We start from the raw sequence: 57671 nt of genomic DNA, 5'->3' as shown, positions 1-57671 counted from the left end.
CCCTCTGTCATCCCGCGGCGGCGTTGCCCGCGTGGATCGAGAGTCGTCATTGCGAGGAGCGAAGCGACGTGGCAATCTCAGGAAATAATGATGAGATTGCTTCGTCAAAACTTACAGTTTTTCCTCGCAATGACGAGAAAATGATCTACACAACAATGCCTCCCCACGAAAGCGGGAATGACATACAGGGCATTTTCCAAGCTATACAACAACCTAGCAACTAGATAACAGTTTAGATTTAAGCCTCTAACAAATCAGAAGGGTTACCATCACCACGTTTTCCACCGCTTCTAAAGCTATTAAGCTTTTTGGATCTGATAGGATGTTGTAACTTTCTTAAGGCTTTTGACTCAATTTGTCTTATACGTTCTCTAGTTACTTTAAATTGCTGCCCTACTTCTTCAAGCGTATGATCAGTATTCATACCTATTCCAAAACGCATTCTAAGCACCCTTTCTTCACGAGGCGTAAGGGTTGCAAGCACTCTAGTTGTAACTTCACGTAAATTTGATTGAATTGCCGCATCAATCGGTGCTACTGCGTTTTTATCTTCAATAAAATCACCTAAATAACTATTATCATCACCATCCCCTACCGGATTTTCAAGGCTAATCGGCTCTTTAGCTATTTTCATAACTTTTCTTACCTTATCAATCGGCATAGAAAGTCTTGCTGCTATTTCTGCTGGAGTTGGTTCATAACCAAGCTCATTAAGCATTTGTCTTGAAGTTCTGATTATCTTATTAATTGTTTCGATCATATGCACAGGAATACGTATAGTTCTTGCTTGATCGGCAATCGCTCTTGTTATTGCTTGTCTAATCCACCAAGTTGCATAAGTAGAAAATTTATAACCACGGCGATATTCAAATTTATCAACCGCTTTCATAAGTCCTATGTTACCTTCTTGAATTAAGTCTAAGAATTGTAAGCCTCTATTAGCATATTTTTTAGCAATAGATATTACTAAGCGTAAATTCGCCTCTATCATATCTTTTTTCGCTTGCAACGTTTGTCGCTCACTTTTTTGGATAGTATTTACTAACTTTTTAAAATCATTAACTAGAAGACCGGTATTAATCTCTATCGCTGATAATTCAGCAATCATCTGATCTATATACTCCGATTCTTTAGTGAGCAATTCTTTCCAACCAGCTTTCTTATTTTTCAGCATTTTTTCTTTCCATGCTGCATTAATTACGGCTCCTATATATTCATCTAAGAAGTTCTGACGAGTTATTCCGTATTTTTCAGCAAGCTTTAAGAAGGCTGTTTCTTTATTTATTAAATCACGATTTATCCCATACATTTCAGATAAAATTTCTTCTGTTCTTTTAGAATTAAAATGTATTTCTGAAACTTCGCTAATTAATAGTTCTAAATTATCATTATATTTTTTACTATTTTGTAATATTTTTGGATCAGCAGACTTTTCAAAAGATTTTTTAGTTTCAATTAATAATTCCTCACAAATAAAAGCGATTTTTTTCATCCGCTCTATAATATTAGGCAATATCTGTGTTTCTACTTTAGACATTGATAAGATATTTTCTTCATGATCGTGATCCTGCTCTTCTTCTTCATGATCACTATTATGATCGTCTTCACTTTCCGAATTCTCATCATCATGCATCATATTAGATTCTAGATCTATGAGATCACGCAGTAACATATTATTCTCATTAACTAAATCCGCATACCACTTTCTAAACTTATCCATAGCAATAGGACTTCTACATAATGCAGCGATCAATGTTTTGCGACCTTCTTCAATTCTTTTTGCTATTTCAACTTCGTTTTCACGAGTAAGTAGATCAACCCCTCCCATATCTTTCAGGTAAAGCCTTACCGGATCATCGGTAGTACCTATATTTTCTTCCTCTGTTTCATCTTCAGGTTCATGATCAATATTGGTGGATATTTTAAAACCTTCTTCCATTTCCATGTCATCAATCTTAATTGCGTCATCCTCGTTAGTATCTAAAATATCTACTTCCGCCTCGGAAAATCTAAACATAACTTTATCTATCTCTTCTACAGATGTCCCATCAGGAAGAGCTCTATTTATATCATTATAAGTAACCGAACCTTTTTTAGATTTAGCTTTTTTTAGTAAACTATCTATTTTATTTAGATTATTATTATCTGTATTTGTCATTAAATACCTATGGAATTAAGCTGATTAAGTTATAATAATATTTTATTGTGAAACCGCCATAAATCACGATTTCTACAGTTTGTTATTTGCTATTATCAATAATATGATTAATAAAAGATTCATTTAAGTCTTGTAATTCACTTGCAATCTTTAAGATTTCTTTTTTATAAAACAAAACTTTCTCATAATCATCAATGTTAGTTATAACATATTCTTTTGTAATATGTGCATATTCTTGCTGTAAATTTAATAGATAATATCTTTTGTATAACCATTGCCATAATAAATCTAAGCGAACATTATCTTTATTAAATGCTATATCTAAGAATAAGTTGTCTGCTTCTGATAATAATAAAAAAATATCAAAAAAGCTAGTTTTTTCCACAATTGCGGCAATTTCACCTGCCTCTACAGCATTATCAATAATCTCACTTAAGTACCAATTACGGAATTCTTCAAGTAGTTTATTACTAAAATTTAAATTTAATATAAATTCTTTAATTTCGAATTCTTGTAATATTTGCGGGAATTTTATTAATAAAGCACAAAAAGCATGCTCTAATATTTCAAGCTCTGAATAACCGCTACTAAGAGGCAGCAAGTTTACATTTTTAGCTACAGTCTTTTGCTGTTTTGTAACTAAATTTTGCCATATTTGATCTTTAAAAAACCTATAATAGCTAGCTCTTAAATTACTATCAGATATTTTACTGCAATAATCTTTTAAATTCTTTTCTAAATTAGCTTTATCTTCTGCTGTTTTAAAATTTTTACCAGCATATTCTATTTGCCAAATCATTTCCGATAAGCTTATCCTTGTATCTATAAGCTTTGTAAAAAAATCCGCACCATTTTTATTTACTGCATCATCAGGGTCTAGCCCGCTAAGTAGCCTAATAAAAGAAATTTTCTTTTCACTATTAATAAGCGGCAAAGCTAAATTAATTGTCCTAACGCTTGCCTTTATTCCAGCATTATCTCCATCAAGACATAATATAATTTCATCTCCTGCTCGCCATAATTTGTGCAAATGATTTTCAGTAACACTAGTGCCAAGGCTTGCTACTGCTTCACTAAATCCTGCTTGATGCAGAGAAATAACATCGAAATAACCTTCTACTAAAATCGAGTAATTTTTTTTATAGCTACTGCTTATGGCTTTATGCTCACCATAAAGAGTTTCGCTTTTTTGGAATACTACAGTTTCCGGCGAATTCAAATATTTAGGTAGACCTTGCCCAATTACTCTACCCCCAAAGCCTACTATTTTATTGTAAATATTTCTGATAGGAATAGTTATGCGATTTGAAAATAAGCTATATATTTCGCCATCTTCTCTTTTTCCTATAAGACCTGCTTTTCCAAGTTGCACATTTGTTATATTTTTATCATGAAAAAATTTCTCAAATTTGTTACCTCTAGGTGCAAAACCGATTGAAAATTCCTTTATTGTCTCATTAGTAATATTTCTTTCATTTAGATAGTTTAATATTTCAGGTGTTAATTGTGATTTAAAAAACTTATTGGCAAGTTCAAGAATATTTAAAATCTCGTCTGATTCTTCATAAAACTCTTTTTGCTTCTGGGTTAATTTTGGTATTTCTATACCATAATCGGTAGCTAATTTTATAGCAGAATCGCTATAAGATAAACCGCTAACATTGGAGGTAAATTTTATAACGTCACCTGATGCCTTACAACCAAAACAATAAAAAAATCTTTTACTATCACTAACTGTAAAAGATGGGGTTTTCTCTTGATGGAAAGGGCATAAACCTACATAATTACCGGATTTTCTAGTTAAAACTACCTTTTGACGCACTACATCGGATATGTTAATACGATTTCTTAAAACTTCATAAAATTCCGGTGCAAGCTTCATGTTTTAAATAATATAAGAAAGGATAGCTGTAGAAAAACAATAAGTAAGCGGAATTGATAAATTATCATTAACTTTCAAATCCTTTGAATAAAATTCAATTGCTGTAGTTGCTATAGAACTTATAATAATAATAATAAAACTAGTATTAAATCCTAAGTAAAAATACACTAATATACTTATAAAAATTGCGGATAGCAAGAATGCTGTAGAGCCTGCAAAAGACTTACCATTATTTAAACTATTGCCTATTTTTGTACCAACAAGAGCTGCTAGACAGTCAGAAACAATTAAAATCAGCCAGGAACAAATTGCCAAATTTTTAGGAAAAAGAAGAGCTGTTAAGAAAAAACCAAGCATCATAAAGCTAGAGCCACTTAAGGCAAAAGAGCCATTACTTTCATCTGCTCTCATAATTTTTGTAAAAAACTTAGTTACAAACTCACTAATTTTAATGCTACTATGACGTGATATATCTAAATACAAAGTCGCAGCAGTTACTATAAATAATAGTATAGTAATAGAGGTTCTTGAGATAAGTATATATATTAAAGGTAGTATTATAGCAGATAAATGAAAAGCTTTACGCTTTTTTTCAAAATCAAAATCTTCAATGTTCATGAGGTTAATAATTTATTTTTAGGTATACGAAAGATAATAAAGATGATATAATATCATACTAAAATTACCAATTTTACACAATAACAATATGATATGATGGCAAAATGATGGCAAAATTTCCTATCACTGACCAAGGCTTTGAAAAATTAGAACATGAGCTTAAGCATTTAAAACATGTAGAGCGTAAAAAAGTTAGCGAAGATATAGCAGAAGCACGAGCACATGGCGATTTATCCGAAAATGCTGAATATGAAGCTGCACGTGAAAAACAAGCATTCGTAGAAGCTCGTATTAAACATCTGGAAGATATAACAGCAAGAGCAGAAATTATAAATGTTGCTAAATTGTCAGGTGATAGCATAAAATTTGGTGCTACTGTCGTGTTAATAGATGACGAAACTGAAGAAGAAGTTATGTATCATATCGTTGGTGAATATGAAGCTGATATAACTAAGAAAAGAGTTTCTATTGCATCTCCTATAGCGAAAGCTTTAATTGGCAAATCAGTAGGTGATATTGTGGAAGTTATGACCCCTGGCGGCGTTAAATCCTACGAAGTTGTAACAATAAAATATGAAGAATTAGTATTTTAATTGTTTTAGATATGTCTTATTCTGGATCAGAAATTTGTCTAAGGTTATGCTTACGAAAAAAAGATTACTCTGATCCACCCAACAAATCTCATATCATATCAAAATTAAAATCTTTTTTTAAAGTAGCTATACATCCAAAATTACATTATTTTTCTTGCTATTGCTTTTTGGTTTGAATAGTATAACCTGTGGTTGTTATAACCACAACTAATATACTATAAAAATAAAAAGGAAAATATATATGAAATATAAATTAAATGTGGTACTACATGTCCTCCTGTTAATGGTATTCCCTGTATTGTAATATGCCCTCCTTCTTCATATAGCTATGATTTCTCTCTTCCTAAGGATTTTAATATAAAAGCTCCAGCACCAAGCATTAGAAGTTCTAGTAATTGGGCAAGTGCAGGGCATACAACTAATAATTCTAACTATACTCCTTCAATACCAGCCCCGTTTATATCAAGTTTACCTAAATACGCCGTGAGTACTAACGCTTCAGAAAATAACTCTCCAAAAAATACTAGGCTAACTTCAAAACCTCAGTTCCAATCTCTATTGGAAAAAATTAACAATCCTCAACATGGAAGATTAGTACCTGAAAAAGTAATAAATCTCAGTAATAACAATTTGCAAAATGGTGATATACTTTTATTAGTTTAAAAGTTACAATATCAAGCGTTGAATTTAGATTTATTAGATTTTAGTAAAAATCAAATTAGTTTTACAGGGGTAGAAAATATATTATATTCTTTCCATTTTGATGCTCCTAATGGTAGATATATTGTAACTATGAATTTATCTAACAATATTATCGGTGATGATGGTGCAGAGTACATAGCTACCTCCCTTAAATGGGGAAGATATCCTCATTTAAAAGCTCTCGATGTTTCTGGTAATCAGATTACTCCTGCCGGTCATGGATACATTGCTCAGGCTTTAAAGGCTGTGAATCAGACAATAGCAGTTACGCTTGTTAAGTCAAAAGAAGTCTCTAAGGCAATTTTAAAAGAAACTATGAAGGGTATGTTGTATATAGCTAAAAATAATGGAATTACTACGAATGAAATGCTCACCAATGATCAAACTGTAGAGTATTGTAAGAAAGGAGGCATTAATGTCTTGAAAAATATTATATGGGGTGGAATTTACATGCAATACTAAATTAGGCAGAGCAGTAGATTTAGCTGAATTAGATATGGGTACCATAATGAAAGATGTTGTAGTACAAATAGCTAATCCTTTGAAAAAGCCTTATGCTTTTGTTTGTACGACAGAAGAAATAATTTTTAGTGTGAGAGATGAGGATTTTGCCAATTGTTTAATTGGCGTTAATAATCTATTAGAGGAATAATGATAAAAATTTTTATTAACAGTATAACTAAAAAAATATTTAATTTTAAAGGTAGATCTAATATAAAAGAATACTTTATTTTTATATTTTTTGAGATAATTATTGTTGGAGCTTTACTATTAGCTGAAAGAAAATATGGGAGAACAGATTTTCTAACTTTAATAGCTGGAATAGTCCTAATTGTATACTTATTTGCAAATACATCTTTGACAGTACGAAGATTACATGATTGTAATTTATCAGGGTTTTGGTTTTTGCTGGGTATTATTTTTTCCCCTCTTATAGGGCTGTTGCTTTTATTTATTAAGGGTACATCTGGCTCAAATCGTTATGGTAAGCCTCCTATGGATTGAAAAATTTGAGACAAAAAAACAGGTAAGTTATGCTTTATGAGTAGAATAATGTCAGTTGTTTAGTTGGTGGAGTTATTTTTTCTTTTATTGTGTCAGTATGATTATAATAATTTATCTTATGATACAAGATGGATCTATCCGAAGAGGAGTGGAAATGTCAACAACAACATCTATTTTCTCTTGGTTAATATCGATATTTCAATGGTTAGTGTTATTATGTATTAAGGGGGTACTTCTGGTTCTAATCATTATGGTAAGCCTCCTATTAATTAAATAGTTCTGTACTTTAAATAGTTATTTGATTAATATTACCTGTTATTAAAGCTTTCTTAAAAATGGAATTCATTACTATACCAACTCCTATAGATTATCAAGATAGCTTAATGTTAATGGAAGATTATGTTAACAAAGTTATTGATGGTGAAGCACCGGAAGCAGTCTATCTAGTTGAGCATTTAGATGTATATACTGCCGGCACTAATTATAAGCAGGAAGAATTATTAAACCATAATAATATTCCTGTTATTTATATTGGTCGTGGCGGTAAGTTTACCTTTCACGGAGCTGGACAGCGTGTTATTTACCCTATCCTTAATTTAGCCTTACCGAATCGTACAAAAGACTTAAAGCTATATGTAAGAATGCTTGAAGAATGGATTATAAATAGTCTAGATATTTTTGGAATAAAAGCATATATTATAAAAAATAAAGTAGGTATTTGGGTAAAAACAAATGATGATATTCCATCAAAAATTGCTGCGATAGGAGTGAGAGTACGGAAATGGGTTACATATCATGGCATAGCCATAAATATTTCAACAGACTTAAGCAAGTTCAACGGAATTATTCCTTGTGGTCTTGAAAATTCTTTAGTAACATCTCTAAATCAACTAGGAGTTTATATTGAAATGACTGAATTTGATAAAATTCTTCAAGCTGAATTTATTAAAATATTCAAATGATACGAAAAATTGCCCTTACAATTTTAACAATATTTGCTATTTGGGCTAGCGGTTTTGTTTATTGTCCCAAATTTGGGAGAAAAACCCCGCACTTGCAGTGCGTCGTTTTAACATATAGAATGTAGAGATGCAGTATTACAAGAAGATAAGCCACACAGTTTACGATTGCACTTATCATATAGTATGGGTGACTAAATATCGATATAATATATTGGTTGGTGATATTGGTAGGAGAGTCAAGGACCTAACCCAAGAGATATGTAAGGATAATGGAGTAGAGATATTAAGAGGGAAGATAGCTTCAAATCACGTACATATCTATGTATCTGTGCCACCTTATCAAAGTATTAGTAAGGTGGTACAGTATCTAAAAGGAAAGAGTTCAAGGAAGATTCAGCAGGAATTTCCAGAATTACGGAAACAGTATTGGGGTAAACACTTATGGGCTGTTGGATATTTTGTCAGAACCACAGGCAATGTGACTGACCAAATGATCAAGGATTATATTGATAAACATGAATCGAGAGATGATAAGTTTGGAAACTTTCAAGTTGAAAACTAGCTATAGCTAAGGCATTGATGCCATAATCTTAAGCCCTGCATTTGCAATGCAGGGTGGTTAACTATTTATATCTGGTAAACTCTTATAAACCAAGTAGTAATACTGCTAATGCAATAATAGTATTCGCTGGCGGAGGACACAAAATTGAAACCGGAATTGCTTTACTAAAAGCTGGATATGCACCTATATTATTTATTACCGGCATTGAAACTTCCGATCAGCTAAAAAATCTACTAAAAGAAAATAACGTTCTAGAACAGCAAGTGATACTTGCTCCAAATAAAATAATGTCGGAAGACGATTATATTAAGAAAGCCTCAGATTTTATTTTAAAGTATAATATTACTTCTGTGCGTTTAGTAGCTTATAATTACGATATACCCTCTATAGTGAACAACCTTACAACAGCTATCTCATCTTCTAATAATAATATTTATATAGCTCCATATCCTGTTATTGCTAAACAACAAAACTATATGACGTTAATTAAACACTACAATAATTATTTATTAAGTTTATAAATCGCTTATCTACTCTTTATTAGATATATACTTATAATAGAAAATCTTATATAATGCTTTCCTATTAGTTACAAGATGGCATTATGTCTGATAAAATAAAGCATGATAAGTTTTTCCAAAAGGCTTTATTCTTGCCTACTACTTTGGCATTGTTGCGTAGTTCAAAAAACGTGTTCGGTGTCATACCGTGGCGGCATTGTTTCATAGATCGGAAAACGCCCTCGGTATCATGCCGTGGCTCGACCACGGCGTCCAGTAGTTTAAATTAAAAAGGCATTTTAAAACCTGGTGGCAAACTCATACCGCTTAAAGCACCTGACATAGAATTTTGTGAATCTGCATCACATTTCTGTTTTGCATCATTAAAGGCGACTTTAATTAAATCTTCTAACATCTCTTTTTCTTCTGCTTTTAGCAGGGATGCATCTATTGAAACCTTTTCGACTTCACCTTTGCCGGTTGCTATGATCTCTACAAGCCCACCTCCTGCTTTACCAGTATATCTAGTATTTGCCATTTGCTCTTGTGCTTCTTGCATTTTTTTCTGCATTGTTTGAGCTTGTTTTAAAAATTGATTAAAGTTTACCATAATTTTATCCTTTAATTTTTAAGTAGAATATCCATAATTTTTGCATCAGGAAAGTGTTTTTTTATTAAACTAAAACCATCACCTGACTCAATTTTATCTGTTAATTGACTTTTTAGAGTCGTTTGTTGCTGCTCTTTCAATATTATAATTTCGATTTTTTCATTACTAAAAGCAAACAATAAATTTTCTATTTGTTTCTTTATTTTGCTTGTTATCTCAGAACTCACAATTTCTAATTTATTATCATAAAAATTTTTAAGCTCTATGCTATTTAATAAGAAATAATATATTTCTATTTCATTATTTTCATAAAGATACTTAAGAAAATCTACAATTTCAAATTTTTTTTTTATTTCTTCAGTAGATGGCTGTTTTAAATCTCTATTATCACTCGGTGAATCATCCAATGGTAACGAGGCTGAATATATTGATTTTATAATCAACATTTCAGTTTCAATAAGTTGATTATAGGAAATTTTGATTTCCGCTACCCCTTTACTATATATTTGCCATAAAATTGATAAATGCGGGAAACTAATTTTACTCAAAATATTTTTAATTCTATCATTAAATGACTCATATAACGGCATACTATAGCTAGGCAACATTTTTACTTTACTAAGATAAGCTATAAATTCTGATACTGATTCTATAAATGTTTCAAGATTAACTGAAGAAGAATAAAGCTTATTTATTAGAGAAATACTATTTGCGATATCTCTATTAACTATATACTCACTAAATTCTAGTATAACATTATTGTCGACAAGCCCAAGCATCTGATTAATCGCTTGTCTTGTAATCATACTATCAGATTTAGCGGATAAACTAGCTGCCTGATCTAGAATAGATACCGCATCACGAGCAGAACCATCTGATTTATAAGCTATTACTCTTAAAGCTTCTATATCTGTTTTTAGACTTTCTTCTTTAACTATATACTCAAGTAGCTTAAAAATTTCTTCAAAGCTAAGACGTTTTAAATCATATCTTTGGCATCTTGAAATAATCGTTGCTGGGATTTTCTGCACTTCGGTTGTTGCAAAAATAAATATCACATGTGGAGGCGGCTCCTCTAAAGTCTTAAGAAGTGCATTAAAAGCACCTTTAGAAAGCATATGCACTTCATCAATAATAAATATTTTATACTTTCCTTGCAGCGGCTTATACTCAGCTGACTCTATAATTCTGCGTATATCATCAACGCTAGTTTTACTTGCCGCATCGATTTCAATTATGTCAGAGTGGTTATGGTTGTTGAAACTAACGCAATTTACACATTGCTCACACGTCTTAATATCATTACCTTGAGTAATTAAAGCAGAGCAGTTTACCGCTTTAGCAATAATACGAGCGGATGTAGTTTTACCGACTCCCCTAATACCTGTTAAAAGATACCCACCAGCTAGGCGATTATTCAGGATAGTATAACTTAAGACTTTTACAAGTACCTCTTGCCCATGCAGCTCAGCAAAGCTACTTGGACGATATTTCCTAGCAAAAGGGATATATTGATTATTTGAATTTATATCGGTCACGATTTAAATTTTAGAAATTATCGTCATTGCGAGCGACTGCAAGGAGCGTGGCAATCTCAGGAATTTTATACTCTTGCTTTACGAGATTGCTTCGTCAATTACTTCGTAATTTTCTCGCAATGACGGAAAACTGTTACTAGTAGTGACCCAGCGAATCCTACTCTGGCTGCTTCCTCTCGGACCTGACCAACTAAATAAGCACGATGCCCACTACTAGCATAATTAACATAACCTTTTTAGCTAGAAGAAACAACATATTTTTTTTCTATTTCTGATTTTGTTAACCTATTAGGTGGACCAAATATTTCAGGATTTTTTAACTTAAATAAATCTTCATCAAATTTTTGTACTTTGACTATATTATCAAATTTAATGGTTACTACATTAGTATCCTCAAATATTTTAAGCAACTCAATTTGTTTATTAGCTTTATTTAAAGTAATTTCACTATGTCGTTCTGTTACTTTGTGATAAATATTAATCCTTGAGAACTCTTTTTCATTAACAAATGATTCAACTACAAAATCTTTGTCGAAATTTTCATTATCCTCAAGTAAAAAATTAAATATATTTTCATCCCTAGCAATACGGCTTACTTGCTCCATATCATAATCATACATTGATACAAAATTTTTAGTACCTACTATAATTATAGGGAAAGGAGGGTAATAATTACATCTGAAGTTATAAGGCTTACTGATCAATAATTTTCCTTGAGTTATATTACCTTTAGAATCTTCTTGTGTAAAATCTACTGCAATCGATTTCATCGTACTCAAATATGTTTTTAGCTCTAAAATAGCCGCTTTATCATCTGATCCAAATGCCGCAATCGAATTTGTAAAAATATAAACGATAATTAAAAAAAATATCTTTTTTATTTTCATTGTTTTATATTGTAAATTATGTTTAAAATACCTTAGTTATATACTTAAAACAAATAGTATTTATGAAAATTGTTGCCTTAAGAGAAAAAGTAAAGCACGAAACACGAGTTGCTATAATGCCTGAAGTAGCTAGCCTTTTGGTTAAAAAAGGCTTTGCCGTTACTGTCGAGAAAGATATAGGGGTTTATGCTGGCTTTCTTGATGAAGAATATATAGCAGTAGGTGCTAAAATATCGGCTGTACCACTCGAAATTATTTCTGATGCTGATATTATATTAAAGGTTCAACCATCGCCTGTTAGCGATAAATATAGCGAGCTTGAATTTGCCAAAAAAGGGGCTGTTATTATCGGGCTTCTATCGCCTTATTTGAATCACGAATATATCAAAGCAGCAGCTAAAAAAAATCTTACTAGCTTTGCAATGGAATTAGTACCAAGAATTACCAAAGCTCAAAATATGGATGCTCTATCTTCACAAAGTAACCTAGTAGGATATAGAGCGGTAATTGAAGCGAGCTATCATTATACCAAAGCTTTTCCAATGATGATGACAGCAGCAGGCACTGTTTCACCTTGTAAAACTCTAATACTTGGTATCGGTGTTGCAGGGCTACAAGCAATTGCAACAGCAAAAAGACTTGGTAGCGTCGTTGCAGGATACGATGTAAGATCTGCAACAAAGGAACAAGTAGAGAGTTTAGGGGCTAAATTTGTTTCGCCAAAACTGCAAGAGGATCTACAAGATAAATCAGGTTATGCTGGGGAAAGCTCTGAAAGCTATAAAGTCAAGCAAGAAGAGTTTTTAGCAAAAATCATTAAAAACTATGATATAGTTATTACTACTGCACAAATTCCTGGAAAAAAAGCACCTTTGCTTGTTACAGACAAAATGCTAAAATCAATGAAGCATGGATCGATTATTGTTGATATAGCAACCGCAACGGGTGGAAATGTTGAAGGCTCGGAACTCGATAAAATCATTACTAAACATGGCGTTACTATAATAGGCTTATCAAACCTTGCTGCTAAAATTGCAACTGATAGCTCAAAATTATATTCTAAGAATTTATATAATTTTTTAAATTATGCACTCCAAGACGGCAAACTTAATATGGATGATGAGTTAGTGCAGTCTATGTTGGTTACTAAGGATGGCAAAATTGTGAACGAGAAGTTTGGGTAAATAGGCTTTATCTGTGTCATCCCGTGGCTTGACCACGGGATCCAGCATAAAGCGAGATAAATCGAGCTTTTTTTATTTGTATTTTTTATTATTTTACTGGACCACGTGGGCAATGCCTCCACGGGATGACACAGTAGGCTTAACTCACGACGTTAAACAACATTTTAAGAGAAAAAATATGAATCAATTACCAATAATAGCTAAGCAAGCTAGTGAAATTGCCCAAAATACCCAAGAACTATCAGATAAATTAAAAGATTTAGTGATAGATGGCAGCTCGCAAGTTGCAGCTTCTACTATTGATCCTTTAGTGTTTGCTGTAACAGTTTTTGTACTAGCTTCTTTTGTAGGCTATTATGTAGTATGGAAAGTAACTCCAGCATTACACACTCCACTTATGTCAATCACTAACGCTATTTCAGGTATTATAGTGTTAAGTTCTATGATAGCAGCAAGTAGTAGTGCTTTTGGTTTTTCTGGCTTGCTAGGGATTTTTGCAACGCTGCTTGCATCTATCAATATCTTTGGCGGATTCATAGTCACAAAAAGAATGCTAGAGATGTTTAAAAAGAAATCTTAATTGATTTTTCATTTTGTTTTACGATCAAATAACCCAGTCATAGAGTAAGCTAGTACGCTGAAAATGCAAATATATAAAATAGGGAATAGGGTAAAATTATATTTTTTTATTACCAATAGACATACATAATTAGCAGTACCAGACATTAGCATCGAGCCTATAGTATGCCCAAAACTTATGACACGATAACGCTCTCTAACTGCAAAAGATTTAATAACCACGCTATGAGCAAGAGCATTAAACGGAGCAACTGAAGCAGCTAGCATTAAGCTAGCAAAAAGCCCCAAATTAGTCATTTGATACTCTACCGCTATCGTAAAAATTATACTTGCTATAATGGTAGATATGAGGGCAGTTTTTAATACTATATTAACACGAATACGATCGGCAATAAATCCGGCGATTGGCATAAAAACAGCAAAGCATAATACTACTAATACCGAAAAGGAACTCATTATAACGCCGGTTGCAGGCAGCACAAGCGGTAAATATTGCTTCATGAAAATGATCGCAATTTGATATGTTGCCCCAAAACCTCCTGCTAAAAATATGAGAGGCAAAATATTCTTCCATTGTTTTCTGATCAAAACATTAAATTTTTGAATAGAATTATTATTACCAGCCTTTTTAAATTCAGGGGTTTCATCGAATTTCTGACGATAATAAAGAGTTACAAGCCCTAATGGTACGCTTAATAAAAATGGAATACGCCAACTCCAATCAGGAAAGATATGTGCATTAAAGAAGTTAGTTACCCCAATTCCCGATAATAATCCAATAACTCCTGTACATCTAGTGATAGCTGAAGCGGTAAATTGGTATTTTGGACCTAAATGTTCAATAACGTAAATTGCAGCACCATCATACTCACCTGCAATAAATATGCCTTGCATAAAACGGCATAAAACAAGGATTATCGTACTCCAAACTCCAAGGGTAGAGTAGTCAGGTAATAACCCTATTATTAAGGTAGGGATTATAATGCCAATAATCGTGAAACTAAGAGCTTTTTTTCTGCCATATTTATCACCTATACGCCCAAATATATAAGCTCCAAGAGGCTTTGACAGATATGCAACAGCATATACAGCAAAAACATTTACAAGTTTTGTTAATTGATCCGTAGCAGGGGAGAAGAATTTTTCAGCAATAATTGCAGCAGAAAATCCGTATAGGCTATAGTCGTAATATTCAATGATGGTACCTAAAAAAGCACCAAGCACTTTATTAGCAGATTTTTTTTGTTTCATTTTAGAGGTGTAATGTTATTTTCGGTGTCATCCCATGGCAACTTCACTTCTGTCATCCCGTGATTTATTCACGGGATCTAGTAAAAGAATACGAATATTAAAAGCTCGATTTCTCGCTTTATGCTGGATCCCGTGGTCAAGCCACGGGATGACAAATGACCGCTTTAGTCGTTACTTAAAATCCTTCAAAGACCTTTATGTAAAGGTGGACTTCATATATCTAAACTTAAATGAGTATTAGACAGGGACGATGTCCTAAAGTTAGTGGTAGTCCTAGGCTAATATTAAGCTCACGAACCAAGCAGCCAAACGTTAATATATCACTTTTCCATCTTGCGTGCAAGGTTTTCTAGATAACCTGCTATAGTGGATACGGTTTCTGCAAATTTTTCTTCGTCTTGGGAATTTTTTTGAAGACTATTGGTCTCAATCTTATTAGCAAGATGTGTTATTTCGGATTGAGCATTAAGTAGGGCTATAACAAGCAACAAATCAAATGATGCAGCAGGATTTACTGCTTTGATTTCGCTTATTTTTTCATTTAATTTATTTGCTAAAAATAATAATTTTTCCTCTTCACCACTATTACAATATAATTGAAAGTTTTTATTATTTAATGTTATCGTAACAATTGCCATAATTATTTTTGTAATTTTTTTATTTCTTCAAGTTCATTAACATAAATGTTAATCTGATCTAATATTCTTACATAATCATTTCTTAGTTGATTATTTTCATTTTGTAATCTATGGATCTCATATTGATTATTTGCAAGCACATTTAATAGATTATCAAGCCTATACTCTACTTGTTGCATTAAGCTCATTAATATTTCATTATTCATTTTTTAAGCTAACTCTATAAATGGATAAATTATTATAATAATAGATAACATTACAATAGACATAAATATCAACTGCTTCTTATATCTATAATTTACTAAGGCTTTATTTTTATTTCTACTTAATAATTTTTCTTGTTCATTATTTTTTTTAGTTTCTAACTGCTCAGCATTACGATCTCTTATGTTAAGGTAATCTAAATATAATTTTAGGTAACCTTTTACATATACTTCCCCTGGTAAAACATCTAATTTCCCTTCTTCTAAAGCTATTAAATATTTTTTTCTAATTTTTAAACCTAGAGATACTTGGTTTAAGGTTTTACCCAAATCTAATCTGGTCTGCTTAAGCATTGATGGCATAATTATTCAAGTTTTTGTAAAAATATTTCGAATTTTTTATTTACTAAAATTATTACATTTAAGTCTATAACTTCCTGAGATTTAATTTCTTTAATAAAATCAAGAAAATTCTTAACTAAACTTTTATTATTATCAATCCATAAATCTAAATCAATAGTTGTTTGAGATTTATTAATAATTTTTATTAATAATCTACGTTGTTTGTCATATAAGTCATCTTTTAAGGATTGTAGACCCAAACGACGCCAATATGAATCGTTTAATTGTCTATCACAAGTTTTACGTAACCAGTCTAAACTAAACATATTACTGATTGTAAAATAAGCTTTTGCCATTTCTTCATCATTACCTGATACTTGTTTCGTTACATGTATTATATCAAATACCGAAATCAAACTATCAAAGGTAAGAATATCTTTAGCAAATGATTTGTCTATTCCGTTACTTACATAATAGTTTAACTTTTCTTCAAACTTTATTTTTGCTTCTCCGGCTAGTAAATTACCTACTACTTCTCTTAGATTCTGTGCAGGTTTTTTAAACTCTTCTATGGTTTTACTAATATTAATTGGATGTTTTAAATTTTTGATAACCCAAGAAATACCACGACGCATTAATTTTGTTATCTCAGTAAACATATCAATCTTAATGTTATAATCGATATTAGTAGCTAGATTGCTTACCTTTTCCCATATATCATCAAGTTCAAAAATTTCACAAATAATAGTATATGATCTTATTATGTCGCAAAGAGGAGCACCAGTTTCACGTTTTGTTATGCTAATAAGTGGTCCACCAAGCTGATTAACTATTTTATTTATTACAACAGTTTTAATAATTTCATGCTTAAGAGGATGAGATAAAATTTCTTCACGAAACTTCTCTTGCATTATTTTAGGAAAATAATTTACAAGATAAGAATCGAAATATTTATCATGAGAAAAGGTTGAGTTACGTAATTCATGAGAAGCCGATCTTTTACTATATGAAAGTAATAAGCAAAGTTCAGGACGAGTTAATACTTCCCCGTTTATGGCTCTTCTGTTTAATTCTTCGGAAGTTGGTAAAAATTCATTCTCACGTACTAATATTTTTTCTTCTTCTAAAATATCTATAAACTGACTGAATATACTGACTGTTAAGGTAGGCGATAACTGCATAATCGTTATTGCTTCGGTTTGCTTATAATTATCCTCTAAAACCAATTCTTCAACTTGCTTTGTCATATCAATTAACAGCTTGTTACGCTCATCTAAAGTAACCTTACCGGAAGCAACAGAATTACTAAAAGCAACTTTAATATTTACTTCATGGTCAGAACAATCAACACCTGCTGAATTATCAATAAAGTCGGTATTGATGCGTCCACCTTTTTTGGCATACTCAACTCTGCCTCGTTGCGATACACCGACATTTCCGCCTTCCGCAACAACCTTTGCTCTAATTTCTTCACCATTACATCTTAAATTATCGTTCGCTTTATCGCCGATCTCTAAATGATTCTCTGTTTTCGCTTTAATGTAAGTGCCTATACCGCCATTCCATAGCAAATCAACTTCAGCTTTTAAAATAGCTTTAATTAGCTCTTCAGGTGATATTTCACTATCATTTACATCGAGTAATTTTTTAATTTCCGGTGATAATTTTACCGACTTGCTACTACGCTCAAATATCCCGCCGCCTTTAGAAATCAGCTTACTATCATAATCAGACCAGTTAGAACCTTTTAAATTAAATAGACGTAAACGCTCATTAAAGCTTGTTAAAGGATCAGGGCTTGGGTCAATGAATATGTGCTTATGGTTAAAAGCAGCAACTAGCTTAATAGCTTTCGAGCGAAGCATCCCATTACCGAACACGTCACCAGACATATCGCCTATCCCTGTGACAGTGATAGGGTCTTTCTGTACATCTATACCTAAAGTCTTGAAATGATTAGTTACTGAAATCCAAGCACCTTTAGAGGTAATAGCCATTTTCTTATGGTCGTAACCGGCAGAACCGCCTGAAGCAAAAGCGTCATCAAGCCAATAATTATATTCTCTGGAAACACTATTAGCATAATCTGAAAATGAAGCTGTTCCTTTATCGGCAGCAACTACTAAATATGGGTCTTCCTTATCGTAAATAATGATATCTTGAGGGTGTACTACCTTGCCATCAACTATGTTATCGGTAATATCTAGTAAACCTCTAAGGAAATTCTTATAACACTCAACGACCTTTGCCATATATTCATCACGACTCATTCCCTCATCAGTAAAGTGAAGATAAAAACCGCCCTTAGAACCAACAGGTACTATAACAGAATTTTTAGTCATTTGTGCTTTCATAAGCCCAAGCACTTCATATCTATAATCTTCTGCTCTATCTGACCATCTAAGTCCTCCACGTGATACAGGACCACCTCTTAAATGTACTCCTTCAAAACTTCTTGAATAAACAAATATTTCAGCAAATGGGATCGGTTGAGGTAAATGGGGGACTTTAGAGGAATCGAACTTAAATGAAAAATAATGTTTGTTAGATTGATAGTAATTTGTTCTAGTAACAGCCTCAAGAATACCAAGCATACTACGCAGTACTTTATCCTCACTACTTACTTCAACTTTTAATAAATAATCATTTAATTGTTTTTTGATATCTTTGAAGTCGTGATCGAGATGTTTAGGGTTAAATTTTATATCAAATAGATTTACTAATTTTTTCGTATATTCAGGATGTTTAAGAAGTGTCAATTGCACATAACCCTTGCCGTAACTAAAACCTGTTTGATGTAAATATCTTGTTAGAGCTTTGACTAGTTTAACTTGCTTCCAGTTAAAACCGGCAAGTACTATTAATTTACTTAAAGAGTCATTAGCAAGCATGCCAAGAACCATTTTGTCTAAGGCTTCTTCAACATTTATTTTTAGCTCTTGAATATTATCTTTTACTGGTACTACGGAAGTTAAAATAAAATTATATATCCAGCTTTCTTTAATCTCACCGACTTCTTTAATTACAAAGCTCTGTTCGTCGATTGCACTAAAGCCTAAATTTTCTATTGGTGGTAATATATTAGAAAGAGCAAGACTTACTCCTGGACTATATATTTTTAGATAAAATTCTGATTCACCTGTAGCAATCAAATTAAACATGCGTCTTTGATTCCTACTTGCTTCAGTTAAATATTCAATATCTGTTAAAGCTATTTCAGGAGAAAATTTTTGCCTATAATCAGCAGGAAAAATATTATCAAATAATTTAAAATTAATTCCTGCTTGATATTCACCAAATTTTTTAGAAAGTTTCAAATAAAAATCTTCACTCCAACATCTAGAAATACGATCTAAATCTTGCTGAATTTTTTCCGCTTCAAAATTTATTTTATGCTTATCTTGTGCTTCAAGGGTGACAAAAAGATAAGAAAAGCTGCCTACTACTTCAGTGATATAGTTAGATAGGATTTTACTGCCGAATTTCTCAGCTAAATAACAATCTATCATGTTATGTATTTCAGAAGTTAGACGCTCTCTAGGTAAGAAAATTATAATATTTAAAAAAGAACTCGACCAATCATATTGAATGAATAATTTAAGCTTCTTACTCATCATACTAGAAAGCATATGTAAGCACATGCAATATAAATCACCTTGATCAATTTGAATTAAAGCTTCACGAGGTAAGGACTCCATTAAAATTTTTAACTTATCAGCATTATAACCAGACAATGCAAAACCAGCTTTCCCTATTACGAAGTTAAATTTCTGCCTAAGAATTGGGATATTACTTATTGAATGGTAATACATATTTGAGTTATATATACCAAAAATTATACTTCCTGAAATATATTCACCAAAAGAGTCAAATTTCTTTACTAAAATATAATCAATTAAATTATCTGTATGAATAAGCGAGGCACTATTTATTTTACCAAGTATTATTAGCTGGTTTTGATATAATGGGCTAGCGGAACATTTTACAATGTCTTCAATCTCATCTTTTACTTCTTGCCATATTTTTGTTGTCCCAATCTTATTACTTAATTTTGTAGAATTTACTTCAAAATCAATAGTACCTAATAAAATTAAATTATCATTTTGTAACCAACTTAAAAATTCTTTAGCCTCTACGGAATTCAGTTTCTCATTATCGATTATATTTTTAGATAAATCTTGGAGCTTTGCCTGCATATTTGGCAAGGAATTATGGCTTTCCTCAAGCTCATCTAGCCTATCATTTATAGCTTTTGTTAGTAAATTAGCTGCACTATCATCAAAATTTCCGAGGATTGTTAAATGTAATATAGATTCTGATTTTTTTTCTGCGGCTGAATTTTCTAGTATTTTTTCTAGGTTGCCTTTACTATCACGAGTACATTTTATTACCGGATGCAGCAAAAATTTAGTTTGCAGTGCTTTATTCTTAAGAAGACATACGATAAAATCAACAATATGCGGTTTATTATCAAGCAATATTAACACATTTATTGCTGGATCGTTTTCAATAACAGTATTTGTTATTGATATTTTCCTCTCGCCTTTTTCTCTATACTTAAAAAAGTTAAAAGCTTCATCGGCAAAATCAAAAAATAGTTTTTGTTTATTCTCAAAATCATAATCAATAGGAATATAACTTAAAAATTTTTCAATAAATTCGACATATAAAGAATTTGACTCCTGTTTTTTGCTAAGTTCTAAAATTTTAGCTTTATGGTTTGGTATTTGACAGTTTAACCGACCGGAATCTAAAAGAGGTGTTTTTGGCGTCATGATTTTCTCAAGTAAATATAGCTTATTTAATTTGTTATTATATTATATATTATTTAATAAACAATACTCTTCTGCTTTAAAGCTTTGTAGAAGAGTTATTAAGGTGACATCGTTTTATATTAGGAGTATTAAAAAAATGGAAACGATATTTGCACAAAGCTCTAGCTTTGGTAAAGCAGGGGTAGCAGTTTTTAGAGTTTCTGGAGCTAAAAGTTTAGAAGTTTTAAAGTTACTAACTGGTAAATCTAATTTTAAACCACGCTTTATGTATTACCAAAAACTTACTTCCCCAGAAAGCAATGACTTAATCGATAATGCTATGGTTGTTTATTTCAAAGCACCTAATAGCTTTACCGGCGAAGATGTGGTAGAAATTCATACGCACGGTAGTAAAGCCATCTCTATAATGCTTACGAATGCTTTACTGAATATACCTAGTGTTCGTTTGGCAGAAGCAGGGGAATTCACTAAAAGAGCTTTTCTAAATAATAAATTCGATTTAACTGCAGCAGAGGGCATTGCCGATTTAATTAATGCTGAAACAATTATGCAACATAAACAGGCAATTAGGCAAGCAGGAGGAGCACTTGAAGAGCTATATAATAGCTGGCGAAGTCAATTGCTGCGGATTATATCTTTACTTGAGGCATATATAGATTTTCCTGATGAAGATATACCGGAAAGTGTATTAAAAGATGTTACAAATACTCATAAAACACTTATAAACACAATATCCGAATATCTTAATGATAACAGAAAAGGGGAGTTGCTCCGAAGTGGATTAAAGCTTGCAATTATAGGACCACCAAATGCTGGCAAGTCTAGCCTACTTAATTTCCTGATGCGAAGAGATATTGCAATTGTCTCAAATATAGCAGGTACTACTAGAGATATAATTGAGGGGCATTTGGATATAGGCGGATACCCTATTATTTTGCAAGATACAGCAGGTATAAGAGGCGAAAGCAATGATGTTATAGAACAAGAGGGGATAAAGAGGGCAATAGATTCAGCAAAAAAAGCCGATATTAAAATTGTGATGTTCGATGCTGAGACTTTAGACTCTACAGTCAATGAAGATATAACAGGTTTGATTGATGAAAATACTATTGTAATAATAAACAAAATTGACCTTATTCCCGAAAATAGAATATTTAATATAGAAAATAAATATAGATGCTTAAAGGTTTCAATTAAAAACAATATAGCTTTACCAAGTATATTAAAAAACATTGAAGAAATTGCTGAAAATATGGCAGGTTTTACTGAAACGCCTTATATAACAAATGAACGCCATCGCCATCACCTTAAGCAAGCTCTTGCCTATCTAAAAGATTTTAACCTTGATAATGATTTAGTTCTAGCAACTGAAGATATCAGAATGACTATGCGTAGAATAGGTGCTATTACAGGCATTATTGATGTTGAAGAAATCCTCGGCGAGATATTTAAGAATTTCTGTATAGGGAAGTGATGAATTATTAGAAAAACTTCTTGCTTTTTCTTGCGATAGTTAGTAATAGATTTTTATCACTCACAATATATTAAAATTAGATAAAATTATGAAAAAGAAATTAACTAACGAAGAAGTTGATAGATTAAAAAATATCATGGAAGCACAAGAAGCAAAAAGAAGAGCAGAATATTTAAGAGAGGAAAAAGAAGCAAATATTATTAAGGAAGAATCAGTAAGTTTAGAAAATACATATGATAGTGAAGTAGTAGCACTATGAGGTGGCCCAATTTGTCTAGACTAAAAATTAAGATTTATGAGATATAAATTGTATTATAATTTTACTCAATAATTTTTGTAGAATACACCTGTTCTGGAGTGAGATATTCTAATGACTGGTGCATTCTTTTTCTATTATAAAAATTTATGTAATCAGTTATAGCATTTTTTGCCTCCTTGACAGTATTTAAAACCATCAAATATATTTTTTCTTGTTTTAATGAACGCCAAAATCTTTCTATAAATACATTATCTAGGGCTCTGCCTTTACCATCCATACTGATTTTGATTTCACGTTTAATTAGTTTATCTGTAAAATCTTTTGATGTAAATTGAGAACCTTGATCTGTATTAAAGATTTCAGGCTGACCATATTTTATTATTGCTTCTTCAAGTGCATCAATACAAAAGTCACTTTCTAAACTAATAGACACCTTCCAGCTCACAATATAACGACTAAACCAATCAATAATTGCTACCAAATATACAAATCCTTGTGCCATTCTAATATAAGTGATATCTGTACTCCATACCTGATTTACTTTAATAATTTCAACTCCTTTTAAAAGATATGGATATATTTTATGAGCTTGATTGCGCTTACTTAAGTTCATTTTAGGATAGATAGCTTCAATAGCCATTATTCTATAATAACGACTTACTGCCTTGCGACCAATTGTGATGCCCAATGGTACAAGGTGCTCAGACATTCTTCTTGCTCCAAAGTAAGGATGCTGTGTGTATATTTCATCAATCACTTGCATTATTTTTAAGTCTTTTTGGGTTAAGCCTTGTGGCTTGTAATAATAGCTAGATTTGTTAATAAACAGTAGAGTACATTGCCTAGCGATACTTAGATTACTACACTCTTTATCTACCATATTTTTTCTAATTGCCAAGTCCAAACAATGTAGATTTTTTTTTCAACCAGTCACGTTCAACAGTTAACTGGCCTATTTGTTCATACAATTGTTTTATTAAATCCTGATGATCTGGATCCTTAGATTGTGGCTTAATTTGAAAACCACTAATTAAATTTTCTATACCTCTTTTCTTCCATGCTTGTATTTGTGTCGGATGAACTCCATATTTGCTACTAATTTGAGCTATTGTCATTTCAGCTTTTATTGTTTCTAAAACTATCTTTGTTTTTTCTGCTGCACTATATTGTTTTGCTTTTTTGGACATATAATTTCTCTTTTGTATCTGAAAATTATATCTCATTCTAGCATTTTAGTAGTCCAGTTTTTGGGTACCATTATACTATGTTGAGCATAATAAATGAATATATGCCACCTTATGCTCGAGGATTTAAATGTCATTGTCAAATAAAAAGGGACCACTAAATTACGTGAAAAAGGGACCACTTTATTTAAAATTTTTTATGTCATATTACCTCCAGATTTATAGTTATTAATACGATAACTTTTACCTGTGATGTTTAGTATATGTGCATGATGTACTACTCGATCAATAATTGCATGAGTTAATAACTCATCAGCAAATATTTCATTCCATCTTTCAAAATCCTTGTTTGTGGTGATAATGGTAGATTTATTTTCATATCGTTTAGCAATAATATTAAAAAAATCATCTACTGAATGTTTTGGTAATTGCTTAAAACCTAACTCATCAAGAATTAATAAGTCAAATGATAAGAGTAATTTAACTTTTTTGTGATAGCTATTATCTGCTCTTGCAATATGTAAATTATAAAGCATATCCGATACCGTAGTAAAATATACAGAGTATTCTCGTGTTAAAGCTTTTAATGCTAATCCAATAGCAAGATGAGTTTTGCCAGTTCCAGAATTACCTATGAATATGACATTGCCCTTAGTATTAATATAATCACAAGTAGATAAATCACTTATTACTTTGGTATCAATACTTGGTTGGAACTGAAAATCAAAGTCTTCTAAATTTTTAGTTACCGGTAATTTAGCAGCATTTTTACGACGACGGTAATTATTATCCTTACGGTGAGATTTTTCATCTTCACATAATAGTGAGAGAAATTCTTTAAATCCTAGTTTATTATTTTGAGCATAAATAATCCTTTCATTTAAGCTATTGACTATACCTGATAATCTAAAACTACGTAGGTCATTAAGCAAGTTCTGCATTCTGACCTCCAAACTCTGGCAATGGTAAGTTTACTGCATTACTATTTAAGATATTCTTAATTTTAGAGTAAGAACTTATACCGTAATGTAATGCTCTATGACAGGCTTTATCTATTAACTCATCATTGTAAACCTTACGTAAAGAAATAATACCTCTGGCACAACGTTGCCAATCATTTACTCGTGTTTGTTGTAATAACTCTAATAATAAACTGCAATTATTGCCTATCTGCTGCATTTGTTGTTGATAATGTTCGCTATATTCTATAAAACCTGGGCATAGACGTTTATATTTGGCATAATGAGACGGATTAGTGGTAAATATTCCTTTGCCATCTACTCTAACGTGCCTTGCTATTAAATCATTTTGTATAGAAAATATTTGAACAAGGTTTGGTGATAATTGTACCAATACTTCACTGTATATATATTTTGCTGGTACGGAATAATAATTATTATCTATGGTGATATGACAATCTTTTGCTACTTTTCGATTATGCCACGATGATAAATCAAACGTTTCTAATGGTAAGGGCATTAAATTATTACTTTCTTCTTGCTCAAATAGTTCCTGAGGAATTTTTTTAGTAGTACCATGTATTCGGTTATTTGCTTTATTTAACCAGTTTGCAAGATCGTGTATTAATTCTTCATATCTATGAAATTTACGTCCAGCAAAAAAATTATTTTTGACATACTTTATGCCTGATTCTACTTTGCCTTTTTCTTGAGGTTGATATATACGACAAGGAGAAAGTAAAATCCCATAATGATCAGCTAAACGTTTGTATTCCTTCTGATATACAGGCTCATAGAAATTGCTATCTACCACCCCAGCTTTAAGATTATCAAGTTTTATTACTTTTGGACTACCAGCAAAATAATTAAATGCATTGATATGACATTGTATCCATGTTTTACAACTTTGATCAAACACTACTTCATAATAATCAAGGCGACTATAGCTTAAACGCATATTAAACACATATGCTTTAACTCTACGCCCTTGGGCATTATACTGTAAGCCTATGTCACCAAAATCTACTTGTGCTTCCTCTCCTGCTAAAGTATGAAAACGAATGCAACTGTTATTCTGAATCTTATATTTTTTGATATAACGGGTTAGCGAACCATAACTTTTTGTATAACCTTGAATTTTTAACTCTTCAAAAATTCTTATGTAACTTAGATTCTTTTCTAATAACTCAATTATTTGTTCGTGCCAAGAATCCAGTGCTGAAGATCGTTCATAGGGTGCAGGATATTCTGTACCAGACTCTACGTAACGATTTATTATTTTTCTTACTGTTTTACGGTCTATCCTTGTTAGTTTGGCAATATTTCTTTGACTGTTGCCTTGCTTATAAAGGGTGATAATTGTTGTGTACATATTTATTCTTATCATTGTATCACTAGATATTTATTTTAATTAATTATCTAGTGAATATTGCACATTATAACCTTATTAGGTTACACCAAATTCTCTGGTCCCTTTTTCGTGCAATTTAGTGGTCCCCTTTACTTTAGCAATGACATAAGCTCGTTAAAAGTAAATTTTTCGTTTGTTAAAAATATTTCTAAAGCATATTTAGTCATAATATATTAGGTAGACGAAGCTCAATTTGGAAAAGAGCAAGGCGTCTTGAAGCTGATAACCGCAGCGTATTTAACATACGTGAGGATTATCAGCAAAAGACAACGACGCCAATTTTTCAAATTCAGCAAGTATACTTATCCAGCACGTCAGACATGATTTTGCGGGCGATGGGAGCAGCAGCTTTACTTCCGCCACCTCCATGATCGACAAAAACAGTAATGGAGTAGCGAGGGTTATGATAAGGAGCAAAGCCTATAAATAAAGCATGATTACGTCGCTCCCAAGCAATCGAATCACGGCTAAGATCATCGTTAGCATTTGCTTTTCCTTGCACTTGAGAAGTGCCTGTTTTACCGGCAAGTTGTCTATCTTCCCCGAGTATCCTATTATAATAAGCAGTACCACCCGCAACATTCACTGCATTATACAAGCTTTCCTGCACTATTTTAATATTTTCAGGGTTAATATCAATATTATGATATTCTAGATCATTTTTCGCTATTCTTGGTGTATATAATTTACCCGTACTTGCAATAGCTGTAATAAACCTTGCAAGCTGGATGGGGGTAACACCTAAATAACCTTGTCCGATTGCTAAATTAAAAGTATCACCTATTGACCAAGGAAGCTTTAGTTTTTTCTTTTTCCATTCCTTTGATGGTACGAAGCCTGAACTTTCAGGGGCTAAATCAATACCGGTTTTTGAGCCTAGTCCAAATTTTCTAGCAACCTCAAGAATTTTGTCAGGTCCTACTATCCTAGAGATCTCATACATGTAAGTATTACAGGAATGCTTAAGGGCAGATGACATATCAAGAGTGCCGTGACCAGTATGTTTCCAGCATCTAAAGCTATTAGTACCAAGTACAGAAGTACCGCTGCAAAAAAAAGTCTTGTTTGGCTTAATGCCCGCTTCTAATGCTGCAAGTATGGTAATTATTTTAAAAACAGAACCAGGCGGATAAGAATTCTGCACTACTTTATTGATTAGAGGCTTATAAGGATCGTTAGTTAGACTTTGCCAATAACTCTCGGATAATTTGCTAAAATTATTTGATTCAAACGCAGGTGAGGAAGTACAAATTAATACATTGCCGTTTTCAGTATCCATAACTATTGCAGAAGAGCCTTGTGGATTTAGGTATTCTTGTATTTTTTGTTGAAGATTTACATCGATATTTAAATGAATATCATTGCCTGATTTACTAGAAACGCCAGAAATCTCTCTTATTTGTTTACCATAAGCATTAACTTCAACTTTTTTATAACCGAACTCCCCTCGCAATTTATCATCATAATATTTTTCGATCCCAGATTTACCTATATTAAAATCACTTAAATTATATACGTTCAATCCTTGTTTTTCTTGTTCATTTATCTGCCCAAGATAACCGATTAGGTGAGAAGTCACATTTGAAAAAGGATAGGATCTTAAATATCCTATATCGATAAATATATTAGTTAATTTATGTTTCTGCTCTTCAATTAAAGATACTTGTTGCCAATCAAGTTGATCGAGTATCATCAAAGGCACGTGACGGCTAGATTTCTTAATTTTTTGCTGGATATAATTATATTTTTCTTCGGATAAGTTTAAAACTTTACTAACTATTTCTAGCTCATCTTTATAATTATTATTAACGCTTCGATCTATTAATAGCTGATAGCATGGCTTATTAGTGGCTAGAATATTATTTTCCAAATCGTAAATTCTACCTCTGCTGGGCGGTAGCACAACAAAATTAATACGGTTTTTATCTGATAACGTCTTATATTCCTCGCTTTTGATAAGTTGCAGATAAAACATCCGCATTCCAAGTAAAGATAAAAGCCCAAGTTTACTTGCTCCAATTATAAAAGCACGACGTGAGATTAGCTCATTATGTAATATTTTTTTGTTTAGCATGCTTTTTAAAATAACTTAGAGGAGAGTCAAATATAAGACGAATTAAATTATAAGAAAATATAGTTGTTAAATATTGAAATAAAATTGTTAAATATCCATCTATTTCTAACTTTTTCATTGTTACAAGTAAATATTTAAAGTTCAAGATAAATAAACAGTAAACACAAAATACGATGAAATTTACTAAATAATTTTTTACCGCAAAAAATTTTGAAGATAATTTCAAAATTATATAGGCTGATAAAAAAACTAAGGAATTTGTCCCAATAGGCATAGAATTTATTTGATCAAGCAGTAATCCTATCAAAAATATTCCGAGCATATTTAAGGAATATAAAGTCATAAAATAATAAATAAATATGATTTCTATTGCAGGAAAAATTCTGCTCTTAATACCAATTTTGTAAGCAAATTCAGGAAATAATATTATAAAAAAACATAATAACGCAAACAGCAATCTAAATACTATTTGTACAGTGTTGTTTATTATTTCTTGTTTTATTTTAAACATGTTAATAAATTTAATTTTGTAACTTCCAATCCGTTATTGCGAAATAGTATTGTTGCGTAGACCCAAAAACATCCTCGATGTCATCCTGCGTAAAGGTTACGTAAATCGTTGACAAGAATTTAAGAAAGCAAAAGGAGTTTGTCCATCTAAAGATTGATGATTACGTATTTCATTATAATAAATTAAATACTAAAATAAGTCATCCTTTATTGTTTGCCAAAACCTTGCCATTTTTTCATTAGTTTAAGGTTTATATGATCTTGTATAACTGTGCGTCTAATAATATCCTCTCAAATGGATGGTTCTTAGGGAACGTAAATTCCGCTCCATTATCACTTAGTATTCTTGTAAATTCTATATTATAATTCTTTTTTATTACATTAAATATTTTCATATTTGCAAACATTATACTCAAGCTCTTTATATTTTCTACTACTTCTGGCATTGCCAGCGTGGATCATTCTCCCACCTGTCATCCCGTGGCTTGCTAACTAGATCCAGTAATATTTAATGTTATCTCATGATTTATTTATGGATGATCCAGAAAAACAACTAGAAATATCAATATCCTCGGTATCCAGAAAATAATAAAAAATACTAATTTTATTAGTATTTTTAACTGGATCCCGTGGTCAAGCCAATAGTACCGGACAGTTTTATTATTATAAGGATATTAAATGTCTTCCAAATCGTCATTGCGAGGAGCGAAGCTTTGTTGCAATCTCAGGAAATAATGATGAGATTGCTTCGTCAAAACTTATAGTTTTTCCTCGCAATGACGGGGCTTTTTTAATAACTGTCCGGTACTATAGGACAAGCCACGGGATGACTACCTTAGGGCGTTTTTCGATCCACGCTGGCAATGCCGCCACGGCATGACAATTAATGTAAAAGCCACGGGAGGCTTTGTTGCCTGGATACTAAGTCGTCATTGCGAGCGAATGAATGAGCGTGGCAATCTAGAAAAGATAATAAAAATGCTATGCATTTTACTGGATTGCTTCGTCAAAACTTACAGTTTTTCCTCGCAATGACGTGAGTGTATAAAAAAAGAGCCTTTAGGAAACTAAAGACTCTCTTTTCTTGGATTTAGGGATTTAAAGATGTAAAAAATTACATATCAAATCTTAGACCAGCCATTAAGTTACTACCTCTATAGCGTGTTCCACCAAATCTTGCTGACTCACCATTCTTAGTAACAGCTTTAGTTTTTGTTTTACCGTAATCTCTCCAGCTATAAACTAGCTCAGCTTTTACGCCTTGAGCAACTTCAAATGAAGTACCTAAAGATAGTTGATAAGCAAAATTTGTTTTATTTTTAACATTTACTTTACCACTTTTAGTAGCAGCGATAGCAGGATCAGCGTATGCATATGAAATTTTTTCTTTCACCATTGCAGCACCAATACCAGCACCAGCAAAAACTTTAAACATATTTAAATCAACTACATCAACATAACCATTTAATAAGAAGCTTACAATATTAGGTCTGTGTTTTACTGAAACTCTATCACCCTTTTTATCATTTGCTGATTTTTTTAAATGATTACTTGTTACTAAACCAACTGTAAAATCAGTTCTTAGATTATCCATGATATAGTAACCTGCACCGATTTCGCCAGTAAAGCCAGTGTTAGACTTCATTTTTATTCCTGTAGGCTTATCTTTTTGGCTATCAAAAATCACAGCACCAGCATTTACTTTTAGATACCATAGATTTTCCATAGCTGATGCTGGCATTGATGAATTCATAGCTGAATCAGTCATAGGGGCATTCATCACAACTCCTTCGCAAGGATCAGTAGCAGCAAATATTGCAGCTGAAGATAAAATAGCTGTACTTGCAGCTGTTATTAAAAGTAATTTTTTCATATTATTAATATTCCTTAAATTATTTGTTAGTTATTAAAATTAAATTTTAGATAAGATTATTACCTAAATCTAATGAAAAATAGTTCCAAGTAATAGAAAAGTTATTTTAATTACTTGAAACTATTAAATATCGCTTATTATTTGATTATATATCAAATCTTAAACCTGCAGTTAGGTTATGGCTTTGATAACATGTTCCTTTAACTTGCACATTTTGTCCTGCTGGATTTTTTACAGTCCCACCTTTTGCCTTACCATCACTTATCCAGCTATAAGCTAACTCTGCTTTAACTCCATCAGAAATTTGTGAAGAAGCACCTAAAGTTAGTTTGTAAGCAAGGTTAGTTGTGTTTTTGCTTGAATAAGAATTAGAAACAGTAACATTATTAATATTTTGAGAATATGAAACTTTTTCTTTCAGCATTGTAGCACCGATACCAGCACCAGCAAAAACATCAAACATCTCAAAATTAGATAGATCTACGTAACCATTAATAAGTAAACGTGTGATATTAGGCTTGTGGCTTGATGAACGATTAGTTCCATTGACATTGCCAGACTTCTTTAATTTACCACTGAATGTAGTGCCTAAAGTTAAGTCAGCTCTGAAATTTTCTGCAATATAGTTACCAACACCAATATCACCAGTAAAAGCTGTATTAGATTTTAATTTAAGACCAGTTTGGCCATCCTTTTCTTTATTGAACATTGCCGCACCAGCATCTACTCTTAAATACCAGCTATCATTCCCGCAATCAGCGAATGAAAGGGCTGAAGATAAAACTGTTGCACTTGTAGCAGCTATTAAAAGTAATTTTTTCATTTTTAGTACCTCAATAATTTGAATTAATTAATAAAAAGCTATCTTTAGGGCTGGTATAACATACTATGCTACATTAATATATAAATTTAATAGATTAAAGCAAAAACTTTAGATAAGTTTGTGACAAAATAGACACAAATAGATAATTAGTCCTTTTATACACCAATATATTTATTAAATTTATCTTTTTCATCTTTGAATTTATCAGCATCTGGTAGTGCGGGCTTTTTCTTAGTAATGACTTGCCATTTCTCATGTTCTATAAAGTGTTTTGCTCGCTCTACCCATTCAATCAATTCTGGTGTTTCAGGTTTTATTGCATCTATTGGGCAGTCAGGCACGCATACCCCGCAATCTATACATTCATCCGGATTGATGACTAACATAAATTCACCCTCATAAAAACAATCTACCGGACATACTTCAACACAATCAGTATATTTACATTTCACGCATTCATCAGTTACAACGTAGGTCATTTTTTTATCGGTTTTTAATTTTGTTGATTAATATAGAGGTTCTTAAAAATAATATTAACAAAAAATATAATATAAAACTTACAAACATTATCATTAAAGGTTTTAGCATTGATGAGTGAATAGTTGGTGAGCCTAATCTTAAAACACTAGCTGGCTGGTGCAGGCTATACCAGAGATTTACCGAAAATTTTATTATTGGTATGTTAATAAGCCCAATAAGGGCAATAATAGAAGCAGGGTTCTGGGCTTTTCTTATATCTTCTGCACTATTAACTATTATAATGTAACTTAAATATAGTAGGAATAATATTAACATTGAAGTAAGCCGAGCATCCCATACCCACCATACTCCCCATATAGGCTTTCCCCATATGCTGCCTGTTACTAAGCTAATTAAGGTGAAAGTAGCCCCGATATAGCTAGCAGCTACCGCAAGCAAATATGACATAGTAGTTTTCCATACTAAATAGCTGAAGCTACAGGCTGCCATAAAGACATAAATAGCGAGTGCCATCCAAGAGGCAGGCACATGAACATACATAATACGTACGAATTCGCCTTGTTGATAGTCAGGCGGGGAAACTACTAGCCCTAAGTAAAGACCAATAGCCGATGTTAGAAAAGTCAATATTGCCAATATAGGAATTACTATTTTTGACAATTTATCAAAATAATGAGGGTTTAGTAATTTAAACATAATGCATTTCTGCTAAAAAGTAATTTATTTGGGTTAACTCCGCCCTTGCCACCCCGCCGTGCGGGTCAAAAGTCGTCATTGCGAGCGACTGTAAGGAGCGTGGCAATCTCGTAAAATAGCACAGGGCTTCATGAGATTGCCGCGTCGAAACTGTGTTTCTCCTCGCAATGACAGAAGACTGATCCACCCAATCAAGCAACTAGATGACACTAAGGCATTTATAGAATATAGCAGAGATTAAAAAAAAGAGGAGTAAAATTCTTAAATTGAAATCAGGAGCTTAATTCATTATTATATTATCATTTATCTTTAATTCTCATACAAAATGACCAAGAAAAATACTTTACTGCTTATAGACGGATACGGATTTGTTTTCAGAGCATATTATGCACAACAGCCTTTAACTTCCCCAAAAGGTGAGCCTGTAGGAGCTCTTTATGGCTTCACCTCAATGCTGCTAAAGCTACTTAACGACTTTAAGCCGAAACATGCAGCAGTAGTGTTTGACAGCGGCGGTAAAAATTTCCGTCATGAAATTTATCCTGAATATAAAGCTAATCGTCCACCACCGCCTGAGGATTTGATCGCACAATTGCCATTAGTGCGTGATGTTGCAAGAAATTTAAACTTCCCAATTTTAGAAAAAAATGGCTTTGAAGCTGATGATATTATAGCAACTTTTGCAGCTAAAACCGCTTCTATTGGAGAAGAAGTAGTGGTCATATCTTCCGATAAAGATCTATTGCAGTTAATGAATGACAATGTAAAAATATATGATCCGCTAAAAGCCAAATATATTACAGAAGATAATGTTGTTGAAAAATTCGGCGTTACTTCTGATAAGTTACGTGAGGTGATGGCTTTAATCGGTGATAAATCTGATAATATCCCTGGTGTGCCGTCAATAGGACCAAAAACCGCAAGCAGCCTTATTACCCAGTTTGGTACAGTTGAGAATATCTTTAATTCCCTAGAGCAAGTTTCAAGCATAAAACAACGTGAGACGCTACAAAACTCAAAGGAAGCTGCTCTAATTTCATGGCAGTTAATTGGGCTGGATTATAATGTTGACATGGATTTCAAGCTAGATGCTTTGGAATGGTCGCCACCTGATCATAATAAATTAACAGAGTTTCTACACGAATATGGCTTTAAATCTTTATATAAAAGAGCAGAGAATTTATTTGACATTAAAATTAGTGAACATAAAGAAGTAATAGAAGAAAAAGCCGTAGAGATAAAAGAAATCAGTAATAAAGCTGAGCTTGAAGCTTTCGCTGAAAAGGCTAAAAAAGCAGGGATATTTGGCATATATTTGTTGCAGAATAAAGGAGCTAATATTGCATTTATTTTATCCCTAAAAAATCAAGCTTATATTATTAAAATCTCAAATGGGACCAATGATCTTTTTTCTTACAATTCTAAGGCTGATAATGAATGGTTTACAGATATTATTTTTAATTTACTAACTGACCAGTCAATAAAGAAAATCACTTATTCACTAAAATCTCTGCTGAAATTTTATGCTAGTAGGGCAGAGCAAATTAAAGCAATTGAAGATTTAGAGCTAATGAATTATGCACTATCCGCAGGTCTGCCGCAAAAGAATTTATTTGAAGCGTTAGAAATAGAAGAGGCAGCAAAAATAGTAGCTAATTTTACCGATCTTTATCAGCAAACTATTTTAGAGCTTAAAAAAGATAACAAGGCTTTTAGAATTTATAAAGAAATCGATTTACCTGTTTGTTTTGTGATAGATAAAATGGAAAAAGCCGGCATAAAGGTGGATGCAAATTATTTGAATCAATTATCTAGTGAATTTGGAACAGAAATATTAAAGCTTGAGGAAGAAATTTTTGCTTTAAGTGGTACGAAGTTTAATATTGGTTCACCAAAACAATTAGGTGAAATTTTATTTGAAAAGATGCAATTACCATTCGGTAAAACTTCTGCTAAAGCAAATTCCTATTCAACAGGGGCTGATATACTCGAAAAGCTTAGCGAGCAAGGTTATCCTATCGCTGATTTATTGCTAAGATGGCGTCAGCTTACCAAGCTAAAAAATACTTATACTGATAGTCTGCCAAAGCAAATAGATAATATAACCCGCCGGATTCATACCACTTTTTTGCAAACTTCCACTACTACAGGACGGCTTAGCTCACAAGAGCCTAATTTGCAAAATGTACCTATTAGGTCGGGGGAGGGGAATAAAATCAGGCAAGCTTTTATTGCAGAGCAAGGCTATAAATTAATATCAGCGGATTACTCGCAAATAGAACTTAGAATATTAAGCCATATCGCAGATATAAAGGCTTTAAAACAAGCATTTATTAATAAAGATGATATACATACTCAAACTGCTTGTCAGATCTTCAATTTACAAAAAGAGGAGTTAACTAGCGAACATAGACGTAAAGCAAAAGCTATAAATTTTGGTATTATTTACGGGATAAGTGCGTTTGGGCTTGCAAAGCAGCTAAATGTTAGTAATAGCGAAGCTGCTGAATATATCAAAAAATATTTTGCTGAATATAAAGGCGTGCAGGAATATATGGAAGCGACTAAAAGCTTTGCTCAAGCAAATGGATATGTTACTGATTTCTTCGGACGTAAATGTTTTGTGCCGCTAATTAATGATAAAAGACTCAAGCAATTTGCCGAGCGTGCCGCTATTAATGCCCCAATTCAAGGGACTAATGCCGATATAATCAAAATAGCGATGATCCTACTTGATAGAGAAATAGAGAAGCGTAAACTTAAAACTAGATTAGTGTTGCAAATTCACGATGAGCTATTATTTGAAGCACCAATAGATGAAGTAGAAACGATAATGCCGATTATCAAACAAATTATGGAGAATTCTACCAATATGGATGTACCAATTATTACCGAAATTAGAGCTGGTAATAATTGGATGGAAATACATTAGATATAGTAATCCAGTTTTTCGTCATTGTGAGGAGAAACTGTAAGTTTTGTACGTGTGCAATCTCAGGATATTTGGTGAGATTGCCTCCGCCCTCTGCTTCGCATCTCCTCGCAATGACAAAAAGACTATCCATGTTTAATTTTAGCTTGTGCGGCGGCGATTCGTGCGATTGGAATACGATAAGGGGAGCAGGAAACATAATCTAAATTCATTCTGTGAAAAAATTCTATAGAAGCAGGGTGTCCAGCATGCTCGCCACAAGCACCCAGCTTTAAGCTAGGGTTGCTGCTTTTTCCTTGTTTTATAGCAATCTCAATTAATTCTCCTACTCCTTCTTCATCTAGCGTAGTAAATGGATCGGACTCGAAGATTCTTTCTTCTAAGTAATAAGGTAAGAAAGAGGCTATATCATCTCTGGAAATTCCATATGTAGTTTGGGTTAAATCATTAGTACCGAAGCTAAAATAATCAACTTCTTCAGCTATCTTTTTACTGTTAAGTGCTGCTCTTGGTAACTCAATCATAGTACCTAAACTAAAAGAAAATTTATGCTCATAACGCTCTTCTAGCTCATGAATCATTTCATAAATATCACCTTTAAGCTTCTTGATTTCATTAACATTACTAATTAAAGGAATCATTAATTCTAATTTACACTCAATATTTTCTTCTTTATGGAGCTCAAAAATAGCTGTAAAGATTGCTTCCACTTGCATCTGATAAATTTCTGGTGAGCAGATACCAAGTCTACAACCACGATGACCAAGCATAGGGTTTACCTCATGCATAGCGTGCAGACGTTGATTAATCATCGATAATGGCAAATTTAAACTACTTGCTAGATTTTTCTTATCTTCCTCAGTTGTAGGTAAAAACTCATGCAATGGTGGATCAAGTAATCTAATATTTACCGGTTTATCGCCCATCACTCTAAATAAAGCTTTAAAATCCTGTGTTTGAAGAGGTAGTAATTTCTGCACAGCAAGCTTTCTTCTATCTATATCAGGGGCAATAATCATTTCCCGTACTAGAGGAATTTTGTTTTTATCAAAGAACATATGTTCACTACGGCATAAACCAATGCCTTTAGCACCAAATTTTACTGATACTAAAGCATCACTTACTGTTTCGGCATTGGTGCGAATTTTTAGTTTACTTGTCTCATCTGCCCATTCTAAAATTAGTTTTGATTCTTCACTAAAAGTAGGTTGAATTAATGGCACTGCTCCTAAAAAAACTTTACCTGTACCGCCGTCAATTGTGATAATGTCGCCTTGTTTAAGTACCAGATCGCCAGCTGTTAATGTTTGTTTTTTCTCATCTATTACTAAATTATTAGTTCCACAAACGCATGGCTTGCCCATACCTCTTGCTACAACCGCAGCATGTGAAGTCATACCACCTCGTATTGTTAAAATACCTGAGGAAACATGCATGCCGTTAATGTCTTCAGGACTAGTATCGTGCCTTACTAAAATCACTTTATGGTGATGTGATAGTTTTTCAGCATCATAAGGTGAAAATACGATAATACCAGTTGCGGCACCTGGGGAGGCAGGTAATCCATCTGCAATAGATGTAAGACCTTTGCTATAATCTATACGAGTATGCAATAATTGGTTTAACGACTCAGGATCGATTCGCATTAAAGCTTGTTCTTTAGAGATCAGCTTTTCTTCCACCATTTGTACAGCAATTTTTATAGCAGCAATGGCAGTTCTTTTAGCTGTACGAGTTTGTAATATATAAAGCTTGCTGTTTTCTATAGTAAACTCTATATCTTGCATATCTAGATAATGCTTCTCTAAAGTTTCAGAAATTTTTGATAATTCATCAAAAACTTTCGGCATTGTTGCTTTCATGGAATTTGAGTCATCAGAAATAATAGGCAAAGGTGTTCTAGTGCCTGATACTATATCTTCCCCTTGAGCATTTATCAAAAATTCACCAAAAAGCTTTTTTTCACCTGTAGAGGGTGATCTAGTAAAAATAACTCCTGTTGCTGAAGTTTTGCTTAAATTACCAAAAACCATAGATTGTATATTGATAGCAGTGCCAAAGCTTTCGGAAATATTGTTGATTTTTCTATATATAACTGCTCTGTTACTCATCCAAGAATTAAGTACCGCTTTAATTGCCGATTCTAACTGTTCGTAAGGATCGATTATTAACTTTTCTGCATATTTTACATGTAATTTTTTAAAGTCTTCAATGATTTTTTCTAATAATTCTGGCGTAACATCGCTATCTCTATAAATATCGGCTTGAATCTTATGTCTTTCATAAATTTGTTCAAATAAATCACTTGGTATGGATAAAACAGTTGCTCCATACATTTCTAGAAATCTTTTATAGCTATCAAAGGCAAATCTTTTGTCCTTGCATACTTCTCCAAGAGCTGCACAAACTTCATCGTTCATTCCAAGGTTAAGTATGGTGTCCATCATACCAGGCATTGAAACAATAGAGCCTGATCTTACCGATAATAATAAAGGATTTTTGGTGCTTCCAAAAACTTTGCCGGTGGTGGCTTCAAGTTTTTCTACAGCTGTTCTTAGTTCATTTCTAAAATTTTTAGGAAAGCTATTATCATGAGTATAAAAATAGTTACAAAGTTCAGTAGTGATAGTAAAGCCGTCAGGTATAGGTAATTTTAAGTTAGACATTTCAGCAAGCCCAGCTCCTTTATTACCAAGTATATCTTTCATACTAGCGTTTCCATCGCTACCGTTACTACCAAAATAGTAAATTAATTTTTTCATATATATATAAAATTTGCTAATAATTATTGATGGTATTTGGAACTTAAACCCTATTTATACATTATGCTAATAATAGTGGCAACGTTAAATTATTGTTAATAGTAAATATTGACTAATTTGTGAAAATTTAGCATAATCTAAATAGGTCGTGTAGTTGCGTGATTTTTAAAAAATTACGAGGAAAGTCCGGACTCTATAGAGGTATGGTGCCGGGTAACGCCCGGCGGAGTAATATTACTTTAGGGAAAGTGCCGCAGAAAATAAACCGCCGTAATATATTCTATATTACGGTAAGGGTGAAAAGGTGTGGTAAGAGCACACCGGTAAGTTGGTAACAAGTTACGCATGGTAAACCCCACCAAGAGCAAAATCAAATAGGCGTTACAGAGCTTTTATAAGCTCCCAGGTATCTCTAACCGGTTTGTAATGCGGGTAGATTGCTTGAGGTAAACGATAACGTTTATCCTAGATAAATAACTACAACGAGCTATTTACAGTTCGTACAGAATCCGGCTTATAGACCTTATTCTGTCATCCTGTGGCTTGTCCACGGGATCCAGTTAAAAATTATGAAATAAATTTTTCGCTATATTAAAAGCTCAATTTATCTCGCTTTATGCTGGATCCCGTGGTCAAGCCACAGGATGACACTAAGAACATAAATATATATGTTAAACCCCTAATGAAAAAATTATATCATTATCCTATTTGTCCCATCTCAAGACAAGCTCGTGTCTTTTTAAAAGAATTAGATATACAATTTACTACAATTAAAGAAGATTATTGGCAGTTTAATAAAGAATTTCTGAAAATAAACCCTGCCGGAACATTGCCTGTTTTAGAGGAACAATATGGCTTATCTGTAGTTGGTATTTATCCTTTGGTAGAATATCTTCATAGCAAATATCTAAATTTTAATTTTTTAGATGAGGATGTAGATGTTTGTTGTGAAATCAGGCGATTATTCTTTTGGTTTAATGATAAATTTTATCGTGAAGTTACAAAAATTATTATCGATGAAAAAGTTATAAGATCAATCGCTAAAATGAGTAGCCCGAGAACTGAATTTTTACGTGCTGCAAAAAATAACCTAAATTATCACCTAGAATATATGACTAGCTTACTTGAGAAAAGAAGTTATATAGTTTCAGACTCCCTAACTATTGCCGATATTGCAGCAGCTTGTCATTTATCCGTACTTGATTATTTTAGTGAAATTTATTGGGATAAATGGATTGTTATTAAACATTGGTATTCGCTAATTAAATCAAGACCCGCTTTTAGATTATTATTGCAAGATAGAATCCCAGGCTTTACTCCACCAAGCTATTATACAGATTTAGATTTCTAAAAGCTCATACCAGCTATAAATATACAGTATTATGGATAATAAGAAAAAACAAGAAAAGGAACTGAATGCAGAATCCATCAAAATATTAGAAGAATCAGTTAATGGCTTAAACATAAATGAATATTCTTCTTATCAAGAAATGTATAAAAAGCTTGATTTAGATTCTGTGGAAGAAAACTAAAATAATTATTTTCATTTGTTGACAACGAGCCTATATCATTATATTTAGTTACTTACTTAAAAATAAAATATGAGATAGCTTATGCAACTTAGTTCGATCTCTTTTCCATTATTAAAAAGGCAAACAATAGGAATAGCGTTAGGGATAGCATTGCTTGCGATTTGTTCGCAAATAATAATACCTATGAAGCCGATATTTATTTCATTGCAAACCGTTGCAGTTATGTTTATCGGGCTTACATATAATAAGACCACTGCCCCTTTAACGATATTATCTTATATAACTCTTGGAGTAGTAGGAATGCCTATATTTGGAGAATTTTCCAGTGGCTTACGAATATTATTCGGTCCTACCGCTGGATATCTAGCAGGCTTTATAATTGCTGTATACGTTATGGCAAGCTTAAAAGATAAAATTTTTATTAATAATAAGCTATTAAATCAAATTACCTTATGTTTGATCGGTAATATTATCATTATGAGTTTAGGCTGGATGTGGCTTGCTAAAATGATAGGAGCAAGCGGTGCATTTTACGGCGGTGTATTACCCTTTATAATACCTGGTATAATTAAATCAGCTTTATTAATTGGGCTTATTAACGTGGTAAAACCAAAAGTCAAATATACTAGTTGAACTTGAAAAATTAGCTATTATATGTCATTCCCGCTTAAGGCTTGCTTGCGTGGATCATTCTCTCCCTGTCATCCCGTGGCTTGTCTGGCGTTGCTGCATGGATACCAAATCGTCATTGCGAGGAGCGTAGCGACATGGCAATCCAGAAAAAATAACAAAAAATGCTAATTTATAGCATTTTTTAACTAGATTGCGTACGTACAATTACTTGGTAATTTCCTCACAATGACGGAAAAACCAATCCATGCAATAATAAGATTTTTTAAATCTTTTTCTATCTTGAGCTTTTAAAGTCTTATATAACTCTATTATTCATAAAAAAATCAAAAAAATGTTCATGCCGCATTTTCCAGTACCAAAACCAAACTGGAAAAACCAAATTAAATATGACCTTGAAAATATAAATAGCCTTTTAAAAGCTTTAGGTAATCCTCATTTAAAGCTCCCTCCTGTAATACATATAGCAGGTACGAATGGCAAAGGCTCAAGCAGTGCTATGCTAAAAAGCATTTTTGCGACCGCCGGCTATAAAGTACATTGCTATACTTCCCCGCATTTATTAGAGTTTAACGAGCGAATTGTAGTAGCAGGTGAGAAAATCTCAGATAATGAATTATGGCAAGTTTGTGAACATGTAAGGGTAGTAAGTGAGAAATTTAATATTGAACCTAGTTTTTTTGAAGGAACGACAGCTGCCGCTTTTCTAGCATTTGCGAATAATAAAGCTGATATATTAATTTTAGAAACAGGACTCGGCGGTAGATTTGATGCAACAAATGTAATAGATCAGCCGTTAATTACGTTAATTACCCCCATTTCATATGATCATATGCATGTGCTAGGGTCAACCTTGCAGCTAATAGCTTTTGAAAAAGCTGGCATTATGAAGCAGGGCACGCCTTGTGTTATAAGCGTACAAGTTCCCGAAGTTCATGAAATATTATTTGCAAAAGCAGAAAATTTAGCAGCCCCCACCTTTTGTTATGAATATGATTTCGGTATACAAAAAACGGATAACGGATTTATTTACTCATCACGAAATTTTACACATGAATTTCCTACTCCCTCTTTAGTTGGTGATCATCAGTTGATCAATGCAGCCAGTGTTATTGCACTAATAAGTCTTATTAATAAACAATTTAATATTAATAATGAGGCTATTGCTAAGGGTCTACAAAATACTATTTGGTCTGCTAGAATCGAGAAAATTGATCCGCAAAAATATTCCAGATTAATAGGTGATAACGTACAAATTTGGGTGGATGGAGCTCATAATAATAGTGGAGCCCAAGCCTTAACAGCGTGGATTCGTGATAATTTAAAATCACCGATATATTTAATACTCGGTATGACTAAAAACCGCAATATAGAAGAGTTTTGTGCTTACTTCAAAGGTTTGATAACTAAAGGTTATGGTATTAAAGTTTTATCTGAAACATTAAGCTATAATGCTGAGATAATAGCCTTAGAGGCAAGCAAAACCGGTATTGATTTTGCTGCTAGTGAAAGTCTTGAAGAAGCAATTATGGACATAAAAAAAATAAATGGCGATAATAAAGCAAATATCATAATAACCGGATCGCTTTTCTTAGCGGCTGATTTTTATAAACTGCTATCTACTCATTGATCTATTATTTATACATAGCTGTACTTATCATTTTGGTATTTCTCTACACCAATCCATTAAATAAGACTTACAAAATCAGATTGACTTATTTGAAGTTTTGTTGATAAACAATTACCAAAATCCTATTTGGGTTTATTTCGCTCTATCAACGCCAGTTTAGGATAAGAGTGTAAGGAATAAAGATAATAAAGCAGGGTATTTACAAGAGAGGAGTGTTGAGTTACATAGATTTTGAATCAAAAAAATATGCACTCAACAATGAAAAGATGTATCATAACTCTATTTTGTATAATAGATAATTATTGTAAAGTTTACGAAGAATGGGAAGAAAGCAAATTAATACCCAGCGTTAGGAAGCGTAGGAGATCAGGGAGTTTAAGGCTTTCAGAACTATATAACTATAGTATTATATTTTTATATATCTCCATGCAAAGATTTTAAGAATTATTATTTATATCATCTATCATGTAAATATAGAGGATATTTTAGTCTTCCTAGTTACAGTCGGATAATCCAGTTGTGGCCAAGATTAGTATTACCTTTAACTATAATGTTACAATTATTTACAGGAGATGAGACTGGTATATATTTTGTTGATTCAACCAAATTATCGATATGTCATGCAAAACGTACAAATAATAATAAAGTGTTTAGTGGCATTGCTAAAATAGGTATGAGTAGTTACGGATGGTTTATGGGATTTAAATTACATATTGTAATTAATAATAAAGGTCAGATTATGGCAATTAAAATAACAAAGGGTAATGCTAGTGATTTATCTGCTGTAGACTCAATTACCAAAGGATTATGGGGTAAATTATTTGGAGACAAGGCTTATATTTCTAAGGAAATGTCCGCTAAATTATTTAGTCGTGGGCTACGGTTATTTACTGGGATTCGCAAGGATATGAAAAATCATTTATTAGATATAGAAGATAAAATACTCTTAAAAAGCAGATCAATAATTGAATCAGTATTTAATGTACTAAAAAACAGCATGAACCTTGAACATTCAAGACATCGCTCCCCTATTAATTTCTTAGTTCATATACTTTCTTGCGTAAATGCTTTTAATTTCAATAAATCTAAAAAATTTCTAACACTACTTGCTTATCCTCAGACCTCCTTATCCTAAACTGGCGTTAACTAACGTATTACTTGAGTTTGAAAAAGATGAAGAGATAATAACATTACTTGAACCTAAATTATTAACTATAAAAAATAATGTGATACCGGAAGAGGAGGGCATTATTTTTTGCCGTTTTAATTTATCATTAGCATATTTTAATGTAGGAAATTTGTCATTAGCTGAAAAACAACTTTTACATTTTTTAAAAACCGAACCTGACGATAAAGATGCTCTCTATAACTTATTTAATATTTATTTAACACAACAAAAATTAGACAAGGCTAAGGATTTAACAAAAATTTCCCCAAAAGATTTAAAAATTTTAATGGAGATGAGTTTAGATTTAGCTGAGATTAGTGCTATAAAACTAAATTCAATTAATCAGGATGAATTACCTGCGACAAGCAAAAGTCAATTTCGTTGTTTTGAATATATTGCTAAATTTAATAGCTATAATGATTCTGAAAGAGACTCAAATTATGAAAACTTGAAAGAAGAATTAATTGAGATTGATAAGGTTATTGATTACGCAGTATTATCGTTTACAACTGCTATTTATACCAAACAATATGAATTAGCAGCACAATTTGCCAAAAAAATACCTAAAAATATAATAACTCCATATATAGAAAAAACTAGGTTTTTATTAACTCCTGTCGAATATATAAGCGAAGTTCATATAGAAGAACTAAGAAGTAAGTTTGATTTATCACAAGAAGATGCTATAGATTTAGTGATTCAGGTCAGTAGCTGTTTAGTCGCAGATGAACAATATAAATTAGCCTTAGAAAAAATTGAAGAAATATTACTGCTTGAACCTCAAAACTATAGTGCTATAGCTAACGCGACTAGCATTATTCCTTAGAATCATATAAGATAAAGCTTTTAATTATGGTAGAGATGAAAGCATACAGTCAGGATTTAAGAGATAGGGTAATCAGTCTGCACAATACTTCTAAATATAGAATAAAAGCAATATCAGACTTATTGGGTATAGAGCGTCATACGATATCAAATTGGATTAGACGTTATAAAGAAAATGGAGACTACAGCTCAAGACAACATATGCAAAGTGGACGTGATGCTAGGTTTACTAATAAGGAGCATATAATTGAATTTTTAGCAAAGAATCCTGATAGCCGAGCTATAGATATAAGAGATGTAGTAGCACCCGAGCTACCAATGAGCACATTTTATGACACGCTTCATAGAATGAAGATTACATATAAAAAAAAGAGCCAAAATACAAAGGCAGGAATGAAGAAGCCAGAAAACAATTTGTAGAATATATTGATAAAATAGCATCTGACAAACTTGTGTATTGTGATGAAATGGGGGTAAGTAATAATATAACCATGTTGTACGGATGGTCAGAGAGAGGAGCCAGATCTTACGCAGAGCAAGGAGGTTTTGCTACTGAGAGAGTAAATATAGTTGCTGGTTATAATGAGGGCACCAAAGAATTAATTGCTCCATTAGAGCATTCCGGTTATATTGATAAGCAATTATTTAATCAGTGGGTAGGTGAGCTATTATGCCCATCACTCAAACCTGGACAATTTGTAATAATGGATAATGCGAGTATTCATAAGTCACTGTTGGTAAAGGAATTAATAGAAAAAGCGGGTTGTACTCTTATTTATCTACCGGTCTATTCTCCAGATTTAAATTCTATCGAACACTGTTGGGCTAATTTTAAAAATTACCTGAGAAAAATTATTAAAAACTTTAAAGATTTTCGTGATGCAATAACAGCAGCAATGGTACAAACCTTCCCGTGTTAGCTATATAGAGATTGGTCTTAGTGCTGCTGAATTAATTAACAATCAAGAAAAAATCCAAGAATATAGTGTATTATTACATGAAAAATATGAAAAAGACTTCATTAATGATATACAAAATACTCATAAATATTATCGATCAATAAAAGAGCTTAATTTACGTCATGCTATTAATAATACAAATAGTAATGTTAGTAAGTGGCTAATTAAAGAAGGAGAGATTAATAAAAACGATGCTATTTCTTTAGGTAAATATAAAGGACTTGATTGTTATGGAAGAATTAGCACAGATATAAAATGCGATAGTACTCAATATAATGAATTTATCAATGCGTTAGAAAAAGGCATAATTTACAAACAGCAGGGAAATAATGGAGTTAAATTTCTCAAGGAAAATGCTGTTGAAATCAAAATTAATGGCGGTAATCGTTTATATACAAATATATTAAATACTAATCCCCAAGGTGAGTTATTAATAAATTTTGATCACTTTGGTAATCATAAAGATGTAATAAAGTTTGTTGGAGAGCATAATTTAGAATTTCATGAAGCTTTTGAACTTACTCAAAAGGTTGCCTTAGGTTGATAGCAGCAGATAAAGTTCCCTCGTCTAGATAATCAAGTTCACCACCGATAGGTATGCCGCTAGCGAGGCGAGAGATTTTTGCGGGATGGTCTTTTAGATATTCTGTAATAAAATAAGCAGTAGTTTGCCCCTCTAAAGTAGAGTTAGTTGCGATAATGACTTCTTTAATATTTTCCTTAAAGCATCTGTCAAGTAGTTCCGGTAACCTCAAGATACTAGGGTTCTGTCTGCTAGCTGCTGATAAATTATGACCAAGCACGTGATATAATCCTTTGAAATTACCACTACGCTCCATTGCCCATAATTCAGCAACAGTTTCAACTATTGCAATAACTGATTTATCTCGATATTCAGATGTGCAGATACCGCAAATATTTTCAGTATCCATATTACCACAGACCTGACATTTTACTATTTTCTTATCTATTTCTGTAAGATTATTGATAAGAGTTTTTAGCCTTACATCCTTGTCTTGCAGTAAATATAATACTATACGTCTTGCTGATCTGCTACCAAGTCCAGGAAGCTTAGAAAATAGGTAAATTAGCTGGTCTATCTCGTTATTATTATCGTTCATATTAAGCCTTTATTACGACAGTTCCAGCTATTTTATCATGTAATGCTTGTTTTTGAGAAGAGAAAAGTATAAAGAAAATACCGATCGGAAATGTCATATATCCAAGGAATCGTTTAATTAACTGTTTAAGGGGCGGACGGTTAAAGTCGTTTGCATCTACTATTTTCATACGCATAAATATTTTGCCAATGGTTGCTCCTTTATAATACCAAAAACCTATAAAATATGAACCTATCACTGTTAAATTAATTAGTAAAATTGAAACATTAAATAAAATATATTTATTAAAATTTCCTGCTTTAAGATATTCATAAAATTCTTGACTCATAACAGATTTAAGCACCTCGCTTTGATTATGCAAGTCAATATTATAGCTCTGGAAATAATCACGGTAGAAAAAAACCATTAGATAAAAGAAACAAAATTGTAAAATTGGGATTGCTATGAAAGCAAATAACGATAAATCAAGTGCCGTAGAAAAAATACGTGCTATAAAATCTGGGTATATAATTTGTTTTTTCATTGCTGATTACTATTTTTTGATGTTTAATTATAAATAATTTAAAAACATTACAGTATTTATGGAACAATTTGAAGCATTTAATTTATTATTTGTTGATAGTTTTGTCTCAAACTTATTCATCGGTTTTCAGCGTGAATTAATTTTTCATTCTATGAAAATGTTTGGTAACTATAGTTACCCTATAATGTTTATAGTAGCTACTTGTGCTTCTCTTGGTGGTAATATAGTTAATTATATTTTTGGTAAATGTGCTTTAAATATTTTCTACTCTTCTAAAAATGAACAAAATATCTTAAGGCATAAAAATTTAGCACAACTTTTTTATAAATATGAGATATTTATACTTCTTCTGATGGCGTTTCCTTTTTGGGGAAGCTTTATTTCCTTATTTTCTGGTTTTTTTAAAACAAAATTTTCAAAATTTTTGGGGCTTGGTTGTTTAGCAAAAGCCTGCTATTATATTGCAGAACTATATATATTATAAAATAGCCATGAAAAAATTAACTTCAGAAAATTCTCATAGACAGCAAAAAGTAGCAAGTATAATAAATGAAGCATTAATTGAGATTTTACATCGTGGTAAAATGCTTGATCCTAGACTTTACGATTGTCCTCTTACGATAACAAAAATTATAGTTACTGCCGATTTAAAAATAGCCAATTGCTATTTTCTACCTTTTAACACTAAACTAACGCCTCAAGAAATTACCGAAAGCCTAAATAATTCCAAAAATGCTATCAGAAATTTTGTAACAGGCAAGATAAATATGAAATACTCACCCGATATAAGATTTCATTACGATCACGGATTTGACAATGCCTTAAAGGTAGAGCAACTACTAAAGGATACTAATAATATATAATTGTTAAAAATGGGATATATTTTAGATAGGCACAGGTGCTAGGGGATAAACTCAATCATTGAAAACAATAATTATCCACTGCATTAAGTAAAAATACTTAGTGCAGCAGTCCCCTAGCATAAAGTATGCACTAAAGGCTTAATAAGCTGTTTTGCAATAATGGAGTTTAAACATCATTCACGTTTTACATACTATCAACAGTAATTAAAATAATCAAGTGCTTTTAGTTACTTTTTAGTATTTTTTTAAACTATAAGTATACCCATATTATTTCTTAATGTTTTTACATTTTTAGTATAAAAATCTATTAATTTTTATAAAAAATAAAGCCTTATTTCCATAAATAACTTTCAAAGATTGTTTTTTTGTATTAAAATGAAAAGATAATCTTTTAGAGTAAGTAGAATGTCTCCTCAAATAATCGAGCTATTAATTTTTGCTGGTATTACTTTTTTTATTATTAATAAGCTAATTACGACGCTTGGTGCTACTTCGGATGATGATCCAGCAAAACAAAAATCTTATTTTGGTGAACCAGTTATTAAAGATGTAACAAACAGTTCTAATAAATCATATGAAGAAGAAAAAGATCTACCAACCGCACAAGATATTAAAACTTTTAAAAATTTGATAGTAGAACAGAATATAACGGCAGTTGTAGATGGTATGGAAACAGTGCATAAACGTCTTAATGCATTTCAACCTATTAAATTTATAAACAACGCTAAAATCGCTTTCCAAATGATTATAGAAGCTGCTTATAAAAACCAAACAGAAGAACTTGCTGAATTAGTTGATAAAAGATTTTTAGAAGAATTTGAAAAAATATCTGCTTCTTATGGTAATTTTTTCGACTCAACGGCTTTAAACGCTAAATATTCTGAAATTTATACATTTGGCAACAACATATTTATTAAATTACTATTCCAAGGTAAAAACGTAGTTGACAAAATAGAGGAACTAAAAGAAGAATGGACATTTACCCGTAATGCTAATACCAAGGAAGTAGATTGGTTTTTAAGCAATATTGAAAAAGTGTAGTTTTTGCCGTCATTGCGAGGAGATGCAACGCATCGACTTGGCAATCTCAGGAGTCCTGCTTCATAAGATTGCCACGCTCATTTCATTCGCTCGCAATGACGATTTGGTATCCACGCAACATATAAATAACAATAATAAACTATTAGTAATGAACAAATTATTCTATATTATATAGGCACTATACTAATAATAGGTGTCTTTTTTATGTTTCAAAATAAATCTACAATAATAGGTGATGATAACCAAATAATCCCTCGTAAAGTTCTGTTCGGTAATCCTGACAAGGCAAGAGTGTCATTAACCCATGACGGTAAATATATCTTATATATTGCACCAAAAGACGGCGGGCTAAATATTTGGTTAGCCCCAAGTGATGATATTAGTAAGGCAGAGGCAATAACGCATGATAAAGGTCGTGGTATATGGTCTTATGCTAAAGCTTATAACAATAAAAATATTTTATACACTCAAGATTTTAACGGCGATGAAAATGACCGAATTTATAGTTATAATATAGAAACAAAAGAGACAAAGTTACTTACTCCGGAAAAGGGAGTAAAGGCTGGGCTAGTTGGACTAAGCTACAAAAAGCCAAATGAAATATTAATAGATTCAAATGAGCGTAATCCTGAATATTTTGATATTTATAAATTAAATCTAGATACTTTAGAAAAAGAACTGATTTATCAAAATGATAAATTTACCAATTTTGTAACAGATGAAAATTTAAATTTAAGATTTGGTAGTTTATTAGATAAAGATGGTGCTGTTGAATATTACGAATTAAAAGACGGCAAGCCTCAGCTATTTACCAAAATATCAATGGAAGATTCGTTTAATACCGCTATACTTGGTTTTGATACTAGTGGTGAAACTTTATATATGCTAGAGGGGCGTGATCGTAATACTTCAGCCCTTAAAGCTATAAATTTAGCTACCAATAGTTCAGAAATATTAGCAGAAGATTCAAAAGCTGATATTGGTTTATTTGCTGTACATCCTACCAAACAAACACCGCAAGCAGTATCAATAAATTACGATATGGTATCATACAAAATATTAGATAAAGATATTGAAGATGATATCAAATATTTGCAAAATCTTGATCGTGGTGATTTGATTATTAATAGTCGAACACTTGATGATAAAACTTGGATCATAGCTTATAATAGTGATAATTCACCAGTGAAATATTATAAATATGATCGCACTAATAAAAAAGCTGAGTTTTTATTTACTAACCGTAAAGAATTAGAGCAATATAAACTTGCTAAAATGATACCGGTAATTATTAAGTCACGTGATGGTTTTGATTTGGTTAGTTATATTACTTTCCCAAATGATATGAAACTTGATGAAAATAATATTCCTGATAAAAAAGTTCCGCTAATAATTAATGTTCACGGTGGTCCATGGGCACGTGATAGTTGGGGGTACGATCCGGAGCATCAATGGCTTGCTAATCGTGGCTATGCAGTTTTAAGTATTAATTATCGTGGTTCTACTGGCTTTGGTAAAGATTTTCTTAATACTGGAAATTTAGAATATGCCGGTAAAATGCATACTGATTTAATTGATGGTGTAAATTGGGCTATTAATAATAATATAGCAGAAGCTGATAAAATAGGGATTATGGGTGGAAGTTACGGCGGTTATGCAACGCTAGTTGGTCTTACTATGACACCTGATGTGTTTGCTTGCGGAGTTGATGTTGTTGGTATGTCTAATTTATTAACTCATGTACAAACTAAAGCCCCATATTTGACTCCATTATTAAGTATATATAAAACACGTATAGGTCCTTGGGATACTGAAGAGGAAAAAGAGTTTTTAAGACAAAGATCACCGATTAATTTTGTTGATAATATCAAAAAGCCTTTATTCATAGCCCAAGGAGCTCATGATGTGAGAGTCGTACAAGCAGAATCCGATCAAATCGTAAATGCTATGAAAGCAAAGCACATACCGGTAGTTTATGCACTCTATAAAGATGAAGGCCACGGCTTTGCAAAACCTGGTAATAGAATATCATATTACGCTCTTGCCGAACAATTTTTAGCTAAAATCTTAAAAGGACGTGCTGAAGAAATTGGCGATGATCTAAAAAATGCTAATTTAATTTTGAATGATCAAGAGAATCTAAACGGAGCGGAAGCAGAGAAGATAATAGGTAAGGCAGTTGGAGAGTAATACGGCTACGTCATTGCGAGGAAAAACTGTAAGTTTTGACGAAGCAATCTCAGGAGTTTTGCTTCACAAGATTGCCACGTCGCTTCGCTCCTCGCAATGACTCTCCCCAAGCCATGCAATGACCTTATAACATAAATAGAGTACCATTATGCTACTTACGAATACTGAAAATTCTTATGGGTTGATTGCTAAACTTTTCCACTGGATTATGAGTATTATGGTTATATTAATGCTTATTGCTGGTTTTTTAATGGATGATTACATAGAGCCGCCTTTAAAATGGCAAATATTTGGCTTACATGAAGCAACCGGAGTGCTAATTTTAACTCTAGTTATATTAAGGCTTTTATGGAGATTTTATAATACTACTGTCTTACTACCTGCTGATTTACCAAACTGGCAAAAGAAAGTCGCCACCATTAACATAAATCTCTTATATCTTTTAATGATATTAATGCCGATAAGCGGCTTTCTTATGACCATTTTGTCAAATCATCATATAGATTTTTACGGCTTGTTTACTATACAATCTTTTGCCCAAGATTTACAATTCGCCAAAATCTGCAAAAAAATCCACCAAAAAGCAGCTTTATTATTTACTGCTCTGATTATTCTTCATATACTAGCTGCGTTTTATCATCATTTTATTAGAAAGGATAATGTACTTAGGAGGATGTGGAATAGTTAATTTAATCATAAATTTATTGACATATATACAAAACTATGTTTTATATAAGTAAGATTACATAACTTACTATATTAGTATTATGAGCAAAAGTGCTAGAGTAATAGTTTCTTCAAAAGGGCAAGTAGTTATACCTAAATATATAAGAAATAAGCTTGGTTTGCATTCAGGTTCTGAAGTAATTATTAATTACAAGAAAAACGAAACATTAGAATTGCTTCCTATAAAAAAGGATATTTTTAGTTTTTTTGGTAAAGGTAAACACAAAGCTAAAAATGGTCCAACTGACGTAGATGAAGCTATTAGTATTGCGGTTATCGAAAATGATAGGGATTGACACTAATATTTTAACTCGTACTTTCCTTGAAGATGATGAAGTACAGGCTAAGACTGCTCAAAATTTTCTGAAAAATCATGTTAATCATAAAATCTTTATTTCCTCATATGCAATACTTGAATTTGCATGGGTGTTAAAAGTAAAAAAGTTTACACGCCAAGAAATTTATGATGCAATTATAAATCTTATTGATAATTCTGGTTTTATTATCGGACATCAAGATATAATAATATCGGCAGCTGAAAAATATATAAAAGGTAAAGCAGATTTTGCTGATTATATGATTATTTCCGAAGGAGAGACAAATAGCGTTAATAACTTTGTTAGTTTTGATAAAGAGATAGTACAAGAAATTAAAAGTGCATCTTATCCTTAAGTAGAAATTTAAATTAATAACAATAATAAAATAAATTATTTATGAATATTCACGAATATCAAGCAAAAGAGATTTTAAGAAAATACGGTGTGCCTACTTCAACTGGGGTAGTGATTACGAAAACCGAAAGCATTAATGCAGCGATTGATGAGCTAAATACAAAGGTTTATGTAGTTAAGGCACAAATACATGCTGGTGGTAGAGGTAAAGCCGGCGGTGTTAAGGTTGTTAAGAGTAAAGAGGAAGCAAAAAAAGTTGCTCATGATATGTTCGGTATTAATTTAGTCACACACCAAACAGGACCACAAGGTCAGAAAGTAAATCGTCTTTATATTGAATCAGGTTGTGATATTTTAAAGGAATATTATTTTAGTGTCGTATTTGATAGATCAGCTAGCTGCATTACCTTTATAGCTTCTACGGAGGGCGGTGTTGATATTGAAGAAGTTGCAGAAAAAACTCCTGAAAAAATCATCAAATTTTCAGTTGATCCAGCTACCGGCTTGCAAAATTTCCATGCTCAAGGAATAGCATATGAATTAGGTTTTAAAGACCATCAAGTAAAGCAAATGAAAGAAATAGTAAAAGCAACTTACAAAGCTTTTATTGAAACAGATGCAGCACAAATTGAGATTAATCCGTTAATTGTGAATAAAGAGGGCAATTTATTAGCGTTAGATGCAAAATTTACCTTTGATGATAATGGTCTATTTAAGCATCCTGAAATTATGGCACTGCGTGATCAAGATGAAGAAGATCCGCTAGAAACAAGAGCAGCTGATGCTGGTCTTAGCTATGTGAAAATGGATGGCAGTATCGGCTGTATGGTAAATGGTGCAGGGCTTGCTATGGCAACAATGGATATTATTAAGCTTTATGGTGCAACACCTGCAAACTTCTTGGACGTTGGCGGCGGAGCTGATCGTGAACGTGTGAAAGAGGCCTTAAAAATAATTTTATCTGATAAAGAAGTAAAAGGCATTTTAGTTAATATTTTCGGTGGTATCATGCGTTGCGATATTATAGCAGAAGGAATTATCGCAGCCGCAAAAGATATAGGTATAAAAGTGCCGCTAGTAGTCCGCTTAGCTGGTACAAATGTTGAAAAAGGTAAAGAGATTTTATCTAATTCAGGTTTAGAAATAATACCGGCTCATGATTTGGCTGATGCGGCTAGTAAGATAGTTGAGGCTATCAGGTAATAATGTCATCCCGTGGCTTGTCCACGGGATCCAGTAATAAAAAATACAAAAAGGTCGATTTTTGCGGTCATTGCGAGCGACTAAAAGGAACGTGGCAATCTCAGGAGTTATTTTCTGTTTCATAAGATTGCCACGTCGCTTCGCTCCTCGCAATGACGATTGTACAAAAACAAATTTAAAAATAATAAGTAGTTATCAAAGATGGCAATATTAGTTAATAAAAAAACCAAAGTAATCTGTCAGGGTTTTACGGGTTCACAAGGTACTTTCCACTCCGAGCAAGCAATAGCTTATGGTACTAAAATGGTCGGTGGGGTGACACCAGGTAAAGGCGGTAAAACTCACCTAGACTTACCGATATATAACACTGTGCATGAAGCAAAAGCCAAAACCGGCGCTAATGCTAGCGTTATTTATGTACCACCTCCCTTTGCAGCCGATTCAATATTAGAAGCAATTGATGTTGGAATTGAAATAGTCGTATGTATTACGGAAGGAATTCCAGTGCTTGATATGGTCAGAGTAAAACGTGCTTTAGTCGGTTCTAAAACAAGATTAATCGGTCCTAACTGCCCAGGCATTATAACACCTGATGAATGTAAAATAGGTATCATGCCAGGACATATTCATAGAAAAGGTTCTATAGGTATTGTTTCAAGATCAGGTACTTTAACTTATGAAGCAGTAGCACAAACAACAGCTGTAGGGCTTGGTCAATCTACATGTGTCGGTATTGGGGGCGATCCCGTTAATGGCACTAATTTTGTAGATTGCATTGATATGTTTTTACAAGATGACGAAACAAAAGCAATTATTATGATTGGTGAAATTGGTGGTGACGCAGAAGAAAATGCAGCTGATTTTATCAAGCATTCAAAAATCAAAAAACCTATAGTAAGCTTTATAGCAGGTATTACTGCCCCTCCAGGTAAAAGAATGGGACATGCTGGTGCTATTATTGCTGGCGGAAAAGGTAGTGCTGAAGATAAGCTCGAAGCTCTACAAAGTGCCGGCGTAACTATTACAAGATCACCTGCGGATATCGGCAAAACTATGCTGGATTTACTGAATGGTTAGGCGTTATCGTCAGCTCTTATGTCATTCCTAGCTGCGGCAGGAATCCAGTAACTTTAGTGTCGCCTCGTAGGGGTATTGTTGCGTGGATCGAAAAACGTCCTAAGGTAGTCATCCCGTGGCTTGACCACGGGATCCAGCATAAAGCGAGATAAACCGAGCTTTTTATTTGTATTTTTTCTGGATCTAGTTCCCAAGCCACGGTATGACACCGAGAGCGTTTTTCGATCCATGCAATAACTCCGCCACGGGATGACAGATATTAGCCCCCTCCAAGTTAACCACCCTGCATTGCAAATGCAGGGCTTAAGATTATGGCATCAATGCCTTAGCTATAGCTAGTTTTCAACTTGAAAGTTTCCAAACTTATCATCTCTCGATTCATGTTTATCAATATAATCCTTGATCATTTGGTCAGTCACATTGCCTGTGGTTCTGACAAAATATCCAACAGCCCATAAGTGTTTACCCCAATACTGTTTCCGTAATTCTGGAAATTCCTGCTGAATCTTCCTTGAACTCTTTCCTTTTAGATACTGTACCACCTTACTAATACTTTGATAAGGTGGCACAGATACATAGATATGTACGTGATTTGAAGCTATCTTCCCTCTTAATATCTCTACTCCATTATCCTTACATATCTCTTGGGTTAGGTCCTTGACTCTCCTACCAATATCACCAACCAATATATTATATCGATATTTAGTCACCCATACTATATGATAAGTGCAATCGTAAACTGTGTGGCTTATCTTCTTGTAATACTGCATCTCTACATTCTATATGTTAAAACGACGCACTGCAAGTGCGGGGTTTTTCTCCCAAATTTGGGACAATAAAAAAATAAAAATCATGAACAGGTTTAAAAATATTGCGGTATATGGAGGGGGGAGTTTCGGCACAAGCCTTGCAGCCATTGCAGCTAGGGTTTGCGAGGATGTTACCTTATTTTTGCGTAATGAAGAAATAGCAAAGGAAATAATAGATAAGAAAACTAACACGAAATATTTAGGTAATATCAAACTACTTTCTAATCTACAAGCTACCACTAATCTAGATAAAATTAAAGATTTTGAGCTAATTATTATTGCAGTGCCGTCTTACGCTTTTGATGAGGCAATAAAATTATTAAAAACTCATATCTCAAACGATAATATTCTTTTAATTACCACAAAAGGTTTTGCACGTAATCCTACTGAATTGTTTTCTGATAGGCTTAAAACTTTATTACCAAATAACCCTATAGCATTTTTATCTGGTCCGAATTTAGCAAAAGAGCTAGCAAAGGGGTTACTTGCTTCTGTAACTATTGCAAGCTTAGATATAGATTTGGCAAATAAAATATCTTATAATCTATCTTCAGAAGCTTTCATTACTAGTACTACTAATGACGTTATAACATTACAAGTAGCAGGAGCTTTAAAAAATATTTTTGCCATTAAAAGCGGGATTGATATGGCAAAAGAGCAGGGCGAAAATGCAAGAGCAACCCTAATCATATCTGCCTTAAAAGAAATAGCGATATTGTCCAAAGCTTTAGGTGGCTTGAAAAATGATGTAAATATTTTGCTAGAAGCTGGTGTAGTTGGTGATTTAGTGCTAACTTGCTACTCGATGGACTCACGTAATACAAAATTTGGTTATGAGTTTGGCATAAGTAAAGACAAACAGAAATTTTTACAAGAATATACAGAGCTAGTAGAGGGAAGAGAGGCGATAAAGTTTGTTTTGGAGTTGATAGAGAGATATGGTTTGGATATGCCGATTGTCTCTTCTTTAAGTAATGTCATTAAGTAGGTTTTCTGTGTAAAGATTATTAGATTTCATGGCGGGATCACGGAGGACATTGTTGCGTGGATCATTCTCCCCCTGTCATCCCGTGATTTATTCACGGGATCCAGTTAAAAATACTAATAAAATTAGTATTTTTTATTATTTTCTGGATCCCAAGGATATTGATATTTCTAGTTGTTTTTCTGGATCCCGTGGTCAAGCCACGGGATGACAGAGCAGGCTTCGCCCATCCTCACAATGACGAAAAGTTGCCACACGCACCATCCCTGCCGTATCCCAACATCTTATATCTACTGTGGCTTGAATACTACTTATAAATACCCCATTAAAAAACTTCTTCAATTTTCTCTTTATTAATTGGTCTATATATTATTTAATTAAATTAGTTACTAATTATTAAGGGTTTTGTATAAAGAAGCAACACATAATAAATGAGACGTTTTTAGACGCAATCTTAGCCAAAAAATTAGGTACTTCCTATACCCCTCCGAAAGAAATTAACGACCCTGATTTTGATGAAGCAGCCAAACATTTTATTAATTTGCTAGTTAGAGCGGATGGTTTCAAGCCTGTCAAAACAGCAGTAGTTCATCCTATTGACAAAGAGTCATTACTTGGGGCAGTTAGAGCAGCACAATTTGGTGTAATAACGCCTGTTTTGATTGGACCGCAGCGTAAAATTGAGGCAGTGGCAAAAGTTAATAACGCCAGTTTAGGATAAGGAGGTCTGAGGATAAGCAAGTAGTGTTAGAAATTTTTTAGATTTATTGAAATTAAAAGCATTTACGCAAGAAAGTATATGAACTAAGAAATTAATAGGGGAGCGATGTCTTGAATGTTCAAGGTTCATGCTGTTTTTTAGTACATTAAATACTGATTCAATTATTGATCTGCTTTTTAAGAGTATTTTATCTTCTATATCTAATAAATGATTTTTCATATCCTTGCGAATCCCAGTAAATAACCGTAGCCCACGACTAAATAATTTAGCGGACATTTCCTTAGAAATATAAGCCTTGTCTCCAAATAATTTACCCCATAATCCTTTGGTAATTGAGTCTACAGCAGATAAATCACTAGCATTACCCTTTGTTATTTTAATTGCCATAATCTGACCTTTATTATTAATTACAATATGTAATTTAAATCCCATAAACCATCCGTAACTACTCATACCTATTTTAGCAATGCCACTAAACACTTTATTATTATTTGTACGTTTTGCATGACATATCGATAATTTGGTTGAATCAACAAAATATATACCAGTCTCATCTCCTGTAAATAATTGT

Annotated in this window: 57 protein-coding genes, 2 other RNA genes and 1 pseudogene (1 of these 60 only partly in view); 33 read left to right on the top strand and 27 right to left on the bottom strand. The window is 32.5% G+C overall.

The window, feature by feature from the left end:
* Positions 1-238 precede the first annotated feature (238 nt).
* From rpoD to AAGD54_RS08995, 3 genes are all read right to left on the bottom strand, one after another.
* The gene (rpoD, locus tag AAGD54_RS09005; protein ID WP_341794646.1) at positions 239-2158 is read right to left on the bottom strand and encodes an RNA polymerase sigma factor RpoD; all 1920 of its coding nucleotides are present in this window, start codon (positions 2156-2158) and stop codon (positions 239-241) included.
* An 82-nt stretch (positions 2159-2240) separates the two neighbouring features.
* Positions 2241-4040 (bottom strand): DNA primase, encoded by a 1800-nt coding sequence (dnaG, locus tag AAGD54_RS09000; RefSeq protein ID WP_341794645.1) that lies wholly within the window; start codon positions 4038-4040, stop codon positions 2241-2243.
* A 3-nt stretch (positions 4041-4043) separates the two neighbouring features.
* On the bottom strand, positions 4044-4658 hold the full coding sequence (locus tag AAGD54_RS08995) for a diacylglycerol/polyprenol kinase family protein (protein ID WP_341788554.1): 615 nt from the start codon (positions 4656-4658) through the stop codon (positions 4044-4046).
* Between the two features lie 104 nt (positions 4659-4762).
* On the opposite strand from AAGD54_RS08995, the gene greA reads away from it, so the two are divergent.
* The 8 genes from greA to AAGD54_RS08955 all read left to right on the top strand — a co-directional run bounded on the left by greA (position 4763) and on the right by AAGD54_RS08955 (position 9003).
* Entirely contained in the window at positions 4763-5251 is a 489-nt protein-coding gene (gene greA, locus AAGD54_RS08990; RefSeq protein ID WP_011476749.1) for a transcription elongation factor GreA, read from the top strand.
* Positions 5252-5734: 483 nt separating this feature from the next.
* A complete protein-coding gene (locus AAGD54_RS08985; protein ID WP_341794644.1) occupies positions 5735-5914 on the top strand; it encodes a hypothetical protein in 180 nt (59 codons plus the stop codon).
* A gap of 18 nt (positions 5915-5932) precedes the next feature.
* Complete coding sequence (locus AAGD54_RS08980; RefSeq protein WP_341794643.1) at positions 5933-6415, top strand: hypothetical protein; 483 nt, start codon at positions 5933-5935, stop codon at positions 6413-6415.
* Positions 6393-6605, top strand: a complete 213-nt coding sequence (locus tag AAGD54_RS08975; protein WP_341794642.1) for a hypothetical protein — start codon at positions 6393-6395, stop codon at positions 6603-6605. The genes AAGD54_RS08980 and AAGD54_RS08975 overlap by 23 nt, the downstream gene beginning before the upstream one ends.
* The gene (locus AAGD54_RS08970; RefSeq protein ID WP_341788557.1) at positions 6605-6958 is read left to right on the top strand and encodes a DUF805 domain-containing protein; all 354 of its coding nucleotides are present in this window, start codon (positions 6605-6607) and stop codon (positions 6956-6958) included. Before AAGD54_RS08975 ends, AAGD54_RS08970 begins: the two co-directional genes overlap by 1 nt.
* Before the next feature lie 335 nt (positions 6959-7293).
* Positions 7294-7920: a lipoyl(octanoyl) transferase LipB gene (lipB, locus tag AAGD54_RS08965; RefSeq protein ID WP_341788560.1), complete on the top strand. Its 627-nt coding sequence runs from the start codon at positions 7294-7296 to the stop codon at positions 7918-7920.
* A gap of 127 nt (positions 7921-8047) precedes the next feature.
* Positions 8048-8482: an IS200/IS605 family transposase gene (gene tnpA, locus AAGD54_RS08960; RefSeq protein ID WP_341794258.1), complete on the top strand. Its 435-nt coding sequence runs from the start codon at positions 8048-8050 to the stop codon at positions 8480-8482.
* Positions 8483-8535: 53 nt separating this feature from the next.
* A complete protein-coding gene (locus tag AAGD54_RS08955; protein ID WP_341794641.1) occupies positions 8536-9003 on the top strand; it encodes a YdcF family protein in 468 nt (155 codons plus the stop codon).
* Between the two features lie 265 nt (positions 9004-9268).
* On the opposite strand, the gene AAGD54_RS08950 is transcribed toward AAGD54_RS08955, so the two are convergent.
* The 4 genes from AAGD54_RS08950 to AAGD54_RS08935 form a co-directional block, all read right to left on the bottom strand.
* On the bottom strand, positions 9269-9592 hold the full coding sequence (locus AAGD54_RS08950) for a YbaB/EbfC family nucleoid-associated protein (protein ID WP_016948420.1): 324 nt from the start codon (positions 9590-9592) through the stop codon (positions 9269-9271).
* 11 nt (positions 9593-9603) lie between these two features.
* The gene (dnaX, locus tag AAGD54_RS08945; RefSeq protein ID WP_341794640.1) at positions 9604-11130 is read right to left on the bottom strand and encodes a DNA polymerase III subunit gamma/tau; all 1527 of its coding nucleotides are present in this window, start codon (positions 11128-11130) and stop codon (positions 9604-9606) included.
* Positions 11131-11258: 128 nt separating this feature from the next.
* Positions 11259-11352, bottom strand: an RNA gene (gene ffs / locus AAGD54_RS08940) — signal recognition particle sRNA small type.
* Positions 11353-11366: 14 nt separating this feature from the next.
* A complete protein-coding gene (locus tag AAGD54_RS08935; RefSeq protein WP_341795212.1) occupies positions 11367-12011 on the bottom strand; it encodes an outer-membrane lipoprotein carrier protein LolA in 645 nt (214 codons plus the stop codon).
* 68 nt (positions 12012-12079) lie between these two features.
* On the opposite strand from AAGD54_RS08935, the gene AAGD54_RS08930 reads away from it, so the two are divergent.
* A complete protein-coding gene (locus AAGD54_RS08930) occupies positions 12080-13201 on the top strand; it encodes an NAD(P) transhydrogenase subunit alpha (protein WP_341794639.1) in 1122 nt (373 codons plus the stop codon).
* A gap of 178 nt (positions 13202-13379) precedes the next feature.
* Positions 13380-13781 (top strand): NAD(P) transhydrogenase subunit alpha, encoded by a 402-nt coding sequence (locus AAGD54_RS08925; RefSeq protein ID WP_341794638.1) that lies wholly within the window; start codon positions 13380-13382, stop codon positions 13779-13781.
* An 8-nt stretch (positions 13782-13789) separates the two neighbouring features.
* On the opposite strand, the gene AAGD54_RS08920 is transcribed toward AAGD54_RS08925, so the two are convergent.
* From AAGD54_RS08920 to AAGD54_RS08900, 5 genes are all read right to left on the bottom strand, one after another.
* Positions 13790-15031: an MFS transporter gene (locus AAGD54_RS08920; protein ID WP_341794637.1), complete on the bottom strand. Its 1242-nt coding sequence runs from the start codon at positions 15029-15031 to the stop codon at positions 13790-13792.
* Positions 15032-15351: 320 nt separating this feature from the next.
* On the bottom strand, positions 15352-15669 hold the full coding sequence (locus tag AAGD54_RS08915) for a cell division protein ZapA (protein ID WP_341788566.1): 318 nt from the start codon (positions 15667-15669) through the stop codon (positions 15352-15354).
* Between the two features lie 2 nt (positions 15670-15671).
* Positions 15672-15875 carry a hypothetical protein gene (locus AAGD54_RS08910; RefSeq protein WP_012151542.1) on the bottom strand — a complete coding sequence of 68 codons (204 nt, stop codon included), beginning with the start codon at positions 15873-15875 and terminating at the stop codon, positions 15672-15674.
* 3 nt (positions 15876-15878) lie between these two features.
* Entirely contained in the window at positions 15879-16235 is a 357-nt protein-coding gene (locus tag AAGD54_RS08905) for a helix-turn-helix domain-containing protein (protein ID WP_341794636.1), read from the bottom strand.
* Between the two features lie 2 nt (positions 16236-16237).
* The gene (locus tag AAGD54_RS08900; RefSeq protein WP_341794635.1) at positions 16238-20989 is read right to left on the bottom strand and encodes an NAD-glutamate dehydrogenase; all 4752 of its coding nucleotides are present in this window, start codon (positions 20987-20989) and stop codon (positions 16238-16240) included.
* 136 nt (positions 20990-21125) lie between these two features.
* Here AAGD54_RS08900 and mnmE point away from each other — a divergent pair, with 136 nt between their 5' ends.
* Together mnmE and AAGD54_RS08890 are read left to right on the top strand one after the other, a co-directional pair.
* A complete protein-coding gene (mnmE, locus tag AAGD54_RS08895; protein ID WP_341788569.1) occupies positions 21126-22463 on the top strand; it encodes a tRNA uridine-5-carboxymethylaminomethyl(34) synthesis GTPase MnmE in 1338 nt (445 codons plus the stop codon).
* An 88-nt stretch (positions 22464-22551) separates the two neighbouring features.
* Positions 22552-22722 carry a hypothetical protein gene (locus AAGD54_RS08890; RefSeq protein WP_341794634.1) on the top strand — a complete coding sequence of 57 codons (171 nt, stop codon included), beginning with the start codon at positions 22552-22554 and terminating at the stop codon, positions 22720-22722.
* A gap of 61 nt (positions 22723-22783) precedes the next feature.
* Here AAGD54_RS08890 and AAGD54_RS08885 read toward each other — a convergent pair whose 3' ends face one another.
* The 10 genes from AAGD54_RS08885 to AAGD54_RS08840 form a co-directional block, all read right to left on the bottom strand.
* Entirely contained in the window at positions 22784-23602 is an 819-nt protein-coding gene (locus AAGD54_RS08885) for an IS3 family transposase (RefSeq protein WP_341794310.1), read from the bottom strand.
* Between the two features lie 7 nt (positions 23603-23609).
* Entirely contained in the window at positions 23610-23909 is a 300-nt protein-coding gene (locus AAGD54_RS08880; RefSeq protein ID WP_341794311.1) for a transposase, read from the bottom strand.
* A 194-nt stretch (positions 23910-24103) separates the two neighbouring features.
* The gene (gene istB, locus AAGD54_RS08875; RefSeq protein WP_341794290.1) at positions 24104-24847 is read right to left on the bottom strand and encodes an IS21-like element helper ATPase IstB; all 744 of its coding nucleotides are present in this window, start codon (positions 24845-24847) and stop codon (positions 24104-24106) included.
* Positions 24831-26237 (bottom strand): IS21 family transposase, encoded by a 1407-nt coding sequence (gene istA / locus AAGD54_RS08870; RefSeq protein ID WP_341794291.1) that lies wholly within the window; start codon positions 26235-26237, stop codon positions 24831-24833. The genes istB and istA overlap by 17 nt, the downstream gene beginning before the upstream one ends.
* A gap of 328 nt (positions 26238-26565) precedes the next feature.
* On the bottom strand, positions 26566-28350 hold the full coding sequence (gene mrdA, locus AAGD54_RS08865; protein WP_341794633.1) for a penicillin-binding protein 2: 1785 nt from the start codon (positions 28348-28350) through the stop codon (positions 26566-26568).
* Positions 28325-28861 (bottom strand): hypothetical protein, encoded by a 537-nt coding sequence (locus AAGD54_RS08860; RefSeq protein ID WP_341794632.1) that lies wholly within the window; start codon positions 28859-28861, stop codon positions 28325-28327. The genes mrdA and AAGD54_RS08860 overlap by 26 nt, the downstream gene beginning before the upstream one ends.
* A gap of 1113 nt (positions 28862-29974) precedes the next feature.
* Positions 29975-30733, bottom strand: coding sequence for an outer membrane protein (locus AAGD54_RS08855; protein ID WP_341788428.1), 759 nt, complete (start codon positions 30731-30733; stop codon positions 29975-29977).
* Between the two features lie 145 nt (positions 30734-30878).
* Positions 30879-31556 (bottom strand): outer membrane protein, encoded by a 678-nt coding sequence (locus tag AAGD54_RS08850; RefSeq protein WP_341794631.1) that lies wholly within the window; start codon positions 31554-31556, stop codon positions 30879-30881.
* Between the two features lie 155 nt (positions 31557-31711).
* Complete coding sequence (gene fdxA / locus AAGD54_RS08845) at positions 31712-32035, bottom strand: ferredoxin FdxA (RefSeq protein WP_011477924.1); 324 nt, start codon at positions 32033-32035, stop codon at positions 31712-31714.
* 4 nt (positions 32036-32039) lie between these two features.
* The gene (locus AAGD54_RS08840) at positions 32040-32732 is read right to left on the bottom strand and encodes a heme ABC transporter permease (RefSeq protein ID WP_341788426.1); all 693 of its coding nucleotides are present in this window, start codon (positions 32730-32732) and stop codon (positions 32040-32042) included.
* 325 nt (positions 32733-33057) lie between these two features.
* Between AAGD54_RS08840 and polA the strand changes: the two genes are divergently transcribed.
* Positions 33058-35664: a DNA polymerase I gene (gene polA / locus AAGD54_RS08835; RefSeq protein WP_341794630.1), complete on the top strand. Its 2607-nt coding sequence runs from the start codon at positions 33058-33060 to the stop codon at positions 35662-35664.
* A gap of 125 nt (positions 35665-35789) precedes the next feature.
* Here the strand turns inward: polA and ppdK are convergent, their stop codons facing one another.
* A complete protein-coding gene (gene ppdK, locus AAGD54_RS08830) occupies positions 35790-38426 on the bottom strand; it encodes a pyruvate, phosphate dikinase (protein ID WP_341794629.1) in 2637 nt (878 codons plus the stop codon).
* A gap of 138 nt (positions 38427-38564) precedes the next feature.
* Between ppdK and rnpB the strand changes: the two genes are divergently transcribed.
* The 9 genes from rnpB (at position 38565) to AAGD54_RS08785 (ending at position 45131) form a co-directional block, all read left to right on the top strand.
* Positions 38565-38959: RNase P RNA component class A (gene rnpB, locus AAGD54_RS08825), an RNA gene on the top strand.
* Between the two features lie 149 nt (positions 38960-39108).
* Positions 39109-39777 (top strand): glutathione S-transferase family protein, encoded by a 669-nt coding sequence (locus tag AAGD54_RS08820; RefSeq protein WP_341794628.1) that lies wholly within the window; start codon positions 39109-39111, stop codon positions 39775-39777.
* A 31-nt stretch (positions 39778-39808) separates the two neighbouring features.
* The gene (locus tag AAGD54_RS08815) at positions 39809-39958 is read left to right on the top strand and encodes a hypothetical protein (RefSeq protein WP_341788422.1); all 150 of its coding nucleotides are present in this window, start codon (positions 39809-39811) and stop codon (positions 39956-39958) included.
* A gap of 81 nt (positions 39959-40039) precedes the next feature.
* Positions 40040-40591 carry a biotin transporter BioY gene (locus AAGD54_RS08810; protein WP_341794627.1) on the top strand — a complete coding sequence of 184 codons (552 nt, stop codon included), beginning with the start codon at positions 40040-40042 and terminating at the stop codon, positions 40589-40591.
* Between the two features lie 331 nt (positions 40592-40922).
* Positions 40923-42218, top strand: coding sequence for a folylpolyglutamate synthase/dihydrofolate synthase family protein (locus tag AAGD54_RS08805; RefSeq protein WP_341788420.1), 1296 nt, complete (start codon positions 40923-40925; stop codon positions 42216-42218).
* Positions 42219-42612: 394 nt separating this feature from the next.
* The gene (locus AAGD54_RS08800) at positions 42613-43353 is read left to right on the top strand and encodes an IS982 family transposase (protein ID WP_341795150.1); all 741 of its coding nucleotides are present in this window, start codon (positions 42613-42615) and stop codon (positions 43351-43353) included.
* Positions 43325-44212 carry a hypothetical protein gene (locus AAGD54_RS08795; protein WP_341794626.1) on the top strand — a complete coding sequence of 296 codons (888 nt, stop codon included), beginning with the start codon at positions 43325-43327 and terminating at the stop codon, positions 44210-44212. Before AAGD54_RS08800 ends, AAGD54_RS08795 begins: the two co-directional genes overlap by 29 nt.
* A 26-nt stretch (positions 44213-44238) precedes the next feature.
* Positions 44239-44631, top strand: a complete 393-nt coding sequence (locus tag AAGD54_RS08790; RefSeq protein WP_341794381.1) for an IS630 transposase-related protein — start codon at positions 44239-44241, stop codon at positions 44629-44631.
* 5 nt (positions 44632-44636) lie between these two features.
* A complete protein-coding gene (locus AAGD54_RS08785) occupies positions 44637-45131 on the top strand; it encodes an IS630 family transposase (protein WP_341795144.1) in 495 nt (164 codons plus the stop codon).
* A gap of 557 nt (positions 45132-45688) precedes the next feature.
* Here AAGD54_RS08785 and recR read toward each other — a convergent pair.
* Together recR and AAGD54_RS08775 are read right to left on the bottom strand one after the other, a co-directional pair.
* Positions 45689-46291 (bottom strand): recombination mediator RecR, encoded by a 603-nt coding sequence (gene recR / locus AAGD54_RS08780; protein ID WP_011477894.1) that lies wholly within the window; start codon positions 46289-46291, stop codon positions 45689-45691.
* A 1-nt stretch (position 46292) separates the two neighbouring features.
* Positions 46293-46814 carry an RDD family protein gene (locus AAGD54_RS08775; RefSeq protein WP_341794625.1) on the bottom strand — a complete coding sequence of 174 codons (522 nt, stop codon included), beginning with the start codon at positions 46812-46814 and terminating at the stop codon, positions 46293-46295.
* Positions 46815-46872: 58 nt separating this feature from the next.
* Between AAGD54_RS08775 and AAGD54_RS08770 the strand changes: the two genes are divergently transcribed.
* The 9 genes from AAGD54_RS08770 (at position 46873) to sucD (ending at position 54585) form a co-directional block, all read left to right on the top strand.
* Complete coding sequence (locus AAGD54_RS08770) at positions 46873-47298, top strand: YqaA family protein (RefSeq protein ID WP_341794624.1); 426 nt, start codon at positions 46873-46875, stop codon at positions 47296-47298.
* 7 nt (positions 47299-47305) lie between these two features.
* A complete protein-coding gene (rbfA, locus tag AAGD54_RS08765) occupies positions 47306-47677 on the top strand; it encodes a 30S ribosome-binding factor RbfA (protein WP_011477891.1) in 372 nt (123 codons plus the stop codon).
* Positions 47678-48082: 405 nt separating this feature from the next.
* Entirely contained in the window at positions 48083-48718 is a 636-nt protein-coding gene (locus tag AAGD54_RS08760) for a Tim44 domain-containing protein (RefSeq protein ID WP_341794623.1), read from the top strand.
* 204 nt (positions 48719-48922) lie between these two features.
* Positions 48923-50908, top strand: a complete 1986-nt coding sequence (locus tag AAGD54_RS08755) for a S9 family peptidase (RefSeq protein ID WP_341794622.1) — start codon at positions 48923-48925, stop codon at positions 50906-50908.
* Between the two features lie 148 nt (positions 50909-51056).
* Complete coding sequence (locus AAGD54_RS08750) at positions 51057-51596, top strand: cytochrome b (RefSeq protein ID WP_341794621.1); 540 nt, start codon at positions 51057-51059, stop codon at positions 51594-51596.
* 79 nt (positions 51597-51675) lie between these two features.
* Positions 51676-51930: an AbrB/MazE/SpoVT family DNA-binding domain-containing protein gene (locus AAGD54_RS08745; RefSeq protein WP_341788442.1), complete on the top strand. Its 255-nt coding sequence runs from the start codon at positions 51676-51678 to the stop codon at positions 51928-51930.
* Positions 51917-52306, top strand: coding sequence for a type II toxin-antitoxin system VapC family toxin (locus tag AAGD54_RS08740; protein ID WP_341788441.1), 390 nt, complete (start codon positions 51917-51919; stop codon positions 52304-52306). The genes AAGD54_RS08745 and AAGD54_RS08740 overlap by 14 nt, the downstream gene beginning before the upstream one ends.
* Positions 52307-52347: 41 nt before the next feature.
* Positions 52348-53508 carry an ADP-forming succinate--CoA ligase subunit beta gene (gene sucC, locus AAGD54_RS08735; RefSeq protein ID WP_341794620.1) on the top strand — a complete coding sequence of 387 codons (1161 nt, stop codon included), beginning with the start codon at positions 52348-52350 and terminating at the stop codon, positions 53506-53508.
* Between the two features lie 201 nt (positions 53509-53709).
* Positions 53710-54585: a succinate--CoA ligase subunit alpha gene (sucD, locus tag AAGD54_RS08730; protein WP_341794619.1), complete on the top strand. Its 876-nt coding sequence runs from the start codon at positions 53710-53712 to the stop codon at positions 54583-54585.
* 335 nt (positions 54586-54920) lie between these two features.
* Here sucD and tnpA (AAGD54_RS08720) read toward each other — a convergent pair whose 3' ends face one another.
* Positions 54921-55355, bottom strand: coding sequence for an IS200/IS605 family transposase (tnpA, locus tag AAGD54_RS08720; RefSeq protein ID WP_341794258.1), 435 nt, complete (start codon positions 55353-55355; stop codon positions 54921-54923).
* An 82-nt stretch (positions 55356-55437) separates the two neighbouring features.
* Here tnpA (AAGD54_RS08720) and AAGD54_RS08715 point away from each other — a divergent pair, with 82 nt between their 5' ends.
* Both AAGD54_RS08715 and AAGD54_RS08710 read left to right on the top strand, forming a co-directional pair.
* Positions 55438-56382, top strand: a complete 945-nt coding sequence (locus tag AAGD54_RS08715) for an NAD(P)H-dependent glycerol-3-phosphate dehydrogenase (RefSeq protein WP_341795211.1) — start codon at positions 55438-55440, stop codon at positions 56380-56382.
* A 406-nt stretch (positions 56383-56788) separates the two neighbouring features.
* Positions 56789-57094 (top strand): annotated as a pseudogene (locus tag AAGD54_RS08710) (phosphate acetyltransferase); the annotation flags it as partial.
* Here AAGD54_RS08710 and AAGD54_RS08705 read toward each other — a convergent pair.
* On the bottom strand, positions 57092-57671 hold the 3' portion of the coding sequence (locus AAGD54_RS08705; RefSeq protein WP_341795139.1) for an IS982 family transposase. 137 nt of this gene lie beyond the right edge of the window; only the last 580 of its 717 coding nucleotides appear in the window; its start codon lies beyond the right edge, outside the window; the stop codon is at positions 57092-57094. The pseudogene AAGD54_RS08710 and the gene AAGD54_RS08705 sit on opposite strands and share 3 nt — an antisense overlap.

The organism is Rickettsia endosymbiont of Rhinocyllus conicus, from assembly GCF_964026465.1.
GTDB lineage: Bacteria > Pseudomonadota > Alphaproteobacteria > Rickettsiales > Rickettsiaceae > Rickettsia.
Note: the sequence above shows the minus strand (reverse complement) of the source record. Positions and strands in the feature narration are given on the sequence as shown.

Coding starts and splice junctions, on each gene's coding strand:
- rpoD (WP_341794646.1), bottom strand. CDS start 2,158: ATGACAAATACAGATAATAATAATCTAAATAAAATAGATAGTTTACTA.
- dnaG (WP_341794645.1), bottom strand. CDS start 4,040: ATGAAGCTTGCACCGGAATTTTATGAAGTTTTAAGAAATCGTATTAAC.
- AAGD54_RS08995 (WP_341788554.1), bottom strand. CDS start 4,658: ATGAACATTGAAGATTTTGATTTTGAAAAAAAGCGTAAAGCTTTTCAT.
- greA (WP_011476749.1), top strand. CDS start 4,763: ATGATGGCAAAATTTCCTATCACTGACCAAGGCTTTGAAAAATTAGAA.
- AAGD54_RS08970 (WP_341788557.1), top strand. CDS start 6,605: ATGATAAAAATTTTTATTAACAGTATAACTAAAAAAATATTTAATTTT.
- lipB (WP_341788560.1), top strand. CDS start 7,294: ATGGAATTCATTACTATACCAACTCCTATAGATTATCAAGATAGCTTA.
- tnpA (WP_341794258.1), top strand. CDS start 8,048: ATGCAGTATTACAAGAAGATAAGCCACACAGTTTACGATTGCACTTAT.
- AAGD54_RS08950 (WP_016948420.1), bottom strand. CDS start 9,592: ATGGTAAACTTTAATCAATTTTTAAAACAAGCTCAAACAATGCAGAAA.
- AAGD54_RS08930 (WP_341794639.1), top strand. CDS start 12,080: ATGAAAATTGTTGCCTTAAGAGAAAAAGTAAAGCACGAAACACGAGTT.
- AAGD54_RS08925 (WP_341794638.1), top strand. CDS start 13,380: ATGAATCAATTACCAATAATAGCTAAGCAAGCTAGTGAAATTGCCCAA.
- AAGD54_RS08920 (WP_341794637.1), bottom strand. CDS start 15,031: ATGAAACAAAAAAAATCTGCTAATAAAGTGCTTGGTGCTTTTTTAGGT.
- AAGD54_RS08915 (WP_341788566.1), bottom strand. CDS start 15,669: ATGGCAATTGTTACGATAACATTAAATAATAAAAACTTTCAATTATAT.
- AAGD54_RS08910 (WP_012151542.1), bottom strand. CDS start 15,875: ATGAATAATGAAATATTAATGAGCTTAATGCAACAAGTAGAGTATAGG.
- AAGD54_RS08905 (WP_341794636.1), bottom strand. CDS start 16,235: ATGCCATCAATGCTTAAGCAGACCAGATTAGATTTGGGTAAAACCTTA.
- AAGD54_RS08900 (WP_341794635.1), bottom strand. CDS start 20,989: ATGACGCCAAAAACACCTCTTTTAGATTCCGGTCGGTTAAACTGTCAA.
- mnmE (WP_341788569.1), top strand. CDS start 21,126: ATGGAAACGATATTTGCACAAAGCTCTAGCTTTGGTAAAGCAGGGGTA.
- AAGD54_RS08890 (WP_341794634.1), top strand. CDS start 22,552: ATGAAAAAGAAATTAACTAACGAAGAAGTTGATAGATTAAAAAATATC.
- AAGD54_RS08885 (WP_341794310.1), bottom strand. CDS start 23,602: ATGGTAGATAAAGAGTGTAGTAATCTAAGTATCGCTAGGCAATGTACT.
- AAGD54_RS08880 (WP_341794311.1), bottom strand. CDS start 23,909: ATGTCCAAAAAAGCAAAACAATATAGTGCAGCAGAAAAAACAAAGATA.
- istB (WP_341794290.1), bottom strand. CDS start 24,847: ATGCAGAACTTGCTTAATGACCTACGTAGTTTTAGATTATCAGGTATA.
- istA (WP_341794291.1), bottom strand. CDS start 26,237: ATGTACACAACAATTATCACCCTTTATAAGCAAGGCAACAGTCAAAGA.
- mrdA (WP_341794633.1), bottom strand. CDS start 28,350: ATGCTAAACAAAAAAATATTACATAATGAGCTAATCTCACGTCGTGCT.
- AAGD54_RS08860 (WP_341794632.1), bottom strand. CDS start 28,861: ATGTTTAAAATAAAACAAGAAATAATAAACAACACTGTACAAATAGTA.
- AAGD54_RS08855 (WP_341788428.1), bottom strand. CDS start 30,733: ATGAAAAAATTACTTTTAATAACAGCTGCAAGTACAGCTATTTTATCT.
- AAGD54_RS08850 (WP_341794631.1), bottom strand. CDS start 31,556: ATGAAAAAATTACTTTTAATAGCTGCTACAAGTGCAACAGTTTTATCT.
- fdxA (WP_011477924.1), bottom strand. CDS start 32,035: ATGACCTACGTTGTAACTGATGAATGCGTGAAATGTAAATATACTGAT.
- AAGD54_RS08840 (WP_341788426.1), bottom strand. CDS start 32,732: ATGTTTAAATTACTAAACCCTCATTATTTTGATAAATTGTCAAAAATA.
- polA (WP_341794630.1), top strand. CDS start 33,058: ATGACCAAGAAAAATACTTTACTGCTTATAGACGGATACGGATTTGTT.
- ppdK (WP_341794629.1), bottom strand. CDS start 38,426: ATGAAAAAATTAATTTACTATTTTGGTAGTAACGGTAGCGATGGAAAC.
- AAGD54_RS08820 (WP_341794628.1), top strand. CDS start 39,109: ATGAAAAAATTATATCATTATCCTATTTGTCCCATCTCAAGACAAGCT.
- AAGD54_RS08815 (WP_341788422.1), top strand. CDS start 39,809: ATGGATAATAAGAAAAAACAAGAAAAGGAACTGAATGCAGAATCCATC.
- AAGD54_RS08810 (WP_341794627.1), top strand. CDS start 40,040: ATGCAACTTAGTTCGATCTCTTTTCCATTATTAAAAAGGCAAACAATA.
- AAGD54_RS08805 (WP_341788420.1), top strand. CDS start 40,923: ATGTTCATGCCGCATTTTCCAGTACCAAAACCAAACTGGAAAAACCAA.
- AAGD54_RS08790 (WP_341794381.1), top strand. CDS start 44,239: ATGGTAGAGATGAAAGCATACAGTCAGGATTTAAGAGATAGGGTAATC.
- recR (WP_011477894.1), bottom strand. CDS start 46,291: ATGAACGATAATAATAACGAGATAGACCAGCTAATTTACCTATTTTCT.
- AAGD54_RS08775 (WP_341794625.1), bottom strand. CDS start 46,814: ATGAAAAAACAAATTATATACCCAGATTTTATAGCACGTATTTTTTCT.
- AAGD54_RS08770 (WP_341794624.1), top strand. CDS start 46,873: ATGGAACAATTTGAAGCATTTAATTTATTATTTGTTGATAGTTTTGTC.
- rbfA (WP_011477891.1), top strand. CDS start 47,306: ATGAAAAAATTAACTTCAGAAAATTCTCATAGACAGCAAAAAGTAGCA.
- AAGD54_RS08760 (WP_341794623.1), top strand. CDS start 48,083: ATGTCTCCTCAAATAATCGAGCTATTAATTTTTGCTGGTATTACTTTT.
- AAGD54_RS08755 (WP_341794622.1), top strand. CDS start 48,923: ATGTTTCAAAATAAATCTACAATAATAGGTGATGATAACCAAATAATC.
- AAGD54_RS08750 (WP_341794621.1), top strand. CDS start 51,057: ATGCTACTTACGAATACTGAAAATTCTTATGGGTTGATTGCTAAACTT.
- AAGD54_RS08745 (WP_341788442.1), top strand. CDS start 51,676: ATGAGCAAAAGTGCTAGAGTAATAGTTTCTTCAAAAGGGCAAGTAGTT.
- AAGD54_RS08740 (WP_341788441.1), top strand. CDS start 51,917: ATGATAGGGATTGACACTAATATTTTAACTCGTACTTTCCTTGAAGAT.
- sucC (WP_341794620.1), top strand. CDS start 52,348: ATGAATATTCACGAATATCAAGCAAAAGAGATTTTAAGAAAATACGGT.
- sucD (WP_341794619.1), top strand. CDS start 53,710: ATGGCAATATTAGTTAATAAAAAAACCAAAGTAATCTGTCAGGGTTTT.
- tnpA (WP_341794258.1), bottom strand. CDS start 55,355: ATGCAGTATTACAAGAAGATAAGCCACACAGTTTACGATTGCACTTAT.
- AAGD54_RS08715 (WP_341795211.1), top strand. CDS start 55,438: ATGAACAGGTTTAAAAATATTGCGGTATATGGAGGGGGGAGTTTCGGC.